General features: G+C 47.2%; 32 protein-coding genes and 1 pseudogene. 10 read left to right on the top strand and 23 right to left on the bottom strand.

All coding sequences use genetic code 11. The features are described 5' to 3' along the window. Positions 1–294: 294 nt before the first annotated feature. The 4 genes from QT996_RS19185 to QT996_RS19170 form a co-directional block, all read right to left on the bottom strand. Positions 295–1,239 (bottom strand): GDP-L-fucose synthase, encoded by a 945-nt coding sequence (locus QT996_RS19185; protein WP_333048359.1) that lies wholly within the window; start codon positions 1,237–1,239, stop codon positions 295–297. A gap of 404 nt (positions 1,240–1,643) precedes the next feature. Next, positions 1,644–2,675, bottom strand: coding sequence for a GDP-mannose 4,6-dehydratase (gmd, locus tag QT996_RS19180; RefSeq protein ID WP_333048358.1), 1,032 nt, complete (start codon positions 2,673–2,675; stop codon positions 1,644–1,646). A gap of 225 nt (positions 2,676–2,900) precedes the next feature. Continuing rightward, positions 2,901–3,632: a sugar transferase gene (locus QT996_RS19175; protein ID WP_190663127.1), complete on the bottom strand. Its 732-nt coding sequence runs from the start codon at positions 3,630–3,632 to the stop codon at positions 2,901–2,903. A 243-nt stretch (positions 3,633–3,875) separates the two neighbouring features. Then, on the bottom strand, positions 3,876–5,042 hold the full coding sequence (locus tag QT996_RS19170; RefSeq protein WP_333048361.1) for a glycosyltransferase: 1,167 nt from the start codon (positions 5,040–5,042) through the stop codon (positions 3,876–3,878). Positions 5,043–5,343: 301 nt separating this feature from the next. Between QT996_RS19170 and QT996_RS19165 the strand changes: the two genes are divergently transcribed. Beyond that, positions 5,344–7,455 (top strand): iron uptake porin, encoded by a 2,112-nt coding sequence (locus QT996_RS19165; RefSeq protein WP_333048357.1) that lies wholly within the window; start codon positions 5,344–5,346, stop codon positions 7,453–7,455. Positions 7,456–7,922: 467 nt separating this feature from the next. Here the strand turns inward: QT996_RS19165 and QT996_RS19160 are convergent, their stop codons facing one another. Continuing rightward, positions 7,923–9,686 carry an NFACT RNA binding domain-containing protein gene (locus QT996_RS19160; protein ID WP_333048356.1) on the bottom strand — a complete coding sequence of 588 codons (1,764 nt, stop codon included), beginning with the start codon at positions 9,684–9,686 and terminating at the stop codon, positions 7,923–7,925. A gap of 229 nt (positions 9,687–9,915) precedes the next feature. After that, positions 9,916–11,469 (bottom strand): NAD(P)/FAD-dependent oxidoreductase, encoded by a 1,554-nt coding sequence (locus QT996_RS19155; RefSeq protein WP_333048355.1) that lies wholly within the window; start codon positions 11,467–11,469, stop codon positions 9,916–9,918. A 292-nt stretch (positions 11,470–11,761) separates the two neighbouring features. On the opposite strand from QT996_RS19155, the gene QT996_RS19150 reads away from it, so the two are divergent. Further along, positions 11,762–12,349: a hypothetical protein gene (locus QT996_RS19150; RefSeq protein ID WP_333048354.1), complete on the top strand. Its 588-nt coding sequence runs from the start codon at positions 11,762–11,764 to the stop codon at positions 12,347–12,349. A gap of 272 nt (positions 12,350–12,621) precedes the next feature. On the opposite strand, the gene QT996_RS19145 is transcribed toward QT996_RS19150, so the two are convergent. From QT996_RS19145 to QT996_RS19130, 4 genes are all read right to left on the bottom strand, one after another. Beyond that, positions 12,622–15,684, bottom strand: coding sequence for a tetratricopeptide repeat protein (locus QT996_RS19145; protein WP_333048353.1), 3,063 nt, complete (start codon positions 15,682–15,684; stop codon positions 12,622–12,624). 65 nt (positions 15,685–15,749) lie between these two features. Next, complete coding sequence (locus QT996_RS19140; RefSeq protein ID WP_333048352.1) at positions 15,750–16,436, bottom strand: tetratricopeptide repeat protein; 687 nt, start codon at positions 16,434–16,436, stop codon at positions 15,750–15,752. Between the two features lie 167 nt (positions 16,437–16,603). Continuing rightward, entirely contained in the window at positions 16,604–16,999 is a 396-nt protein-coding gene (locus tag QT996_RS19135; protein ID WP_333048351.1) for a hypothetical protein, read from the bottom strand. Positions 17,000–17,347: 348 nt separating this feature from the next. Beyond that, entirely contained in the window at positions 17,348–17,830 is a 483-nt protein-coding gene (locus QT996_RS19130) for a hypothetical protein (RefSeq protein ID WP_333048350.1), read from the bottom strand. 210 nt (positions 17,831–18,040) lie between these two features. On the opposite strand from QT996_RS19130, the gene QT996_RS19125 reads away from it, so the two are divergent. Next, positions 18,041–18,226 carry a ribbon-helix-helix domain-containing protein gene (locus QT996_RS19125; protein ID WP_332952640.1) on the top strand — a complete coding sequence of 62 codons (186 nt, stop codon included), beginning with the start codon at positions 18,041–18,043 and terminating at the stop codon, positions 18,224–18,226. A 322-nt stretch (positions 18,227–18,548) separates the two neighbouring features. On the opposite strand, the gene QT996_RS19120 is transcribed toward QT996_RS19125, so the two are convergent. The 5 genes from QT996_RS19120 to metK form a co-directional block, all read right to left on the bottom strand. After that, positions 18,549–20,534 (bottom strand): ATP-binding protein, encoded by a 1,986-nt coding sequence (locus tag QT996_RS19120; RefSeq protein WP_333048349.1) that lies wholly within the window; start codon positions 20,532–20,534, stop codon positions 18,549–18,551. A 143-nt stretch (positions 20,535–20,677) separates the two neighbouring features. Next, positions 20,678–21,019: a hypothetical protein gene (locus QT996_RS19115; RefSeq protein ID WP_333048348.1), complete on the bottom strand. Its 342-nt coding sequence runs from the start codon at positions 21,017–21,019 to the stop codon at positions 20,678–20,680. 88 nt (positions 21,020–21,107) lie between these two features. After that, positions 21,108–23,024, bottom strand: coding sequence for a HEAT repeat domain-containing protein (locus QT996_RS19110; RefSeq protein WP_333048347.1), 1,917 nt, complete (start codon positions 23,022–23,024; stop codon positions 21,108–21,110). A 459-nt stretch (positions 23,025–23,483) separates the two neighbouring features. Then, on the bottom strand, positions 23,484–24,656 hold the full coding sequence (locus QT996_RS19105) for a family 10 glycosylhydrolase (protein WP_333048346.1): 1,173 nt from the start codon (positions 24,654–24,656) through the stop codon (positions 23,484–23,486). Between the two features lie 207 nt (positions 24,657–24,863). Next, the gene (gene metK, locus QT996_RS19100; RefSeq protein WP_333048345.1) at positions 24,864–26,126 is read right to left on the bottom strand and encodes a methionine adenosyltransferase; all 1,263 of its coding nucleotides are present in this window, start codon (positions 26,124–26,126) and stop codon (positions 24,864–24,866) included. Between the two features lie 440 nt (positions 26,127–26,566). On the opposite strand from metK, the pseudogene QT996_RS19095 reads away from it, so the two are divergent. Further along, a pseudogene (locus QT996_RS19095) lies at positions 26,567–26,791 on the top strand (AAA-like domain-containing protein); the annotation flags it as partial. Between the two features lie 264 nt (positions 26,792–27,055). Here QT996_RS19095 and QT996_RS19090 read toward each other — a convergent pair. Further along, on the bottom strand, positions 27,056–27,403 hold the full coding sequence (locus tag QT996_RS19090; protein ID WP_333048344.1) for a rhodanese-like domain-containing protein: 348 nt from the start codon (positions 27,401–27,403) through the stop codon (positions 27,056–27,058). 102 nt (positions 27,404–27,505) lie between these two features. Continuing rightward, positions 27,506–28,135 carry a hypothetical protein gene (locus QT996_RS19085; RefSeq protein ID WP_333048343.1) on the bottom strand — a complete coding sequence of 210 codons (630 nt, stop codon included), beginning with the start codon at positions 28,133–28,135 and terminating at the stop codon, positions 27,506–27,508. Between the two features lie 195 nt (positions 28,136–28,330). Here QT996_RS19085 and rpsD point away from each other — a divergent pair, with 195 nt between their 5' ends. After that, positions 28,331–28,939, top strand: a complete 609-nt coding sequence (gene rpsD, locus QT996_RS19080; RefSeq protein ID WP_193975783.1) for a 30S ribosomal protein S4 — start codon at positions 28,331–28,333, stop codon at positions 28,937–28,939. 272 nt (positions 28,940–29,211) lie between these two features. Here the strand turns inward: rpsD and QT996_RS19075 are convergent, their stop codons facing one another. The 3 genes from QT996_RS19075 to QT996_RS19065 all read right to left on the bottom strand — a co-directional run bounded on the left by QT996_RS19075 (position 29,212) and on the right by QT996_RS19065 (position 35,518). Then, the gene (locus QT996_RS19075; protein WP_333048342.1) at positions 29,212–30,414 is read right to left on the bottom strand and encodes a catalase; all 1,203 of its coding nucleotides are present in this window, start codon (positions 30,412–30,414) and stop codon (positions 29,212–29,214) included. Positions 30,415–30,657: 243 nt separating this feature from the next. Continuing rightward, positions 30,658–33,453, bottom strand: coding sequence for a phospholipase effector Tle1 domain-containing protein (locus QT996_RS19070; protein WP_333048341.1), 2,796 nt, complete (start codon positions 33,451–33,453; stop codon positions 30,658–30,660). Positions 33,454–34,084: 631 nt separating this feature from the next. Then, positions 34,085–35,518: an MFS transporter gene (locus QT996_RS19065; protein ID WP_333048339.1), complete on the bottom strand. Its 1,434-nt coding sequence runs from the start codon at positions 35,516–35,518 to the stop codon at positions 34,085–34,087. Between the two features lie 720 nt (positions 35,519–36,238). Here QT996_RS19065 and cbiD point away from each other — a divergent pair. The 5 genes from cbiD (at position 36,239) to QT996_RS19040 (ending at position 47,472) form a co-directional block, all read left to right on the top strand. Then, entirely contained in the window at positions 36,239–37,360 is a 1,122-nt protein-coding gene (gene cbiD, locus QT996_RS19060; protein ID WP_333048360.1) for a cobalt-precorrin-5B (C(1))-methyltransferase CbiD, read from the top strand. A gap of 347 nt (positions 37,361–37,707) precedes the next feature. Next, complete coding sequence (gene guaA / locus QT996_RS19055) at positions 37,708–39,309, top strand: glutamine-hydrolyzing GMP synthase (protein WP_445304578.1); 1,602 nt, start codon at positions 37,708–37,710, stop codon at positions 39,307–39,309. A gap of 711 nt (positions 39,310–40,020) precedes the next feature. Continuing rightward, a complete protein-coding gene (locus tag QT996_RS19050) occupies positions 40,021–45,900 on the top strand; it encodes a CHAT domain-containing protein (protein ID WP_333048336.1) in 5,880 nt (1,959 codons plus the stop codon). A gap of 304 nt (positions 45,901–46,204) precedes the next feature. Next, a complete protein-coding gene (locus tag QT996_RS19045) occupies positions 46,205–46,420 on the top strand; it encodes a hypothetical protein (protein ID WP_190659239.1) in 216 nt (71 codons plus the stop codon). 155 nt (positions 46,421–46,575) lie between these two features. After that, a complete protein-coding gene (locus tag QT996_RS19040; protein WP_333048335.1) occupies positions 46,576–47,472 on the top strand; it encodes a pirin family protein in 897 nt (298 codons plus the stop codon). A gap of 350 nt (positions 47,473–47,822) precedes the next feature. On the opposite strand, the gene QT996_RS19035 is transcribed toward QT996_RS19040, so the two are convergent. The 3 genes from QT996_RS19035 to QT996_RS19025 form a co-directional block, all read right to left on the bottom strand. Continuing rightward, positions 47,823–48,398, bottom strand: coding sequence for a TIGR04376 family protein (locus tag QT996_RS19035; protein WP_333048333.1), 576 nt, complete (start codon positions 48,396–48,398; stop codon positions 47,823–47,825). Positions 48,399–48,542: 144 nt separating this feature from the next. Next, complete coding sequence (locus tag QT996_RS19030) at positions 48,543–49,748, bottom strand: hypothetical protein (RefSeq protein ID WP_333048332.1); 1,206 nt, start codon at positions 49,746–49,748, stop codon at positions 48,543–48,545. A 674-nt stretch (positions 49,749–50,422) separates the two neighbouring features. Then, positions 50,423–52,345, bottom strand: coding sequence for an ATP-binding cassette domain-containing protein (locus tag QT996_RS19025; RefSeq protein ID WP_333048331.1), 1,923 nt, complete (start codon positions 52,343–52,345; stop codon positions 50,423–50,425). Positions 52,346–52,754 lie beyond the last annotated feature (409 nt).

Here is a 52,754-nt window from a genome sequence, read left to right as displayed (position 1 = left end):
AGCATCTATAACTGGATGGGATTACATTTTGTCAGCCCTAGCTACTGTTGCATGATTTTTGAAAATTGGTATTAGTTCCCCTCTGCGACGAGAGGCAACTGTAGTAGCGGTTGAAACCGCCGACTATCAGTGAAATTTTACCCGCCGAATTTGTATGATTTCTTAGCGCCAGAAGACCGACTCGTTTGTGTAGGATAGGTTTCAACCGCCGACTATTATAAATTAGGTTGATAACCCCCATTTGTATTATTCATAAAAAAACCCGGTTTCTCCAATAAACCGGGTTTTTTACACTCAAACTGCGTGTTTTCGATACCAATCAATCGTATTTTTCAACCCTTCCTTAAACTTCACCTCCGCAACAAAACCAAACTTTTCCTTAGCCCTTTGGGTATCCAAACAGCGGCGCGGCTGACCGTTCGGTTTGTCGGTTTCCCAAACAATTTCTCCCTCAAATCCCATCAATTCGCAAATCGTTTCCACTAAATCCCGAATTTTAACTTCGCTATTTGTTCCCAAATTAACCGGGTCAGATTCACTGTAAGATTGAGCCGCCATCACAATTCCCCGCGCGGCATCTGTGGAATACAAAAACTCGCGGCTGGGGCTGCCGTCGCCCCAAACTGGCAGTGTTTTGTCTCCCCTTTCTTGCGCTTCGTGGACTTTGCGAATTAATGCGGGGATGACGTGGGAACTTTTCGGGTCAAAGTTATCTTCCGGGCCGTACAGATTTACTGGTAGCAAGTAGATACCGTTGAATCCGTACTGCTGGCGGTAGGATTGCAGTTGCACTAATAAGGCTTTTTTCGCTACTCCGTAAGGTGCGTTAGTTACCTCTGGATAGCCGTTCCACAGGTCATCTTCTTTGAAAGGAACTGGGGTGAAGTTGGGATAAGCGCAAATCGTGCCGACGCAGACAAATTTTTCGACTCCTGCTTCGTAGGCAGCGTGGATTAGTTGCACGCCCATCATCAAATTATCGTAAAATAATTCAGCCGGTTTGAGTTGGTTTAAGCCGATGCCGCCGACGTGGGCGGCGAGGTGAACGATCATATCTTGTTGGTCGGCGGCGCGCTTGCAGTTTTCCATGACGCGGAGGTCGCAGTCGCGCGATCGAGTCACGGAAATTTTATCAGCATCGGCCCCTGCTTTCACTAGCTGGTCGATTACCTGACGGCCCAAGAAACCGGCGCCGCCCGTGACGAGAATGCGTTTGCTGCTTAAATCCAAGCTTGTCATAATTTTAGCCTCGGGATTTTGAATAAAGGTCGATCGACAATTTCCATTCTAAAATTGTTGCTTTAGCAAAAAAAAGGTTTTAGCTACAGGATGAGGTTGCCCACATATCTGTTTTAGCTGCCGCAGATAGGGACAATTTGCGCCGTGCACACCCGAAAGTTAGATATAGGGACCGCGACTTCTCAAGTATCATTTTAATGTTTTTTTTAGCCCGCACAGCAAAAAAATTTGCGAGTAATTAAGCTGCTTCTTGGAATGCCGATCACGCTAATAGCTGTAACAATCCTCTCATCCGTTGTAAACTGTGTGTAGGGGCTATTCCCCGGTGCGCGCCTTTCGCCAAAGGGGTAGACACGGGGCCCTACCCCTACAAATTGTTCGCGCTGACGGCTTGGTTTAGCGACTTAATCAAATCCGTTGCCGGAACCTCGACCTTGCTGCTCTAAAGCTTTCATGTCAGCATCTACCATGAGATGTACTAACTGCTCAAAAGTTACAGAAGGTTCCCAATTTAATTGCTGGCGCGCCTTAGTCGAATCGCCTATCAACAGTTCGACTTCTGCCGGCCGCAAGTAGCGTTCGTCAAACTCCACATATTTTTGCCAATCTAAATTGACGTAAGTAAAAGCCAAATCAAGAAATTCCTTAATGGAATGCGTCTCGTTGGTAGCAATGACATAATCGTCAGGCTTGTCTTGTTGCAGCATCAGCCACATCGCCCGCACGTAGTCTTTAGCATAACCCCAGTCCCGCTTAGAATCGAGATTGCCCAAGTAAATCTTTTTCTGCTTGCCCGCTACAATTCTGGCAACAGCGCGAGTAATTTTGCGGGTGACAAAAGTTTCGCCCCGGCGGGGAGATTCGTGATTGAACAAGATGCCGTTGCACGCAAAAAGTCCGTAAGATTCCCGATAATTTACAGTTTGCCAATGACCGTAAACTTTGGCGCAGGCGTAAGGACTTCTGGGATAAAAAGGAGTTGTTTCCTTCTGTGGAACTTCCTGCACCAAACCGAACATTTCCGAAGAACCTGCTTGATAGAACCGCACTTCTATGCCAGTACGGCGCTGATAGTCCCGAACGGCTTCTAGTAGCCGCAATACTCCCATGCCTACGGCGTCAACCGTATATTCTGGCGAGTCAAAGCTAACTCGAACGTGAGATTGAGCGCCTAAGTTATAAACTTCTACTGGCTGGACTTCTTCCAATATGCGGCGGAGAGTGGTGCCGTCCGTCAAGTCGCCGTAGTGTAGAAACAGGCGCGCACCCTCGCTGTGAGGATCTACATAGATGTGGTCAATTCGATCGGTATTGAAACTAGAACTCCGCCGGATAATGCCGTGAACTTCATATCCTTTCTCTAACAGTAATTCGCTCAAATAAGAGCCGTCTTGACCTGTAATACCTGTTATTAGCGCTCGCTTGCATTGCGTCATCTGATTTTCCTGTGACAGGATGTGTTAATTCACAATAAATTTTTTGGCAGAGGCTGTTGCTCCCTGCCGATCGTATTCCCAAACTCTAAGTTAACTCACAATTCTTCGATCGGCATCCAGGAACTGTTTAGTTTTGACAAAGAGTTTGTCGCGGATTGTCAGTAGTCAGCATCAGTGGTCAGTAACAAATAAAACTAACTACCGATTGCTGACTGCGGACAAAAATTAATATGCGCCGTTATTTTTGGGAAAAATCACAACTCCAATTGTTTTGAAAACAATCCACATATCCATCCAAAGGTTTTTGTCATTTGCGTAATAGAGGTCGATTTGGACTCGGCGGGGATAGGGAATGTCGTTGCGACCAGAAACTTGCCACAAGCCCGTAATTCCAGGTCTTATGGTGAGAATTTTGTTGATGTGACGGCCATATCTCGGCAGTTCTTCTTCAACTAAAGGTCTCGGTCCGACGACACTCATATCTCCTTTTAAAACATTCCAAAACTGGGGAAACTCGTCTAAACTGGTCATTCGTAAAAATCTTCCAATCCAGGTAATTCGAGGGTCTTGTTTCAGCTTGAAATTGTCCTCAAACTCTTGACGCAAATGCGGAGAATTTTCCATGATTTCCAGCAAGATATCGTCCGCATTTTCCACCATGGTTCTGAATTTAAGGCAATAAAACCTTTTACGGTTTTTGCCTACTCGTTCCTGTACGTAAAAAATAGGACCGGGCGAGCTTAAGGCGATTAAGAAAGCCAAAAGCAGGTAAACCGGAGCAAACAGGATCAGAACCGATAAGGAAAACAGGATGTCAAATAACCGCTTGAAAAGTTCTCCGTCGAGGCTCTGTAGAGAACGACTTATGCGTCTATCTCCTTGCAGGACAGACCCAAAACCGCGTCTTGCGATCGCTCGAATTACCTTGCCGGAGATTAGTTGGCTGTCGGCAGTCATCTTACTCCTTCACTTCACACCACACACAGTCCTGATCATAAAGCCTCAAGACGCTTTGTTCGCTGAATTATGTTTCCAATACTCAATTTTCTGCCTTCAGAAGGCTTCAAAAGGCAGAAGGCAGAAGGAAGAGGGCTTCTCAAGGCAGAAGCAAGAAGGCACAAGGCACTTATGCAGAGGTCTTCTGAAGGCACTTATACAAAGGCAGAAGGAAGATTGTCCCCCTATGGGGCTCTGGGACTATCAACCCCCAGACTGGGTAAAATCACGGGAGTGAAATTCCTGATAGCAGTGTTCAACAAAAGCTAGATAGCGCTGCCCAAAGACTTCGGGGGCAAACTGTTCAGCCCGCAACCTGCTGATTTCTGGCTCAAATTTGCCTTGCAACTGCTCAAATTCCTTGACAGCTTCGACTAATGCTGCTGCGGTTTGGGAGGAAAAAAATAAACCAGTCCCTGTCTCTGGGTGTTGGCGAATGTCGAGCACTGTTTCCAAAGCGCCCCCTGCTGCATAGGAAATTACTGGTGTCCCGCAAGCTTGAGCCTCTACCAAAGCTATGCCAAAATCTTCGCAAGCTGCATATACAAAGGCTTTCGCCTCTGCCATGTACTTTTCAACTACTTCGGCGGGCTGCCAGCCGAGCACTTGCACGTTGGGTTTGGCGATTTGCCGAATCATTTCTAATTCTGGCCCGGTGCCGATGACAATTAGAGTATGCCCGAGTTGATTGAATGCTTGGACGATCGCACTTACGTTTTTGTAACTTACTAACCGACAAACTGTGACGTAAAAGTCTTGTTTTTGCCGCATCAAGGAAAATCGCTCGATATTTACCGGCGGATAAATCACCTGGGCCCGCCGCCGGTAGCACCGCCAAATTCGGCGCGCCGTGTGTTGAGAGTTAGCGATGAAATAATCAACACGATTGGCGGAAATTACGTCCCACTGCCGCAGTCGATGCAACAAATATCGCGTCAGCAGGCCCGGGATGCCCCGTCCGGCTTTGCTGCTACGCAAATAGTCAAAAGTTAAGTCCCAAGCGTAGCGCATAGGTGTGTGGCAGTAGCAAACGTGCAGTTGCTGGGGACTGCTGAGGATGCCTTTGGCGACGGCATGGGATGAGGAGAGGATGATGTCGTATTCTCGCAGATCTAGTTGTTCGATCGCGATCGGCAGAAATGGCAAATATTTTTGCACGCCGCTGCGGGCCTTGGGAAAGTGCTGCAAAAATGTTGTGCCAATCTGTCGCCCGAAAAGATAGCTTTCGGGATTGGCTGATTCAAAGTCGATGAGGGCATAGACATCTGCCTCGTCTACGTGTTTGAGAATTTCCTGCACTACGAGTTCTGAACCGCCAGTAGCTAAGGGCGTCAACCATTCGTGAACTAGGGCATATTTTAGTTTTTTCACTTGTATGTAGCCGATCGAACGATTTGTTAGCGCTAGTTCTGTCAATATTAATCTTACTGAGGGAGCACTTACGCACCCGATCGCCATCAACCGGGTTTCTACCTACACATTTAGTCCTCAAACCCAGGATTTTCGGAATAAAGCGGGTTCTTGTGAAATCAGCGACAGCAAAACAGCACTCTCCGGCAGTGATTTCCCAGATTGTTGACAATAAATACTATTAGGCTCAATACTGAAGGTGATTTGCGATCGCCTAAATCTTCGGAACGGGCGATCGACGGTAATGTGGTGTGAGGAAAAAATGTCCAAAATTTTGTGGAAGGGACTTTTAGTTAGTCCGGGTGTATTAGCAGCAAGTTTAGTCGTATCTTCGACAGCGCTAGCAGCAGAGCACCCTGTAGAAATTGCCGCGACCGCTCAAGCTCATCAATTGCAATTAGCAGATGCTGCAACCGAGTTGGAAAAGTCTGAGACGGCAGCGGTTACGGCCGAACCTGTGTCAGTAGCTAGCAACTTGACTGTTGAAACTATTGACAAAGAAAGTGCGAACCTCTACGAGGGCTTTCCTTCGGATCGCTTCGCTAACGCTAACGAGCCGATTGCCCCAGTTGCCGAACAGGCAAAAGCACCGTCCAACGCAGTTGCAGCAGATTTAAGCGAAACCCAACCCGCAGTCGCGCCCGCAAATTTAAGTACCGAACAACCTGTCGCGGAGCAAATCCCCGCAGTCGCGCCGGCAAACTTAAGCGAAACGCAACCCGCCGTTGCACCGGCTAATTTAAACGCAGAAAAACCGGCCGCACAACCCGATCAGATTTCCCAATCCACTACTCGAGCTACCCAACCTCAAGCACAGTCAAATGTTTTAGAACAAATCAACCAATACAGCACAGAAGGTAGCGGCAGCGAAGATGCGGTTGGCCAAGTAACCTCAGTTTCGCAACTTTCCGACGTTCGGCCCACGGATTGGGCTTTCCAAGCTTTGCAATCCCTAGTAGAGCGCTACGGGTGCATAGCAGGCTATCCTGACGGCACTTTTCGCGGCAACCGCGCCATGACTCGCTACGAGTTTGCAGCAGGTTTAAATGCGTGTTTGGATAAAGTTAGCGAGCTGATTCAAGGCGGTTCGAGAAATCTGGTGACGCGAGAAGATTTGGCTTCTGTGCAAAGGTTGCAAGAAGAATTTGCGGCGGAATTGGCAACTTTACGCGGCCGCGTCGATGCTTTGGAAGCGCGCGCCTCTGAATTAGAAGCAAATCAATTTTCGACTACGACTAAACTCAACGGCGAAGTGATATTTGGTTTGGCGGGTATCGCCAGGGGAGATGATGCCGAGGGCCGCGAAGCTGATAAAACGACGGCTTTTGGCAGCAGGGTTCGTATCAATTTCGACACGACTTTTTCTGGAGAAGATTTGCTCAGAACTCGACTGCAAGTTTTAAATCTGGGTGCGTTTTCTACTAATAATACGAAAACTGCTGAAGGGGAATTGCGGTTTAATGTCGGGCCTTTTGGCGAGGCTAACAATATAGTAGCTTTAGATGCGCTGCTTTACCAATTCCCTATCGGCAAAAGCACTACTGTAATTCTAGAAGCCAACGCCGGCGCTGCTGACGATTTTACCAACACTGTCAACCCTTACTTTGACGGAGACGGCAGCTACGGCGCTCTTTCTAACTTCGGTACTCGCAACCCAATTTACTATTTGCTTGGTGGTTCTGGCATCGCTCTGCGGCATCAGTTTGGGGAAAAACTGGAGCTGAGTTTGGGATATTTGGCCGGCAACGCTGCGAACCCGACGCGGGGTAACGGTTTGTTCAACGGTTCTTACGGCGGTTTGGCTCAGTTGACTTTCAAACCGAGCGACACAATGGCTTTAGGTTTAACTTACGTTAATTCCTACAACTTAATTACCAATACCGGCAGCAATGCTTCTAATTTCCCGGCGCGTCTCGGTTCATTCGGGCTCGACAGCGATAGCAATCTGCCAGTTTCTAGCAATTCCTACGGCGCGCAAGCTTCGTGGAGAGTGCGACCAGGATTTGCAATTGGCGGTTGGGCGGGTTACACCAACCAGCGTATTTTATCCAACTTGGCTACTCCTACGGGTTCTGTGCAGCGAGGGGATCAAAAAATCTGGAACTGGGCAGTTACTTTGGCTTTTCCGGATTTGTTGAAAGAAGGAAATGTGGCGGGGATTGTGGTAGGTATGGAGCCGCGGGTGACGAGTTCTACTAATCGGACTTTGCCGGAAGATAAGGATACTTCGCTGCACGTTGAAGGTTTCTATCAGTTTAAGTTGAGCGACAATATTTCTATCACCCCTGGTTTGATTTGGCTGACTGCTCCTGACCACAATAAGAGTAATTCTGATTTGGTGATTGGGGTGGTCAGAACAACGTTTACTTTCTAGGAGTAGGCCACACCGATTTTAGATTTTAGATTTTAGATTAGCGGTTTTAATCTAAAATCTAAAATCGCCAATTTAAAATTGTCCGAGCTTGGGTTTAATGTTTCAACAGAAACGACCAGCTTTAGCAAAAGCTGGTCTGCAAAAATTGTTAAATCCGTTGTGTTCTCACAGTGTTTTTCTCACAGTGAGGAAACCCAAGTTGCACGTTTCTTTGCAAAGGGTTCTAAAAGAAATATCATCTCTCTTAAGCGGTATTATAACAACAAAATTTAATTTTTTGTAATAATACTTTACATTCCGGGCGGATATTAATTTTGAGGGGGCGATCGCACTCCCCGTCACTTTGTATAATCACAGTCGGCTTCCAAAACCCGGTTTCTGCCTAGGTTTATGGGTTTTAAACAGGTTATTTTGCGTAAAAACCAGGTTTCGATTACCGATCGACCTTTTTGCTCACTTTATATAAATCAAGCCGGAGCTTGCTGCGGTCTACCCCAGACAATCCGCTCCTGCTTGTATACAACCATACCCGGTTTCGCACCTTTCGGTTTGTATACATATTTCGGTTCTGTATAAACCACCGGGACTTGTTCGCTGTGGCGGGCGCGACTGTAATAAGCAGTCATGTCGGCGGCAAATTGCAAATCAGTTTCTTCAGCCACAGTACCGGGTTTGAGACGCAGCAAAGCGTGGCTTCCGGGAATCTCTAGGGTGTGGAACCACAAGTCGTAGTCGTTGGCGGTGCGAAAAGTGAGTTGGTCGTTTTGGCGGTTGTTGCGCCCGATTAATAATTCAAAGCCGCTGGGGGTTTGGTAGCGGTGAAATTCGATCGCAGCATTTTTGTCGGTACTGCGGTAATCTGGTACGTCTAGATATTTTTGCTGGATCAGTTCTTCGCGGATTTCGGCGAGGGTTTGCAAATCTTGGGTGTTGCGGTAGGTTTCCAATACCGAAAGTGCGACTTCAACTTGTTCTAAATAGTCGATTTCTTCCTGTACGGCGGCTAACAAAGGTTCTACTGCAATGCGGGCTCTTTTAAGTTTTTGGTGTTTTTTGTAGAGGGCTTGAGCGTTTTGAACGGCGTTTTTTTCCGGGTTTAGGGAAATGATAACTGGTTTCTCGGTTTCAAAGTCGGGGAGAGAAATTGATTTCATTCCTGGTTCCCAATGCTGCAAATTTGCCATCAGCAAGTCAGCTTGGGATTTGTGGGTGTCGGCGTCTGCGGATTGCTGCAAGCGTTCTTTAAATGTGTTGGCTTTGAGGCGCAGTTTTGCCAGGACGTTGTTGAGTTTTTGGGTAAGCTGATGCCGCAGTTGGGCGAATACTTCTTGATTGATTTCGCCTGTGTAGTAGCTGTTAAGTAATTCTTGAACCGAAGAGATGGAAGAATCAGAGGTTGGGCACGGGGACACCGCCCCTACATTGTGATTTTCTGGTCCGGGCCAATCGATGACGGTGTAGCCTTCGGGAGTAAAACTCGGGTGAAATTTGGAGTTTTCTAGGCATTGCAGCCAGTATAGCCAGCGCTGGAATAGTTGCTGCCATTCGTCGGGATTGAGGCTGTCGGTGGATTGTTCGGGGTCTAAAGAAGCCGATCGAATCAATGACAAAACTAAGGCTTTACTCATCCCTCGGTAATTCTTCAACAGATTACCCTTTAATTGACCGGGAACCAGGCTAATTCGCGATTTCCACCGGTTTTGAGATTCGCTCAGACTCGGCACTGCATCGGTCAAAGACGGGGGCATTTCGTAGGGTTGCCCGGTTTGGATGGGGCGGACGGTGGACTGTTTGGCGCTGACTTGGTGGGCGCAGGTGACAACGAGGTTGTCTTGGGCGGTGAGGATGACGTTGCTGTACTTGCCCATGATTTCGGCGTAGAGGTGCCAGAGGGCGGGTTCTCCGGGGCGTTTGGCGAACTGCAAGTCGATGACTCTTTCCCAGGATGCAACGGGGGCGATGGAAACTAAGGCTAAACCGCTGAGTTGATGCCGCAGTTGTTCGCTGAAGGTGAAGGTGTCGGGAATGCGGGGCGGGGGGTCGCCGACGCAGATGCGGGCGGCCACTGGATGCCAGGAAAGGTCAATCCAGCCGCGCCCTTTCATGGTGCGGAGGGCTAGGGACACGGTGAAGCGATCGCGCTGGTAGACTTGTTCTAAGCGCGCTGGCAGCCATTGGGCTCGCAGTTCGCTGCAAGTGGCGGTTAAAGTTGTAAAGTCTACAGGTTGCACGGTATTCTCAGGGCGATCGAACTATCTATTTCTATGCTGACAGATATCGGTCACATTTTACTAATTATATAAAATTATTGTTTACTCTTGCTTCGGGTCCTTCCCTAGGAAAGCTCTTCAATAATTCCGTTAATAAATAACAAATAACTAATAGACATCTCCTAAAAAGCAGGTTTTGAACAGGCACAGGGCCTCTTCCACAAGAATTATGGGAGATATCTAATAACAATTAATTAATAACTTCCCGAATCAATTGCAAATGTTTGTACAAAGGTGCGATCGTATTGGCTGCGATCGCCCCGCTAGCAGCAACAGCGGGCAAACCAATTCCCGGAAACGTCGAATCTCCGCAGCTAAACAGCCCCGCTAAAGGTGTTGTCGGCCCGGGAAACAAGCCGCTACCAGCCCGAATTCCGGGCCCGTAGGAACCGCGATGGCGGCGCAAAAACCGTTCGTGGGTGAGGGGTGTCCCAACTAAGGTGACTTCTGCGCGCGATCGAATATTGGGAATAATTCTCTCTAAGGCTTCCCACATTACCTCGGCGCGGACTTGTTTTTGCTGCTTGTACTCTTCGCTGGTGCGATCGAGCTTTTGCCACAAATCGTAAGGCTCGTTTCCGGGGGTATATGCGTGAATGACGTGCTTTCCCGAAGGCGCGAGGTCGGGGTCGAGGAGGGAGGGAATCGAGACGAGAACGACGTTCTGAGGGGCAGAAACGCCCATTTCCCAGTCTTTGACGAAGATGTAGTGACAAGCCAAGTCCGATCGCACTCCGGCAGCATCAATTCCCAGATGCAGGTGCATGAAGCTGTCGCACTCGGGCGTCGCCTGCCGCTGTTGCCGAAACCTTTGCGGGAATGAGGTTTCAGGCAACAGTTTCAGCGTATCCCAAACGGAAGCGTTGGAGACGACGGCTTTGTGAGATCGAATAATTTTGCCCGATCGCAACCGCACGCCCGCAGCCCGGTTGTTTTCCACCAAAACTTCTGCAACGTGGGAATTTAGCAGCAACCGCCCTCCGTGGCGCTCTAAACCGCGTACCAGGGCATTTACCAAAGCTGCACTACCGCCGATCGGATAGTCCAAAACTGCATTGGGGCGATACCAGTCGGCAAACATGAAAGCGACTTCGGCTGCGATCGTTCCGTCTGCGGGAAGTCCAGACAGCAAGAAACACAACAAATCCAGCCAATTTCGGACAAAGGGATCTTTGACATTTTTGTCCATAATTTTGCTGAAAGGGCCGGAAAGTGCGATCGCGTCGCCAGCACTTTGCAGGAAAGCTGGCGCAAATTGGCCGAGGGTAAAAACAGCGCCCAAATCGAAGCGCAAAGCCAGGGAGGGCAAGGCTATGGCAGCTTTGGCGTAGGGTTCCATGATGCGCTGGAGTTGCTGCCATTCGGCGACTGCTTCGGCGCCGCGCAGTCGTGCGAGCACTTCGCCAAATTGACTCGCACCAACGGATGTGTCGAAATCGCCTTCTGGCAAACAGCAACCCCAGGTATCGTAGGTGATGCAGGGGAGTTTTTCGCCGATGGCATCCAAAACTTGCCGCAGCGGATTTGCAGACGGGCTGTAGGATAATCCTGAGTACAGGGAGGGCCCGGAGTCGAAGCTAAATCCGTCGCGTTCAAAACCGTGTGCGGCGCCGCCCGCGATCGAATGGCTTTCGCAAACCACAACCTCAAAGCCATAGCGGGCGAGCATTGCAGCGCAAGTCAAGCCGCCTGTGCCGCTGCCGATCACGATGATTTCTGTGTCTGTGGGGGCGATCGCAACCATGTTTTTCTCCGCTACTTCAGCTAATATTATCAATGTCTTGCAGCTTTAGGACTTACGCATTTAACAGATGCGATCGTCCCTAGCCCTCCAAAACACAAGTGGGAAGAAGCAAGCAGTTGACTGTAGGCTCGATCCTCCCTAGCCCCCCTTAATAAGGGAGGGACAAGAAGCAGTCAAAGTCCTTGTTAAAAAGGGCTGGCTTAGAAGCATTCAAAGTCCCCCTTCTTAAGGGGGATTTAGGGGGATATAGACTCAGCTACCACCCTTAAAATACAAATCTGTATATTATTAAATGGAAAATATATCTCTTCTAGAACAAGCTGCCCAATCTAATTATAAACCATCTCCCGACGCTGTAGTCGCTGCCCTCCTAGAAGCTGAGAAAACCGCGAAAAAAAATAAAATTCGCTATTCTTTCGAGCAATTAACCGGCAACTGGCAACTCTGCTTTATCACCGGCACCAAAAAGACTCGACAAAAAGCGGGGATTGTGTTGGGTGCGGGACGTTACATCCCTGAGTGGGTGGCGAAAATTCAAATTGGTTATTCGGCAGAACCTGTTGCTGAAGGGGAAGAGAATAGCGAAACCGGCAGGGTGGAAAATTCGGTGCAAGTTGGGGCGATCGTACTAACTCTTTCCGGGCCGACTAAGTTTTTGGTTAATAAAAATATTTTAGCTTTTGATTTTACCAGAATTACGGTGAAATTGTTGGGTAAAAGTGTGTATCAAGGATTTATTCGCGGTGGAGAAGCGCGGGAGGCGGATTTTTTTAGTTTGAGTGTGGGGAAACAGGCATTTTTTGCATATTTTCTGGTAGAAGATGGGATAGTTGCGGCTAGGGGAAGGGGCGGCGGCTTGGCTTTGTGGGGGAGAGTTTAGAGGAATTGAGGACACGGCAATTTAGGACACGGCAATGCCGTGTCCCTACCCCAAAATAATCGATCGCCCTGGCTTTGATATAACCATCACCCGATTAATTGTAGGGACACGGCACTGCTGTCTCCTGACTGTGGGTAACGGGCAAAATCAACCGGATTGGATGATGAAATTGCCCGATTAATTGTAGGGACTTAGGCATTGCCGTATCCTGACTGTGGTTAATATCTCTGGAACTAAATACGTCAAATACACGGTTTACCCTTCGGTATTAACTACCGCGCATCGCCAATTAAAATAAACGGCGACCAATAAAACGGATGCCGACTAATTTGACTCAACTTAGCTTGCCGCAATGCTTCATTTTTACTCATCCCCTGATTAATATTTTGATAAAATTGCACCATCAACTCTTTAGTAGCTGCATCGTCAACACTCCAGAGACTCGCCATCACGGCTTGCGCGCCCGCACGCTCGAATATATAGGCCATTCCCGATATTTCTTCACCGTTAGAATTAACTTGTATGGCAGTTTCACAAGCGCTTAAAGTGATGAGTCTGGTATTTTGCAATCCCAATAAGGCGGCATCGCGAATATTGAATTGACTGTCAGCAAACAGCAGCGTGTTTTCATCCATGCCCAAATTTTTACAGCCTCCCAGTTGGAAACAGCCGTGAGTTGCCAGGTGCAAAAAGGGAAAGCGGGGCGCTTGAGTTTTGAATCGATCGAGGGTGGCGTCATTGCCGATATAAGCGGAACTTCCTGACAATAATTGAGCGATATTTCTCACTTCTGTTTCGGAACCGGGTAGATTTTGGGGCGGGCGGGGGACGGGATTTCCTAATGCTAAGACTCCGCCTTTTAAAGTTGAATCGGGCATTGTCCTGGTGGAAATGCGGGTGAGATAGTTGAGGGGATATTTCTGAATGAGGAATTCATTTGTTTGTTTGTCATACAGCGTTTCAAAGGGGATGTAGCGCAGTTTTCCCGTGGCGATGATGCTCAATTGTTTGGGGGAAATAGCTTTAATTTGGTCTTCGATCGGACGAATCAAGATTTCGTAGATTTTGCTGCCTGTTACGGTGAAGTTTGTTTCGCCAATATCTTGCACTTCTTTGCGGTATTGAGTGAGAAGATTGTCGAATTCTTTGGGGTCAATCGGAATTTTTTTAACATTTAAACTGTCTTTTGTCAAGACAAATAGGGCGATCGTATTGGGGACATTATTGACATTTGTCAGCAAGACGGGTTGAATGACTGCTGTTCCGGGTGCGATACTTGCTTTCAGTTGGGCGATGTCTTTGGGTGTGGTTTCAAAGAGTTCGGCGACTTCTGGGAATTGGCGGGAGATTTCTTCTGCTGTGCGGTTGACTTCTGCTTCTAATTCCCGCATTTGTCGGGAGAGCTTTTCTGAGAATTTGTCTTCGAGTTGGCGGCGGAGTGATTGGAGTTGTTGGTTTTTTTGATTCCATTCATCAATGGCTTTTTGTGCTTGGGGGTTGGTAACTTTGGCGTCAATTAAACGGGTGTAATCGGCGAGATCGGCGGTGGTGGCGATGTTGACCCATTGGAAAGCCCGATTGGCCTGGTTTTGGTCGATTAGGAGGGAGATGAGGCCGATCGCTTGTCCTCCGTATTCCCAATAAAAACTGTTGCGATTTTCTCGCTGCAAAACACTCCGTATTTTCAGGAAAATGTTGACGGATTGTTCCAAATTTTTGATGGCATCAGTGGGTTTATTCGTATCTCGGTAGAATGCACCGATATTACTCAAACTAACAGCAATGCCTTCTAGATCGCCTATTTCCCGAATAATTGATAAAGCTCGATCGTAGTATTTCAATGCTTCTTGCGGTTGTCCGATACTGTGGTAGACTGAACCAATACTACTCAAAGTAACAGCTTCCCCCCTGCGATCGCCCACAGACCGGTTAATCGGTAAAGCTTGATTAAAGTATTTCAATGCTTCTTGGGGTTGAGAGATTCTGAGGTAAACCTGACCAATATTACTCAAAGTAGCAGCTTCCCCTTGGCGATTGCCCACTTCCCGCCTAATCGGTAAAGCTTGGTTATAGTATTTCAATGCTTCTTGAAGTTGTCCAATCCTGTTGTAGACTAAACCAATATTATTCAAAGTAGAAGCTTCCCCCCTGCGATCGCCCACGGACTGCCTAATTGGCAAAGCTTGGTTCAAGTATCTCAATGCTTCTTGGGGTTGTCCAATTTTATTGTAGACTAAACTAATATCATTCAGAGTAGCAGCTTCCGCTCTGCGATCGCGCACCGATCGGCTAATCGTTAAAGCTTGGTTATAGTATTTCAATGCCTCTTGTGGTTGAGAAATGTTGCTGTAGACTGAACCTATATTATTCAAAATAGTAGCAACACCTGCGCGATTGCCTACTTCTCGAGTAATTGGCAAAGCTTGGTTAAAATATTTTAAAGCCTCTTGTGGTTGAGAAATTTCCTTGTAAATATTACCTATATTATTCAAATTAACAGCAGCTCCTGCGCGATCGCCCACGGACTGCCAAATTGGCAAAGCTTGGTTCAAGTATCTCAATGCTTCTTGTGGTTGAGAAATAGCTAAGTAGACCCCAGCAATATTATCCAAAGTAATAGCTTCTCCCCTGCGATCGCCTAATTCCCGCCTAATTGGTAAACTTTGGTTATAGTATTTCAATGCTTCTTGCGGTTGTCCAATGCTGCTGTATACTACACCAATATTATTCAAAGTAACAGCTTCCCCTCTACGATCGCCCACTTCCCGCACAATGGGTAAAGCCTGATTATGGTATTTCAATGCTTCTTGTGGCTGGGAAAGGTAGTCGTAGGCTGAACCGATATTATTCAATATAACAGCAACGCCGCCGCGATCGCCCACAGACCGCATAATTGGCAAAGCTTGGTTAAAGTATTTCAATGCCTCTTGTGGTTGAGAAATGCGGAGGTAGACCTCACCAAGATTAGTCAAATTAGCAGCAACCCCTTCGCGATCGCCTAATTCCCGCCAAATCGATAAAGCTTGGTTATAGTATTTCAATGCTTCTTGTGGTTGAGAAATTCTTAGGTAGTTAACACCAATCTTAGTAAGTGCTATAACTTCACTTTGCCTCTGTTTTAATTGTCGTGCAATAGCTAAAACCTGCTGCCATGTTTCTATTGCTTGTCGGGGTTGTCCTCGACTTTCCTGTTGCTGTGCTTGCTGTATGAGTTGGCGAGCTTTTTCAACTTGTGGATTTTGACTTTGCGCCCAAATCGGTTGAACCATCACCGGCATAGTCAGAGGAGTCAGACACACACCCAAAACCAAAACACTGCTAATAATTCGTTTCATAACCTTACCTAGTTCTCCTCATCAAATTCACCAATCCTCTAACTGCCACCCTGAAATGTCGATGTTCATTTGGGAATTGGCTGGATATTGCTTTTACTGGGCGATTGACTTTTGTTTTGTATTGAATCAATATTCCTCAAAATAAGTGCTTCCATCGCACGATCGCCCACTTCCCTGCTAATTGGTAAAGCTTGGTTAAAGTATTTCAATGCTTCTTGCGGTTGGGAGATGTGGTTGTACACTGCACCAATAATATTCAAAGTATCAGCTTCCTTCGCGCGATCGCCCACTGCCCGCCAAATTGGTAAAGCTTGGTTGTAGTATTTCAATGCTTCTTGTGGTTGGGAGATGGCGAGGTAGGTAAAACCAATAGTATTCAAAATACCAGCTTCCCAGTCGCGCTCGCCCACTTCCCGAAAAATTGGTAAAGCTTGGTGTAAGTATTTCAAAGCTTCTTGCAATTGGGAGATACCAGCGTAGTTCGCAGCAATAAAACTCAGTGCTCTAGCTTCCATTCCTTTAGCTTCAAATTTTCTTGCAATGGCGAGAACTTGCTGCCATGTTTCGATCGCTTGTCGGTGTTGTTTTTGTTGTGTCTGTTGCATTGCTTGGTCAATGAGTTGCTTGAATCTTTCAACCTCTGCATTTTGACTTTGGGCCCAACTCGGTTGCACCATCACCGGCACAGTCAGAGGAGTCAGAAACACACCCAAAACCAAAACACTGCTAATAATTCGTTTCATCTTTTTCATAATTTACCACTGACGATTAATAGAATAGGTATCTGAATTTGGACTTACGCGAATTTTACTTTTACTTGCTGTTCTTGACTGCTTTGATATTATCCAAATAATTACAATTAAATAACTAAGTCGCTGTCATGTCAATTCATATTCTTCAGAAGCTGTATTCATAAAAGTCATAATTTAAAGCTATGAGGTTCATCAATCTGACGTTTTTTCTCAATTTTCGCAATAATTTCATCTATTTCAGCGGATACTTTAGTCAATTCTTTAGCTTTTTCAAGCAAGCGATCGACCAACGGTGATGGCAATAATTCCCACGGTTCGTCAAAATCATCAGAAATTGTAATTAGTCCTTTATCGCTGCCAAATCTGCTGTGCTTAGGCGAGGATTCTTCAACTTCATCGACAGTTTTTGGTTCAATTCCTGGTTTGATATCTTTGATTTGATTTTGTTGAGATTGCATTCTTTGTCTGAGAGAAATTGCCGATATTAGGTCAGACCAGGTAAAGTTTTCAGGGAGTCGAGCGATTAAATTGCGGACTTCTTCTTTAAGATTGATGGTTTCCATCGGTTTTAATAAAGAGAATATGGATTTTAATTGTAGTGTAAGCGATTTTGGAGCGATCGACCTTTTAGCAACAGTCTTAGGGTGATAAATTTATCTAATTATTCGTAGGTTGGGTTGAGCGAAGCAAACCCTCCGTTTCACTCCGCCCAACTCTTTGGGGCTAACAAGTTGGGTTTCGTTCCTCAACCCAACCTACAACTACAACTGGACGCACTCCGACCAAAGAAACCGGGTTTTTATCGAATCTGCGGGCTACAACGAAATATTTTCGTAAAAAACCCGGTTTCTGGCCCCCGACGGACTTAATGCAGAGTCGCTACAATTGTCCCCGTCATTTGTGTTTATTGATTAAGCCCGATCGCACACAACCTCAAAAACACCCTCTGGAATAAACCGACACAAAGCCCTCCGCCGATCGTCCGCATCTTGGCGGTTGACAAAACGCGCAATTGTATAGTGCTCAGCATTCGGTAAAATTCGGACTATCGCCCAAGAATTGCGATCGCCCTGCTTTGACTTTTCAGGTGTTTTCCCTCGCGAATTTGAATTGAGTTCGATCGCGGGGCGATCGGCGATGGTCGGAGAATTGGCTTTTCTGAGAGTGTTGAGGTAGCGGGCGATCGTACTACCTTTGAGATTCGCCCCGACGCGCAGAATCAGAAACACCGCACAGCTTTCGATCTCTGGCCCAGTCATGCGCGCGCGATCGGCCTCAAAATCCTCATCCGAGTAACTGCCGATACCCGACAGCAGTTGCGTGATGCCAAAATCATTCAAAGCTTGTTGATAGCCGCGGTTATATTCGCTGCCGTCGCTCACAGGCTTTACCATAGTAATAGTCTCCTTTTATGTGGATTGTCTCCTTGTATTTGGGGAACCATCAGCCAGCGCGGGCCCTGCAAAAGTTCAGCGCTGGCTTTTGACTCTCTAAGAATATAGCGCACAATGCAGCATAATGCAACACTATGCTGCATTGTCGACAATCTTGTCTAAAATACTGGACAATGACGATCGGCTTAAATAAGAAACAATTAACCTCTAATGTCTAAACGCATATCAACCTCGATAGGAGAAGGAATCTATGACCTACTTCAAGAGTGGGCAAATGAGGAACGCCGTTCAATCAGTGGCTTGTCAGCATTCATTTTGGAACAAGCAGTGAGAGAACGCCAAAAACAAATGCAAAAACAGTCCCCACCATCCGATGAGAAACAAGATAAAAGTTGAGTGCAGTTTGTAGGATCGATCTTTTACTCCGTTCCCGGTAGAACCTTATCTACTTCTTCCTTCTTCTTCCCTCTTCTTCCTTCGTGTCCTTCGCGTCTTCGCGGTTCAATAATACTAAATGAAATTTATCGGAATCGATTTAGGTTGGAGTTCAGGAGCAAGCGGCTTGTGCTGTTTGAATTGGCCAAATAACCAATTAGAATTAATAGAGTGCGATCGCCCCCACTAGCCAGACTAAAGCATTTGGACATAAAGCCAGAGGTTGGAAACATACATTTTCGCCCCTCTGCCTAGCCCCTAAATCTCTCGCCCAAAAATCACATCACCCGTTTCCTGCAGGTATGCGGACAGTGAAAATAGACCCCTTCCCCTCCTCGCTTTCCACCAAAATCTCCCCACCCATCATCTGACAGTAGTAGCGGCTGAGTGTCAGCCCCAATCCCGCGCCGTCGTACTGTCGCGTTGCTGAACAGTCAGCTTGCACAAAAGCTTCAAACAATTTGTGCTGTTGTTCTTCCGACATTCCAATTCCGGTATCCTTAACAGAGAAGCAAATCCAATCCGACTCTTGAACATTCAGCAGAGGACAAGCGATCGCCGCAGAATGAGTTTCATCGGCAGCCATTGAATCGTCAATCGCCGATCGATCTGCTGCATTCAATTTGCCGCTTCCTTCAATGCGCCTGACACTCAGTTTCACCCTGCCGTTTTTGGTAAACTTAGCAGCATTACTCAGCAGGTGCATCAAAACCTGCCGCACTTTTTTGAAATCTGCGTGAATGATACCCGCAGTTCGATCGCACTCAATCTCCAAAACATTGCCATTTTTCTCTACCAAGGGTTTCGCGGCACTCGCAACATTGTCAACCAGGGATTCGATGTCAAATTCCTGGATTTCGAGTTTCATCCCCCCCGCTTCAATTTTTGACAAATCGAGGATATCGTTAATCAAAGATAGCAGGTGCGTACCCGCCTTCTGAATCTTGTGCAAGTCGGGTACAAACTCATCAAATCCCGCATCCTGGGCATCTTCTGAAAGTAGTTGACTGTAGCCGATAATCGCATTTAAAGGCGTTCGCAATTCATGGCTCATATTTGCTAAAAACTGGCTTTTAGCAGTGTTAGCGGTGACTGCCGCTTCCTTAGCTTGTTTCAACTCTTTTGTATGTTCGGAAACTCGCTCGATTAAGTGATTGAGAGAGACAGCCAGAGAGCCTATTTCGCCTTGTGCCGTGAGGGGGGCTCGCAAGTCAAAATTAGACTCAGCGGCTACTTGTTCGGCGACCTTCGTGACACTGATAACAGGTTTGGCGATCGCCCTACTGGTGCGGTCAGCCACAACTCCAGCCACTGCTACCGACAGCAGCATACTAATGATAATTATCCCCTTTTCGATTCCTTGAGCGCCCTCCATCACTACACCGCCTTGCCCCTCTTGCTGCTGGGCAATGTTAATGATTTTGTTCAATTCCTGAAGGCGGTTGTCGAGCTGTTTTGCACCTTCTCCGCTTTTTGTCGCCAACAATCTTCGGGCCGACTCTATCTCCCGTGGCGATAATGGCGTTAGCGAAGCCCTCGAAGAGGATCGCTGGATTTGCTGCAAGCTTGACTGGAGAGTATCGGCGTAGGATTCTAAATTTTCTGTGCAATCTTGCAGTAAAGCTTTGAGAGTCGCAGGTTCTGCGGCCAGCCATGCAGGTTGGCTGTCGGCAAAGTTTTCTATTTGCAAGCGCAGGTTTTTCGCCTTAGTAATACTCGCGACCAACTGCTCTTTTTGCAATTGTAGTTTGGCTGAATTGTCTACAAAAGAATCGAGCTGTGCTCCCTGCAATTGCGCCGCCAGCGCTGCATCTTTAAAATTGCCCAGCAATTGCGCTTGCAGGTGAGCATCATTGAGTTGGTTTACTCCTTGTCCTTGGTAGTAGTCGGCGATTAGCAGTCCACTCAGAGAGCCAATAAAGCCGATTCCTATTGCCAGCAAATACCCGCCACCAATTTTTTGATGGATGGGCCAACGACCAATTTTAGATGGCCAACTTTTGCTAAGTTTGAAGGAGGATTTTTCTACAAAATCCTGGCTGGATGTTTTTTGGTTCGCGGTTTCTACAGAAGCCACTTGTTCGGAAAAAAAGAGCGGCATCAGTTTACCTACATTGCTATTTTTTTTGTTAATCTTTCGCGTTAATACAGGCTTTTCCTGCTGGTTAAATGGTTCTAAGTCGGAATTCAATTCCCCTTTGCCTTCCCAAACGGCAACCGATAGACTTGCTTCGTCCCCTGTTTTTTTGAGCAAGTTAATTTTTGACATATGCAACCGCTGTATTCTGTTAAAATCTACCACGCTCTTAAGTTCTCCAAACGGAAAAGCTTGTCTATTTTCTAGTAGACATCGGCGAAAAAGTATCTAAAACTCTTGTCGAGTCAGAGGAGAAACTTAAATTCGGTTGATGTCTAATAGATAATTAGGCTGTTGATGGCTGTTGCCACATTACTTTTTCGACTCGTAAAAGTCTGCAGCAGGCAAAAAAAGAAAAATTTATCCGGGCAGTTAATTATCCCCGCGTGGAATGTTACAGCCAGAAAATTCTGGCTGATATGTTTTGCCTGTGAGTTCCCCCAAGCTGATATTGTCTGTTGACAATGCACCCGATTCCTCAGCTTTGGAGTTTTGCTGTCAGCAATGCGACGATTGCTTGACGGTTTTTGTTGAGCATCCGACGACTTTCTAGCACAGAATGTCATAAACACAGCAGCCGATCGAACTTTTGCACCCTGGCGATCGACTTTTGGCATCGTTGCCCCGCACAGACTTGTCTGACGTGAAGTGTTGTTAGTTGAGTATAACTGTAGGGCTTGCGAAAAGAAACCCGGTTTCTGCCAGTCAACTGTTGGCGATTGCGAGTTCTGGAGTTGTGGTGGTCAATTCGATCGCCAGTGCTAGCTTACCGTCTCTACCCAAAGCTTCATCGGCGAACTGTACCATCCAGCGATTCGGCTTGGCTTGGGGTCTGGCGGCGAGTACCAAGGCCCAAGCTTCCCGTTCTTTGCCACGACCCAACAGCGCAGCACACACAGTCAAAGCTGTGGCCGTTGAACGGCTGATCCCACTTTGGCAGCAGATCAGCAAACTGCCTCCCTGCGACGACATTTTGAGGGCGAAGTCAATAATTTTCAGTACATCCTCAAGGGTAGGCAAGATTTGATCGGGGTCGTCAACGGGGGTGTCGAGGTCGTTAAACTCCAGGCACATCCGGTTCGGGATTTGATCAAAAGTTTTGGGTTCGGGCACACCCGGACTGCCGATCGAGATCAGGTATTTAATCTCGCGTCGCGCAGGGCGCTCAACAATGTATTGGCTGGCTTCTACTTGCGAAGCAATCAGGATTTCCGGCAGTTTTTCATCCGAGAAATCTGCAGAGACTGAGGGCTCAAAATCAACTGTTTCTGCCTCAGTCCTGACATCCGCCAAGTATTGGGCTGCCAGGGCACGAACGTCAGCAAATTCGCGATTTAAAGCTGTTTCCAGAGCCAAAATAGCAGCCGTTGAGCCAATTTGACCGAGGGATTTAACAGCCTTTTGGCGCACTCCAGAATTTTCGTCCCCCAGCAGCCGCACCAAACCTGCCACAGATTCCTCTGTCCCTATTTCCCCCAAAGCAGCAGCAACTCTCCACCGCACATAAGATTCGCTGTCGCCAATTGCGCTCGCCAGTCCCGCGACCACCATTTTTGGCAATTTCGCATCTCCCTCTGTATTGATGTTCCCGAGGGCAACCGCCGCCCTGCCGCGCACGAAAATATCTGGATCCGAGAGCGATCGAATTACCGCCACCATAGCCACCTCGCTGCTGATTTCTCCCAAGGCAGAAACTGCACTGCCGCGCACGTCTGAGTCGTCATGGTTGAGGGCTTGCACCAGCCCCGCCACAGCCGTTTCCGTGCCAATTTGTCCCAAAGCCTCGGCGGCCCTCAAAGAAACTGCATAGGAGTCGGGATCATCGTGAAGCAATTCTATTAAGCCGGGTACTGCCTCACAATCGCCGATTTTCCCCAAAGCCGCCGCGGCCCTAGCGCGGACGATGTGATTTTCATCTCTGAGGGCATTCAGCAGCCCGGAAACTACCTCAGAGACGCCGATTTTCCCGCAGTTGACGGCAGCCCGCCAGCGCACCTCCGAATCTTGGTGTTTGAGGGCTTTCAGCAGCGCGGGGACGGCTGTTTTCGGGTTAATTTTGCCCAAGGCCCAAACAGCCCAGGCGCGCACCCTAGACTCTGGGTGTTTGATGGCTTTGAGCAGTGCTACGGCGGCTGGTTTCGAGTCAATTTCTCCTAAAGCCCAAGCGGCCCAAGCTTGGATTTGGGAATCTTGGGATTCGAGCGATCGGGCTAATTCAATTACTGCTGCTTCGGAGCCTATTTTTCCGATCGCTCGAATCCCATCAACGCGCACTGCACTTTCTTTGTGGTTCAATGCGGCCACCAGCATCGGAATTGCCATATCGGAACTTGTTAGGGCCAGCAGTTGAATTTTGAGCAGTGGCGAAGTGGGGATTTTTTCGATTAATTTTATGGTGGCTATTTGAAATTCTGGCTTTACCGTTCCTGCTAGCTTCGAGCCGAGTTTTAAATTGACTTTGAGAGCTAATTTTACTGCCCGCAAAGCCAGACTTTGCTGTTCTACTTGCGGCAATATAGTCGCCAAGGTTCGCATCCCTTGTTTTTGTTTCAAATATTTTTGATGGAATTGAGCATCGCTGAGCTCGGGTAGCTGTTGGATGAGGCTTGCTGCTGAGTTCACTGATTTATCCTAATATTTTGGCGAGCGGTTGAGATTGCTCTTTTAAACTGTCTTTAAAAAATATGGCGTCTACAAAACGCTACTTCTAAAAAAAAGCTTGCACCCACTTCTAAAATATGTCTTATTCCACTATTTTTGCAACTCCCCAATTATTAATTATTGGGTTTGTTTGGGCAATCACCTTGACAATTAGTAGCGCTTGCTGCTTGGCATCGCTGCGCTTTTAACTGGCCTAGCTCTGCTATATCATTTTATGCTCACATCGTGCACCATTGTCAGCAACAGGCAAGATGCCTGTTCCACAAGAAAATTCCCCCTTTGTGGAACAGGCATCTTGCCTGTTAATAAAAGCTTATTGAGAATGGTGTAACATCTTATTTTATACCAACTTGGTTTGAAATAGCGATCGGCACGGTTGACCGCAGCCAACCGGAAACAGCTTGATTGCGGGACAATCTCTCAACGAGCATAGGGCCCTTTTTTCAAAACCTTAGCCAAAGCGTTATCGTTCTCTCGCAAACCTTCGTAAAAAAACATGACTTCTCCTTGAATCCCGCAAGAGCGGTTGTAAGCAATTACTTGCAACAACAGCTCGGGAGTTATGCTATATTTGCTAGCTCGATTCGTCAACAAAATACCGGGCGACACGCACTTTACTTGCTGCCCGCTAAGCTGTCCCCCGATCAGTTTATCGACCAATTGTTTGTAAGCATTAAAATCGCGGCGATAAAACTGCGGGTGAAACAGATCGACCAAGTTTTTGTCAACCCAAGCTTTAGAATCTTGCAAATATTCCACCAGTCCCCAGTCATAAGGACTCGGCGACATCGATAGCAACAAATCAGGATTAATAGCTTTCACTTCTCGGTGTAAACGAGCTACAAACTCAGTAATAATATTAGCACGCCACTGCACCCAATGTTGCTCTTTACAATCCGATGGTGCTGCTCTACCGCATTCTTCTCGATAGCGTTTAACCGTTTTTTCGTCGTAACCGCCTTCTACCGGAAACGCAATGCGATCGTCTCCTTGAACCCCGTTTACCGGATAATTCTTAGCAACTTCCAGCATCAACCCCAGCACAAAGTCTTGCACTTCCGGGTCAAGAGAATTCATCCAGTCAAAGTTATTTTTCTTAAGTAAACTGCCGCTAGCATCACGGGCGGTCCACTCAGGTTTTTTCGCCAGCAAATAACCGCCATTGCGATTGTAAGAACTCACAAATCCGTATTCAAAACAAGGAATAACTTTTAAACCAACTCTCTTTGCCTCAACACATATTTCTGCTAAGGGGTCGCGACCTTGATAGCGCGAGTCAATTTCCACCCCAAATTTTTCTCGCATAATTTTAGAAGGATAAGCCGTATAACCCTGGCCCCAAATTAGAGGAAAAACGGTATTAAATCCCGTATCGGCGAGAAAGTCCATTGCCTCAGCAATTCGCTCTTTTGATGTGAGAACTTTGCAGTCAGTCGTGGGTATCCAAACGCCACGAATTCCACCAGGATTGTTAGTCGCAAACGAACTGGGCAGCGTTGCTGGATTTGGTGCCGAAAATCCAGTCGCCAACTGCCGTTGGAAGGAAGAGGCAAAACTGCGAATTGCTGATTGGAAAGGTGTGAAAAATCCCATTTATTTATTCTTTTTTCCTTTGAAGGTGGGTACTGAACCCGCTACGTTATTATTGATTGGTAGCACCCGATATTATTTCTGGATAAGATGTACCGAAGAACCGCCTATATTATTTATGGATAAGGTGCGGAGTACGCACCCTACATTCATTGGTAGCACCCAATAGTATTTATGGATAAGGTGCGCGTAGCGCACCCCCAAATTGTACTACCCAGCTACTCCCGACAACTTCTGGCTCAAAGCTTCTTTCAAAAGTTCCGCCTTATCAGTTTCCTCCCAAGGCAAATCTAAATCAGTGCGTCCGAAGTGACCGTAAGCCGCCACATCTTGATAGAAACGGCCGCCTCTTTCAGCCGGCAAATTCTGCAAGTTAAATGCCTGAATGATGCCCGCAGGACGCAGTTCAAAATGCTGCTTCACAACTTCCAAAAGGCGATCGTCATCCACTTTTCCAGTGCCAAAAGTTTCGATCATCATGCTAACAGGCCGCGCAACGCCGATCGCATAACTCAACTGCACTTCGCACTTTTGGGCCAAACCAGCCGCCACGATATTTTTAGCCACGTAGCGACAAGCATAAGCCGCGCTGCGGTCTACCTTGGTGGGGTCTTTCCCAGAAAAAGCACCGCCACCGTGACGGGAATAGCCGCCGTAGGTATCCACAATAATTTTGCGGCCCGTCAAACCCGAATCTCCTTGAGGCCCGCCGACCACAAATTTGCCGGTGGGGTTGACAAGGAAGCGAGTTTCTGCATCCGGCTTCACGCTAATATCGGCAAACACTGGTTGGACGACAGCAGTCCAAAGGTCTTGTTTGATCTTGGCTTGAACTGCGGCCGTTTCTGTGAGGTCGCCGATCGTTTCGGTGTGCTGCGTAGAAATTAAAATCGTATCTATGCCAACAGGTTTGCCGTCCTCATAGATGACTGTAACTTGGCTTTTGCCGTCGGGACGCAGGTAAGATAACTGACCGGTTTTGCGGACTGCGGCCAGTTGACGGCAAATCCGGTGCGCTAAACTGATCGGCAGAGGCATCAATTCCGGCGTTTCGTTGCAAGCAAAACCAAACATCAAGCCTTGGTCGCCAGCGCCGATGGCGTCCAATTCCTCTTCACTCGATTGTTCCCGGCTTTCGTGGGCTGTATTCACCCCTTGAGCAATATCGGGAGACTGAGAATCAAGAGCCACCAACACTGAGCAACTATTGGCAGAAAACCCGTTGTCAGCGTGGATGTAGCCAATATCGGCTATTTTTTTCCGGGCTAATTCTATGTAATTTACCTGAGCTTTAGTGGTAATTTCGCCCGTCAGCAGCATCAAGCCCGTGTTGACGACAACTTCGGCTGCGACGCGGCTTTTGGGGTCTTCAGTCAGTAAGGCATCTAAAATCGTATCTGAAATTTGATCGCAGATTTTATCGGGGTGGCCTTCAGTGACCGATTCAGAGGTAAACAGGTAGCGACGTGACAATGATTATTTCTCCTTAGATAGGGGCTCTTCCTGCGCGACCTCGACGACCGACGAGTTATTTTTCCGGTAAAGGCCAAGAATGAGCGCCTCTGGGCTACCGTCGAATTTTTGTCGATCTGCAGAGCCGTGTTGAAGCAGGATTTGAGATTGGGTAAAGTGACACTACTATAGCAAAGTCAGTTCCGGGAAGTCCCTAAAAACTTAGATTTTGTAGGATTGTCGATCGATCTTGGACACCGCTCGTCTAGCTCCTAACCTGACAAAGGTAAGATACAGTCAGGGTATTGCCTGGTGCAAGGACTATGGCAGGACTCCAAAAATCCCCAAACTCGATCCAAACAGTTGCCGAGCTAGATTTTCCCGGCGGCCCCATACCGCTTGACTCTCTATTTTATATCGATCGATCACCCGCGGAAGCCTGAGCTGGCGAAGAAACTAGCAAAGCCGGGAGCCTAATTTCCATGAAAGCTCCTAGAATAATGGGCAAAAGTTCTCTGATGCTGCGGATAATTCACGCGGTGGTCGATCGTGGATACCGCACAGTAACTGTAGACTTTCAGCAAGCCGACGCACCGTTTTTTGCTAGTTTAGATCAATTTTTGCGCTGGCTTTGTGTCAATGTCGCTCGCCCACTCAAACTCGAACCAAATCTAGATGAATTATGAGATGAAGATATGAGCAGCAAGGTAAGCTGCTTTTTTTACTTTTAAAACTCTTGAAGGTCAGTCGATTTTAGATTTTAGATTTTAGATTTTAGATTTACCCCACAGATAAATCTGGGAGCTTGAACTAGGGTCTAAAATTTTTATCTTTCCACGACTTAAGTCGGGGGCTTGTATCCGTTTTTGGGCTGGTCAAAGATCCGAAGCGGCAGTTGAAAACCGCTTCTTGTCAAACCAAGTCCTAGCGAGCGAGGGACTCAACAATATTTAATAGCGGGGGACGGTTCGATCGACCATCATTGAGTAAGCATCGATGCCACCAACGATATTTTTAACATTGGTAAATCCTCGCTCGGTTAACCAATGGCACATTTGAGCCGATCGCACTCCGTGATGGCACAGAACTAGGGTTTCTGTGTCGCGATCGAGTCTAGCGTCAATTTCACCAGACCATTCGGCAAACTCGCTCAGCGGAAAAGCTACAAATCCCGGCAGCGCAGCCAGCTCAATTTCGTAAGGTTCCCGCACGTCCACAAGCTGCAATTTCTCAGCATTGGTTGTGGCTAATTGGCTACCTAATTCTTCGACTGTAATTTGAGCAAAAATTTCTGACATTTGATTATAAAAAAGAAGTCATTAGTCATTAGTCATCTGTCATTAGTTATGAATCACTTAACAGTCAACAGTCAACAGTCAACTGTCAACTGTTAACAGTGATTAATTGACGGGCGAAGGCGGTGGAATTAGCTCCACAGGAGGGGTCGGTGCAGGACGCCCGTCCAACTGGCTCACGCTGTCCCTGGGGTCAAGACAAGTGGCGATTAACCGATCAGTGGGAAATTCGAGCCTGCCGCTCAAACCGACTACGCATTCAGCAAACTGTTGTGGCAATAAACTGCGGCGACATCCATCGAGAACTAGCAGGGGAGCCGCAGGTTGAGTTCGACTTTTGCTGTTAATATTCACTACGCAAGTAGCCAATTCGTTGGGACGCCTCACCTGCCGACAGCTAGAGAGCGCTTCGACACCCGAAATATTGGTTTTGCGGTTGATTTGGAGAGCGCATTTAGATATGTCGCGGGGGTGGAGGGCATCAGCACAAGCGGCGGCGGCAGCCTCTGCTCCCACTCCGGCGTCGATTAGTTCCAGGGCGCAGACGCGATAGGGATTCCTAGAGCGAGGGATTCTAATAGTGATGGCTGATGCTGGTGAGATTGGCAGTGCTGTTGCTAACAAACCGAGTGCTGCTAGCTGCGTGCCGAGAGCCAATATCCAGCGCCCGGTAGGGCTTGAGACTGTCGGTGCTGACTTTGGGGAAGAAGTGTGGGAAAAATTGCGGTTGTGCATGGCAGATCGAATAGTGAGTTTTTTTGGCTGATTGGGGCGATCGATCGATCGGCTTTTCCTTCAGAATTTACCGCACAGTATGGATCGCCCTGCGGTCGATCGTTTTTTATCGATCTTTGTTGGAATTTTGACCGTTACCAACCTATAATATAGAGTCTGCATAAATTTGCATACAGATATTAGAGAGGAAAATAAATGTCTCGATATCGAGGCCCCCGATTGAGAATCGTCCGTCGCCTGAAAGAGTTGCCCGGTCTAACCCGCAAAACCCCCAGACGAGATTATCCGCCCGGACAGCATGGTCAAAACCGCAAAAAGCTCTCTGAGTATGCGGTTCGCTTGCAAGAAAAGCAAAAACTCCGTTTCAATTACGGTGTGACGGAACGCCAACTGCTCCGTTACGTCCGCAAAGCCCGCCGTGTCACGGGCTCCACAGGTCAAGTGTTACTGCAATTTTTGGAAATGCGCTTGGACAATACTGTGTTTCGGATGGGAATGGCTCCAACCATTCCGTCCGCTAGACAATTGGTAAATCACGGTCACATAACTGTCAATGACCGTGAAGTCAATATCGCCAGCTATCAGTGCAAGCCTGGTGATGTGGTTGCTGTGAAAAATAGAGAGCGCTCGCGCACAATGGTAGAAGCTAATCTCAAAGACCCAGGCTTGGCTCACTTGCCGAATCACTTGGAATTTGATAAGCAAAAACTGATTGGCAAAGTTAACGGCGTTATCGAACGCGAGTGGATTGCTCTTCAGATTAACGAACTGCTAGTGGTGGAATACTACTCACGGCAAGCCTAATTTATTAGTCATCAGTCGTTGGTCATTAGTCATCAGTTGGTTGCTAGCAGAATAATTAATAATTGGGTACGAACCCAGTTATTGATTAATTGCTACTGAATAATGAGGACTAAGGACTGAGCACTAAAAATTAATAATTTTCAACAATCCCACCCCCTAAAAAGGGATGGGATTTTTTGAAGGTTTCGCTTGTTAACTTCTTTGAGTGGTCATGTACTCAGACGACACCTGGCTGATGGCATTAAATGATGTCCCAGCCTCAAATTATTCCCTTAAAAAGTTTCTTCTCCTGTTGGTTCTTGGTGGACAAGACCTCGCTTTTGAAGGCGATAATTCGCTACAACGGGGTAAACAACACCGCGTATCCGATTGATGGCGCCTACAGGACGATGAACTGATAAGCCGTTCCAAGGAGAATATCTCAGGTTTTCGTTGAAATCAGATTGTTTTTCATAATCAATAATCTGATGCTTCACGGTGAGACGACCTACTCTCAAGAATGGTGAGTCCTGTTCTTTCCAGACATTGATGCCATCGTCGATCGGCATTTTTAGGCTCGTTTGGAACTGAATGCCAAAATCCCACCAGTATTCGGCATCAGGTTTCGCCAAGGCTTGAATTAGATTCTCCCGGTAATAATTGTCTAGTTGTTTGGGAGCGAAACCCAAGGCTTTTTCGCGAGAGGGAAAGGGAAATTTAGGAATTCCCGGTCGAGATTCTTCTGGAATTATCTCGTGCGGTGGTTTGCATGAAACCGGAGTAAACCCATACTTAATTACAGCCGGATATTCGACAGGAACTACACCAGGCTGGGAAGGATCGAAATCGGGATTGAGGCCCAAAGCAGAGGGTGAACCGCTCCAATATTTGGCTGTTAGCAAACTCTTCGGAGTCCGGCTACCCGTAAGCGTCGAGACCGCTAGAAAGTGTCTGGGATGTCGAATTAGCCACTTTTTCAATGCCTCTGGTGATTCAACCAGAGCCGAAAAAAAGCCGTAGTAATCTTTGATGGTTTGGCTCACAAATATTTCTGAATTGTGAACAATGATGTCCTGGGTTTTTGACTCGTGGCTTTGCGCCAGTCGTTCCCCTTCCACCCCCATCACTTTCACTGATATTGAGCGCGAATCTTTTTGGTAATCAGGGTATACTTTGGTAGCCCCATTAGCAAATCGCAACCAAACAGGATATTCTTTGGGTTTTGCTAGCAAACCTTGCTTAAGGGAAATCGCATTCAGTTGTGAAGAAGTTAACGAAGCGCGTTTGCCCAATTCCCGTTTAATCGCTTCCTCATCAAAGTCAAAAATTTCCAGAGTTCCTTTAACGCACGCATGAGTTTTGGCGTGAGTATCTCGCAGCGCCCGCTCCTTATTCCCGTAAAGATTATCCATCCGAAGCTTGGCTTGCTCAACCAAAAGATCGTAGTATTTGCGTTCGTCCTGTTCGGGATATTCGGTAAATAACTTCTTGCTCATAAATAACCTTTTAAAAGCTGATTTTGGCGATAATGGTTGGCATTTTCCCGTTTAAATTTACCGGATTTTTAACGGGATGTCGAGGGAACTCAGGTGTAAGTTGTTCGGGGTTAATTGCGTAATCATATAAACCGCGAACAACTCACCACTGCGACTGTTGGCTATTATTGAACGGGAGTTATACATTTGAAAGAAAGGCGTACACTTTACAATTTGTAACCCCACTCGTGTTCAGTCAGAGCCTTAAGCTCGTTTCCAACCCTCATTATAAAAAGAAACTCTGTACTCTTTTTTACCGCGAGGAAGAGGAACATTACGGTTCAGCACCTGGGAGAGGGTCTTGGTATTCATAATCTCTTCCCAACCTACTGGTGAAAAAGTTTCTGGATTAAAGACATTTTCTGCTAATAAAGGATTGGTGAAAGCTTGAGAAAAGGCATCAATTCCTATCAGTCGTCCTACTAAAGGAGGTAAGGCTGAATTTGCCCGCAAATCTTCTGCGTAAAGTCCAACATACAACTCAATGTTGTCTACGTGACCGTACAATCGTTTCAATTCTTTTTGGACTTCTTCATTGCTAGTAATTTGAGTGAATTCAGTAACCCGTGGATACTTACACAGTTCGCGGTAATCGTTGTAGCTTCTTAATTTCGCCTCACGACCTACACGAATGCTGGCTGTCTCCGTTGGAATTAGGAACTCAGGCGTATTGAATAAACTCAATTGCGCTGCTGGTTGGGAACAAGTTTCTTCAAACATAGCTCCCAAACCCTTGTTGATAATCATATCATTGTTCCACATCGTCTCCGGCATAGACATTTCTTTGCCGTCGTGGATGAGCTTATCGGGCAGCATACTATGCCAACGATAAACCAAAGTAAATTCTACCGACATCCAATTGGTGCGATACCATTTTTCATTATTAAATGCTGGGGGATCTGTGAAGAATTGGAAGTTATAGGGAGTAATGTGGTTGATATAATCCTCTAGCACAATTTTCAGAAACTCTGCCATCACGATATTTCTGGCGGTTTGGAAAAGGCGTTCATCATCCCAAGTTGGATAGTTCCTTGCCAAGAGGTCGCACACGCGATTATGTTCTCTTAAGCTAAGAACGTTGAGCATTACATAGCCCACTTGCACATTGACACGCTCTAACTCTATACCCATTACAAATAGTTTTTGTCTCTTTTCATAGGGGATTTTGTCAGATTTTTTTTCATTTTCACCGACTATTAGATGGGGAATTCCGGTGAATTCTTCTTTAGGCTGTCCGTTTTCATCATAGTAAAAAGGTGGATATTCTTCGCCATTAATAATTTGGCTTTTTAGCTTTCCTCCTTGATGAGACCTCAGCAGGCGAGTAATATTTGCGTTCAAGCCATAGACGTTACACAGATCTATTTGGTGGTTGGAGCTATTTTTGCGGGGATCAAGCCGATCGGTTCGCAGGAAACTGTCGGTAAACCATTGCACGAAATAGGGGAAAATCAGAGAGGATTTGGGCGAGTATTTAGTCTCTCCTCTTTTCCGATACAAGACCTCCAGTTCCTTGACATCGGGAAGATTCTTTACAAAATTTTCTGTGGGGGCTAAATTAACCCCTATGTAGTTTTTCTTCGTTAAGGGCTTCCAATCCGTAGGCGGTAGTTGGAGTCCGGAATAAGTGCGATCGTTTAATGAATCCCAAGAGGTGTAGGGAGACATGGCACTAAACGGATAGGGGCGAATTGGAATTTTTAGAATGGCATTGTTAATCAGAGTTTTGTTAACTTTTTTGCTTAGCCCCTCGTTGCTTTGAATGAAGTTCCAAAACGGTTTTAAGTTAGTTAAAAGGCAAGTCTCGACTTGGTTTTTCAATCCGTCTCTTGATGTGTCTCTTTTTGAAGACATAGACGTGTCTCTTTTTGAAGATATAGATGTGTCTCTGTTTGAAGACATAATTGTTTTTCCTTTTCCTTCTTGTAGATGCGATTGATTGCTAACCCTCTCTTCCGGGAGCTTGATGGATTTTTCTTTCTCCTCTTCACTGGGATTTAAGTTTGAGTAAAAGCTTTTTAGATTCTTGGGGCGATAGTCTTTGCGGCGTTCCAAACGCTTGATTGCGCTTTCATGAAGATCCTCAATGGCATCGCCCACCTCGCGGAACTTAATTCCTGCCAATTTGAAGATCCCTGGATCATTTTTAAAATCAATCTCATAATTAGGATTGATACCTGTGGGGATGGCACTTGGATCAAATTCAAGCCCCAATCCAAGGTTACGGGTTGAATCCAACATCCACTGCAAGGCTGCATCTGATAACCCACTGTATTCTTCTGTTCCACCGCCGATGCAGATATGCGAGCCGGGAAACCAAACTTGAATAACCCGCTGGTTCTCAACATCAGGATTTTTTTTCATAGGCGTAACATCAAAGATTTCGCGAACTTCGTCGATCGCCACGGCATGCAACGCATTCTGAATCGATTTATTTAAAGCGGTGTCGTGGAATCTGTACCTTTTCTTGAGCTGTTCGTCATACTTCTTGAAGGCGGGTAGAACAGGAATACCAAGGGCTCCAACGGTGTCGAAACAACCAAGCAAGGTAATCGGGACGCGATCGCCATAATCTTCGCGGTAATTGGCTGCTACCCGATCCTTTGGTTTTATGTCTCGGTTACGGTAAAGCTCGTAAGCTTCTGATGCCCTGGTAATATGAGGGCGGGCTAGGAGGCCCGAGCAATGGATCATCCCTGCTAGACTCCTGACTGTGTAAGCACCGCGACTGAACCCGAAGAGATAGATTTCGTCACCCTTCTCATAGTTGAGAGAAAGAAAACGATAGGCATCTTGTATATTTCTATCGATTCCCAGTCCAGTGGCTCCGCCCAAAATCTTGTTACTATCCGATCCAACTCCCTCGTCATAAAACACGATTTGCGGAACCCCGTCACTGGCGGTCGATTTCACTGCCTGGGCAAGTTTAATCACATTACTTGGGTAACTACTATTTAGTTGTTGCCAAGTGCCATCACAGCAAACGATCAGACGTTTCATTTTTTAATTCTCTCTTTGAATCGGAAATTTGAGAGCGAGCTGTCTTTGGTAATCGGTTACTTGAGATTGCCAATTCCCCTTTTTGTATCGCGTCAGGCGATCACTGCTAATTTTTTGCTCGAAATTGTTATGTGGCTGGGCAATCTTTAGCTATTTCGCTTCTCAGGATATTAGTCCCAAAACACCACCTAGTCGAGTTTGTTGTATTAAAATGTGAATTTTATTTATATTTCTTAAAGTAAAAAGCTTGAGCGTGAGTTCCTAGTTTTGGTTCTGGGAAAATGCTCGATTCTCCTAAAACGTAAAAAATTCCGAGCGTTAGCTCTTAGGTTTGGTTCTGGGAAAATGCTCGATTCTCCTAACTGGAGTAGTAATCCTACGCATTAGCTAACAAACCTTTAAACACATTTACGCTCTGGCTTGTCAGCTTTTAAAACAGCTATATCTGATCGATTTGTCGGTTGGCTGCAAGATAATAGTGAGGTATTTGCCGCACAGCTAGCAGATTTGGGCGATGTTTGGGGTTAAAATTTGTTTCAGTCACTCTCAGATTTTCTGCGCTCTGCTTGAAGTTTTTAACAATCTGTGGGCTTTTCTGGTTTCTCGATCGGTAAATTTGTGCGGAAATTTCCTAGCCCTCGTTAAATTTGGAAAGTCCAAAAGTGGGGACGATCGACCGCAGCGACAAGCTGCGGGGTTCTCGCACCAAAATCAAAGGCAGCAAGCCGAATAGCCGCACAGCAGCCGAGAGGGTAAACAGTGAACCCAAACTCATACCGGGAAGTTCGGCAAGAAAGCCGCCGGCGGTAGTTCCCAAAGCCCCAGCTAATCCAGAAACCGCTGCGGCGATCGCAAAATAAGTCGAAGGTTGCTCGATCGACGCTATCTCCATTTGAATATTGTTACTACACAGCGCGATCGCCCCTAAAGTCGTTCCCCCTAGCAAGTGCAGCAGCGGCAGCCACACCCACACCGAAAACGGGTAATTGCCCGTACCCAACCACAGCAAAGGCGTTATCGCCACCACCAGCCCCACCGCAATTAGCAGCGGGCGATTTCCCCAGCGATCGGCCAACTTGCCCCAAAACATCAGTAGCAGTAGATTTGCGCCGGAACTTAAGCTGGTGTAAATCGTAACCAAACTCACATCCAAACTTAATTCTTTCAGCAGGTAGATATTAAAAAAAGGCGCGCTGAGATTAACTGCAAATGTCCACACGCTGAAGTAAAGAATAAACATTAAGAAATTAGAATCTTTCAGCACAGAAGGCACAAAATCTGTTAGTTGCTTTTCTTTTTTCTCTGTAAGTTGATCGTTCTTTGCATCTTTTTTGTATACCTGGGGATTCACATCAACCATGAAGAATTGACACCCCAAACTAATCATTCCCGCCAAAACACCCACCAATAAAACAATACCGTAGCCAAAAATTGGATCGGCGCCCCAAGTTGACACGCCCCATCCCATCAACGGCACTCCCAGCAAAGTGATGAAGCTAACAGCACTGTTGCGAAAGCCAAAATAGCGTCCCCGCAAGCGCTGAGGAACCACAGCAGCCATCCAACTGAACCAGCTAGAATTGGCAAAAGCTGCCAGCACACTAGCTGCTACAACTGTTAGCAGCGTCCATTGCAGCAGTTGGTGTGAGTCTTGGTGCTGGGAACCCCAAACAATTGCCACCGCCAGCACCAGCCACAACAGCCGCGACACCCCGAAAATCCCTAGGTTGTACCAGTGGCGGCTGGTTGTACGGTCTGCGATGTAGGCTCCTAATGGTTGCAGGAGATTGACCACCATCGGAATAGCACAGAATATACCTATTTCCACGCTGCTTGCGCCGAGTTGCAGCAAGAAGTTGCTCAGCAGCACGCCGGTGGTCGCAGACTCGAAGACACTGGCAAAAACGCCGTCTAGAGTTGAGGCTTTCAGGGTCGATCGAACCTCTTGTTTAGAAATTTTGATATCTGTTTTTGGATATAGAACGAGCTGAGATATTTTCTTGTCTAGTATTTCTGGAGTCTGAACAGATAGAGGTTCATTTAACTGTGCAACTGGTTCAAACATAGTCAATAGATTTTAGATTTTAGATTTTAGATTTTAAATTGTAGAATTGAAGTAACAGGGTTAGATAAAACCAGCCCCACCTTCAAGAGGTTAGCTCGAAAGTAGGACTGGCACGTCCGGGTAATTCATATCAATATAAATGACTTGCAATCGCTAGGACATCAACCGCTTGGGAGATATAAATTTGCTAATTGTCAAAAAGTAGGTTGTAGGGCTTAACAAGGAAGCGATCGCAGCATTTCGCCTGCCAAAAATTGCTCGAATTCCGCCTCAAACAAGCGGCCCCAAGGGCCAAAACAAATTTCGCGCGAGCTCCTCGACTCGGCTCTCACATCTTTACGGCTAGCTAAATCTATAGAATGAAGGACGATCAACTTGCCGAGTAGACCGGCTGCTAACTATTTGTACCTAATTCCTGGAAGCCGTTTGTTCAGTCCCAGCGCTGGCGATCGAGATTCCGGGTTGTTTATGGAAATCCCCCGCACGTGCCCGTAAGGGTCTGAGTCGGTTGTTGGCGATCCTCTACGAGGGCTTCGCTAACGCACCTTAAAAAAAGTGTGGCTGCGATCGGCAACTGCTAGGACAAAATTATTACTTGACAAAATTTACGCTAAATGCTGATAATAGCAAACCCTAGAATTAAACTTAAGTGTTTGAGGGGTATCAGTGCTAAGGCGTGATGTCGATCGCCGGCAACTTTACGTATTTCTGCATTTGAGCGTGACCAAAACTCAACCTGTATCCGGGTATACATTGCCAGTATTTGCCTGTGCGGCAGCACTTGCAGCTTTGCGGTGCTTGCGTGAGGGTATTCAGTCTCTAGAGAGCGTATCAATAAATTTACTGGAACCGCAAATAACGGCAGAAATTCCGATCGAACAGGTGTCTGTACTCAAAACAGGTACCGCTTTAGGAGTGACTCGCTCCGATCCGGGGGACAATCTCGATCTGACTCGCAATACCCCCGTTTGGGCAATGGTGGAATTGGGGAATTGGGAAGAGGGAGAGCAGATTGTGATTCTCGGCGGTGAAGGTATAGGGCGTCACACAGTCGGTGGAGGGGCGGCGATCTATGATTACGCAATGCGACTGTTGCGATCGAATCTGAGCCGAGAACTCTCACCGTCCGAAAAAATTACTGTCACCCTGATTCTGCCGTCTGGTCGGCAACTAGCCACCCGCACCTCTAACGAAGCTTTCGGCGTGGTAGAAGGACTTTCGCTGCTGGGTACAACTGGCATTTCTCAACCGCTGAGTGCCCCTGGACAGTTGGAAGTCTACCGCGAACAACTGCAACAAAAAGCCGAACTGTTTGACTGTTTGGTTTTCTGCATCGGCGAAAACGGTTTGGATTTGGCCCGACAACTGGGGATTAATCCCGATCGGCTCGTCAAAACCGCTAATTGGCTGGGCCCGCTGCTGGTAGAAGCAGGATATCAGGGCGTGCAGTCAATTTTGCTGTTTGGCTATCACGGGAAACTGATGAAATTGGCTGCGGGGATTTTTCACACTCACCACCACCTCGCTGACGGGCGCAGGGAAATTCTCACAGCTTACTGTGCTAAGGCCGGAATGCCCGCGGATGCGTGTTCCGCAATTTTTGCCGCAGCGACAGCCGAAGAGGCTTTGGGGCAACTGCGGGCTTTAGACGCCGAGTTTGGGAGCAATTGGGTCGATCGAATTTACGGCGACATCGCCCGACAAATAGACTTGCGGTCATCGGATTGCATTTTTACTCACACTAACTTGCACATCCCCGTGGGATCGGTGATGTTCGGGCGCGATCGCAAAATTATTGTTAAAAGTGATATAGGAGATACATTTTTGACCCAAATTTGTTAATGTAGTGTGAATATCCCTGAATTCGGTTTAAAACATCGCTCAGGGATAATATTTAACAAGTAATAATTCTTTGTCCCTAGACCTTAATTATACTAGGTTGCTTGGGGACGCAGTTTTTGAGGCCATAGTTCAATTAATTAGGGTAAGGATTTAAGTAAATCTATGCTTGCCCTCGACCCTATTAATCGACTACGAGCGCTGACTGCAATCTAGTATAAATAAGATTTATTCCTAGCGACTAATGCTTGCTCGCCTTCCTCAGTCTTGTGGTGAAGCCGCGACAAATACCTCCCCTACTTTCGATCCAATTAGCACTTAGCAATTACGCAATAACCGTGACTACTCAAATAAAAACTGAATCCGACCTCACAAACTCTTTTGTGGAGCAGATAGAGCGCCAGATTATCGTGATTCTCGACTTCGGTTCGCAATATTCCGAACTGATTGCTCGTCGCATTCGCGAAACTCAAGTATATTCCGAAGTTATTTCTTACCGGACTACGGCAGAACAGTTAAAAGCTATCAATCCTAAAGGAATTATTCTTTCAGGAGGCCCGAGTTCTGTATACGATGAAAAAGCACCCCACTGCGACCCAGAAATTTGGAATTTGGGAATACCGGTGTTGGGAGTGTGTTACGGGATGCAGTTGATGGTAAAGCAGCTCGGAGGCACGGTTGAGCGCTCTAAATTAGCGGAATACGGCAAGGCCTCGCTATTTATTGACGATCCTACGGATTTGCTGACAAATGTCGAAGAGGGCAGCACGATGTGGATGAGCCACGGAGACTCGTGTACTCAACTGCCGACGGGTTTTGAGATCCTCGCTCACACGGACAATACTCCATCTGCTGCTGTTGCTAACCACGAGAAAAATTTGTACGGGGTTCAGTTTCACCCAGAAGTAGTTCACTCGATCGGGGGAATAGCTTTAATTCGCAATTTTGTTTACCACATTTGCGAGTGCGAACCGACTTGGACGACTGCTACTTTTGTAGAGCAATCGATTCGCGAAATTCGAGAGCAAGTCGGAGAGAAACGAGTTTTGCTGGCTCTATCGGGCGGTGTAGATTCTTCTACTTTGGCTTTCTTGCTGCACAAGGCGATCGGCGACCAACTTACCTGTATGTTTATCGACCAAGGGTTTATGCGGAAGTATGAACCAGAACGGTTGGTAAAGTTATTTAAAGAGCAATTCCACATTGATGTTGAGTATGTTAATGCTCGCGAACGCTTTTTAGCTCAACTTGAAGGGATTACCGATCCGGAAGTAAAACGCAAGCGGATCGGTCATGAATTTATCAACGTATTTGAAGAAGAATCGAAGCGCCTGGGTCCCTTCGACTACCTGGCACAAGGTACTCTTTATCCTGATGTGATTGAGTCGGCTGACACTAATGTAGACCCGAAAAGTGGCGAGCGAGTTGCTGTTAAAATTAAAAGCCACCACAACGTCGGCGGTTTGCCGAAAGATTTGCGATTTAAGCTGATTGAACCGCTGCGAAAACTGTTTAAGGATGAGGTGCGAAAAGTCGGCCGGTCGATCGGGCTTCCCGAAGAAATCGTGAATCGGCAACCTTTCCCCGGCCCGGGATTGGCGATTCGGATTATAGGAGAAGTTACCTCCGAGAGACTAAATATTTTGCGGGATGCTGACTTCATTGTTCGCCAAGAAATTAACCGACACGGATTGTACGGCGAACTTTGGCAAGCTTTTGCAGTTTTGCTACCGATTCGCAGTGTAGGGGTGATGGGCGATCAGCGCACTTATGCTTACCCGATCGTTCTGCGGTTTATTAAGAGTGAAGACGGGATGACGGCTGATTGGGCGCGGGTTCCTTACGATTTGTTGGAACTGATCTCGAACCGGATTGTGAATGAAGTTAAGGGCGTGAACCGGGTGGTTTACGATATTACTTCTAAGCCACCGGGAACGATCGAGTGGGAGTGATTTGTAGTTAGCGATTAAGTAGGCGGACTAATTTTTTTGTCTGTCTACTTATTTTGATTTTGGATAAAAGGGCGATTCCCTTTGGGATAGCTACGCTTCACGGGCTTCAGGGGATGGGGGAGTGGGAAGGGCGATCGCTTTTATAGAACCCATTTGACATTTTTTACTGTATTGAAGTAAAGTGACTGCAAAATTCGTATCCAGCAGTTATGCCATACTCTACCAGCCTCACCGACGAAGAGTGGATCATCCTCAAATACTTGTTTTTTCCGGTTGTGACAAGGTAGGGGAAGAGAACGGGCAAATGCTTGGATAGAGACGTGCGAAATCCTCGTCAGTAATTTTGAGAGAACTCTGGTTGATGCGAGTACCAAGGTTAATCTTTGTTTTAGTTTTATTACAAGACTTCGGACAGTTTTTGATAACCAACCGTAGAATATGGCTTTGAAGGCGATTCGGCAATCGGACTACCAAGGAAAAATCAAGGGTTTCAGACTAGAAACTAAAAACTCTCCGGACTATTGTTATTAGGCTGATGCCGATAAGGATTGCAGCCGCTTCGAGATCAAATGGGTTCTATAAACGTTCGCCAGTTGAGCTACGATCGCACTTTTTAACGTGCTTAGCTTCAACTCCACTCCTGTTGTTTGAGTAAAAAGTTTTATTATAATTTAAGCGCACTCAGCAAAAAATATTTTACGGAGGAATCTAATGATTATAACAAGAATAACTCAAAGATATCAACGGCACCTGTTGACTTGTAGTTGGGTGGTTTCTTTAGGTTTTTTACTATTCTCACCTGCTGCTACAGGACAGCAAATTACTCCGGCTCCCGATGGCACAGGAACTGCTGTTAATGGCTCCGACAATCAATTTAACATCAACGGGGGACAGCTCTCAAAAGACGGCACTAATCTCTTTCATAGCTTTCAGCAGTTTGGACTCAAAGACGGTCAAATTGTTAATTTTATTTCCGATCCGAATATCCGCAATATTTTAGGGCGAGTTGTGGGTGGCGATGCTTCTTATATTAACGGTTTAATTCAAGTAATAGGCGGTAATTCTAACTTATTTTTGATGAACCCAGCGGGAATTGTTTTTGGTTCCAACGCTCAACTGAACGTGCCTGGTTCATTCTTGGCAACGACAGCAACCGGAATCGGATTCGGCAACAATTGGTTTCAGGCAGTTGGCGTTAATGAATACGCTATGCTGATAGGAACGCCAAGCACTTTAAATTTTGGTACAGCTCAGCCAGGGGCGATCGCAAATTTCGGTCAACTGCGCGTACCGTCCGGGCAAACGCTAGCTTTAGTAGGCGGAACAGTTTTCAGCCCCGGTACTTTGTCAGCACCGTCCGGGCAAATTGCGATCGCATCGGTACCCGGACAAAACTTAGTCCGCATTTCTCAAGCAGGACATCTCCTGAGTTTAGAAATTTCCCCCTCTTTTAATCTAGATTCTGATTCTGTGCCGTTGAGTCCCCTCACTCTGTCCCAACTGCTGACAGGAGGTAGCAGCAACGCTACAGGCGTTACAGTTAACAGCGACGGAAGCGTACAGCTAACAAATTCCGACTTGCAGGTAGAAGCTGGCGATGTCGCGATCGCCGACACTCAGGCAACAGGTGCGAACCAAAATTTAGCAGTGTCTGCTCAAACGGCTACTGTGTCAGCCGCGCGTAACCTGACCCTAGTAAACAGGCAATTACAAACAGCCGGTGACTTGAAATTGCAAGCGGGGGAAGCTGTCCGCATTCGCGACAGCGCGGCTAACTCTTTTGTTACTGATGTGGGTGGAAACCTAACCGTGCAGGGCGATCGCCAAATAGACATCCAGGCTCACAATCACTCCCAAAGCTTACTGAGCGCTGGCGGCCGCATCACACTTACCAGTAACGGTACTGTATCCGGTGATGCCCTCTTTAGAGCTGGCAGCGATTTCTCAATTGCCACACTTCAAGGTAGCCCCGGCAACTTCGCAAGTTCAGGCGGTTCTACGATCGTCTCAGGCGGAAACGTCTCTTTTGGTAATTACGCAGGCGCTTCTCTGGGAGTGCAAGCCCAAGGCACGATCGCATCCGGTGATATCGCTATCAGTTCCGCATCTAGCGATCAACCGCAGTTGGTTTTTACGGCTGGCAACCTACCCACTCCCCTCACTGAAAACAGCACTCTAGCACCCGCGAGTTCTTCACCTGCCAGCATTCAAGTTGGCAATATCGCGATCGCAGGTTCAGTTTTTTTAGGCGCTGCAAACAGCATTCAAGCAGCATCTATTACTTCAAATGGGGGAGATCTCACGCTGGTAGCGTCCGGGGACATCGCAGCGGAAAACCTGGATACTTCAACTTTAACGGGCAATGCCGGCAATATTACCCTCTACAGCACGGGGGGAAGCATCAATACGAGCGCCAGCACCTTGAACGCTTCCTCGATAGCCGGTAACGGTGGGTCAATTTTCCTATATGGGACAAACGCGATCGCCGCCGGTGGAATTACAACCTCTAGCTTCCTTGGAAACGGAGGCAAAGTGACCCTTTATGGAGAAGGCAACATCAGTGCCGACAACATCGATACTGGCGGAATCGCGGCAGGCGAGATCAGCTTGCTTAGCAATCGAGGTGCGATCGACACCGGGGCCAGCAGTCTGAACGCGCTCGCTAGCAACGGACGTGGTAACATCTCTCTCAACGCTTACGGCAATATAGCAACGGGAAATATTGTCTCTAGCGGTGGCAACATTACCCTCAGCAGTCAAGCAGGTGCGATCGGCGTCGGCGATCTCAACTCTGGCAGCGGTAGTGCAGGTGGGGATGTCGGGCTTTTGGCATTTGGTAGCATTGCAGTCGGAAACATTGTCTCAAACGGTGGCAATATCGGCCTCAATAGTCTCAGCAGCAACAACAGCAGCATCAGCGCTAGGAATTTTGATTCGAGTTCTAACAGAGGAGTGGGAGGCGCGATCGAACTCAAAGCTGGTGACGGTGATACTGGGGGTGACATTGTGACTGGTAATATAACCTCCGGTGGCGGCCGCATTTATGTGTTGAGCGGTGGTTACTTTAACACAGGAAATAGTACCCTAAATTCTAGCTATAGCCCAGCAGTTGGCGGTGAGATCAAAGTAAGGGCAGTGCCTATAACTCTAGGAAATCTCATTTCTGGAGGTGGCTCGATTAACTTAATCTCAGGCGGCCTCAACGTCAGTGGGGTAATAAATTCTAGTTCCAGCACGGGGAAAGGTGGCGTAATCCAGATTGTAGGAAGCGATGTTAGTGTCAGAGATATTATTTCCGGCGATAGCGCGATTGGTTTTCGGAATGAGCCACTTGGGGGAATCACGCTTAATATTGGCGCTTTAAATTCTACATCTGCCCAAGGGATGGGTGGCAATATAGAGGTGAAGGCGTTTAATTTAACTACTGTAGGCAACATAACTTCTGGGGGTGGCGCGATTCTCCTTCAAGGGGAATCCAGTTTTAGTGCCACCGGAGACAGAATAGATTCGAGCACGAGCGCAGGAGTTGGGGGTAATATTGTACTCCGCTCCTACACAGATATCACTGTAGCGGGTTCTATCCTCTCTGGAGGTGGCAACATCAGTTTGCTTAGCTCTGGTGGCAGTATTAATGCCAAAAACAGCTTCCTCACCTCTGTCGCTCCGATGGGTATACCAGATGGAAACATCACTTTGCAAGCTAGGAACGCGATCGCTCCGGGTACTATCCTCAGCTATGAGGGTACGATTTGCCTCGCTACTAGCAGTAATGACCCCAACAGCATTGATACCAGTGGCAGCCGATTAATATCTCTGGTCGATCCTACCCTTGTTTTGGGCAGTCCACCATTAGCTCTTTGGCGAGGTCTCGGCTTTGGGAGTGGTGGGTATGCTCCCACACTACCGCCAGAACCACCAGCACTCGCAGCACTCGCACCACCTGCGATTCAATTCCCTGCGATCGCACCTCTAGGCTTAGGTGTATCACAACCAGAGAATCCTTCTGGTTCCTCTGGGTTAACTCCCACGCTGCCGCCAGAAATAGGCGTGCTAGAACCATCAGAATTTCCTTCCCCTGGGTTAACTTCCACGCTGCCTGCAGAAAGGGGCGTGCCAGAACCACTACGTCTCCCAACCACCACATCACTCGTACCAACGCTTGCAAACTCAGATGCAATACCAACTGCGGCAGCCACTGTACCTGTCTCAGTGCAAGTCTCTAATACACAGCCAGAAAATCCTAATACCCTTGCCGCTCAAAAATTGAGCCAGCTTAATGGGGATCGAAATCGCGAACCGCAAAACTTAGCAAGCCTGACACCTAGTGCCGCTCAATGCTTAACTGAGGAACAATTACTGGGGCAGCAAGCAGGATTACCTCTCCCGACTGCGCCAACCCCAAAAGACTACAGCAAAGCGATCGCCTGCTACCAGCAGAATTTAGAGCTGGCGAGAGTTGGACGCGATCGCGCTAGGGAAGGCTACGCCCTCAACAATCTAGGCGCGACTTACTACGCGATCGGAGATTATGAAAAAGCAATTTCTTACCACCAGCAGCGCTTAGCACAAGCTGAATCCAGGGCCGATTTATTTGGAAAGGGACAAGCTTTTATTGGTTTGGGAGCTGCTTACGGCGCGATTGGCAATTATAAAAAAGCAATCGAATACTACGAGCAAAGTTTGGAAGTAGCGCATTCCCTAAAATCGGCTGATTTAGAAGCGAGTGTCCTAAGAAATTTGGGATTAGTTTACTATGCCCAAAAAGAGTATACAAGGGCAGTTGAATATCAAGAGCAAAGTTTAGCGATCGCTAAACAGCAGCGCGATCGCCGAGGCGAAGCTCTTGCTTTGAGCAATTTGGGATTAGTACACTATTCCCTAACCGATTATGCCAAAGCAATTGATGAGCAGAAACAAAGTTTAGCGATCGCCTCAGCACTGGGCGATCGCTTCGTTCAAGGTCGTGCTCTAGAGAATTTAGGAATTGCTTACTATGCTGTCAAAAATTATCCTCAAGCGATTGAGTCTCACCAACAAAGTTTAGCCATTGCCAGAGAACTGAGCGATCGCCACGCCCAAGGCCGCGCACTCACCAATTTAGGTGACGCTTTATACAAAGCAAAGCAACCAGCCGAAGCTATCAAAGCTTTATTTTCAGCCATTGAAATTTGGGAATCTCTGCGGTCAAATTTAGAAAATAACGACCTCAATTTAGTTTCCATTTTTGAAACCCAAGAAACAAGTTATAGTACGTTGCAAGAAGTGCTTGCTAATCAAAATCAGCATAAGAAAGCGCTAGAAATAACAGAGCGGGGACGGGCGCAAGCTTTTGTTAGATTATTGACCAACCGTTTTTCTTCCCAGTCAGCACAGGCTACCCTAAAGTCATCTGAAAGTCAAATAAAACCGCTCACCATCCAGGAAATTCAGCAAATCGCTAAACAACAAAATTCCACTTTGGTTTCTTACTCGATTATCAAAGAAGTTAGAGAAGCTGATGGTCAAAGAAAGCTGCAAGATTCAGAACTTTATATCTGGGTAATGCAGCCGACCGGAAAAATTGACTTTCGTCGCATCACTTTGAAAGGTTTGGTTGAGGAAAAAACTTCATTAAAAGCCTTGATTACTGAAGGTCGTTGCTTCATCCCCAGTTGCCTGCGAAACAAGCAGCGCTCCCAACCAGCTACAAATCCCACCCCAACCCGGCCTATTGTCGAGCAACGATTTTTAAACCCGTCATTGCAAGAGCTTTATCAACTACTGATCGAACCAATTGCTGACCTTCTACCTCAATATCCAGCGTCGCGAATTACCTTTATTCCTCATGAATCTTTGTTCTTAGTTCCCTTTGCCGCGTTGCAAGATACTTCGGGAAACTACTTGATAGAAAAACATACTATTTTAACAGCACCTTCAATTCAAGTGCTGTCTTTAACAAAGAAACAGCAACAGCTTGCTTCAGGAAAAGGTGCGCTAGTCGTTGGGAATCCTACCATGCCAAGTGTTGCCTTTACGACAAACCAACCTCCTCAACAACTGTCATCACTCCCACACTCTGAAGCCGAAGCGATCGCGATCGCTCAGATTTTGAATGCTGAACCGCTCACAGGCGACAAAGCGACAAAAGTAGCAGTTTTACAGCAAATAGAGCGATCGGGCATCGTGCATTTAGCAACTCACGGCATCCTGGATGACGTGGAGGGATTGGGGGTACCTGGAGTCATCGCACTTGCCCCAAGCAAGGATGACAGTGGTTTACTCACTGCTAGCGAAATTTTCAATTTGAGGTTGAATGCCGAACTCGTCGTTTTGAGTGCTTGCAATACGGGTCGCGGTCGTATTACAGGTGATGGCGTCATTGGTTTATCGCGCTCGTTTATTGCAGCAGGCGTTCCGAGTGTTGTAGTTTCTCTGTGGTCAGTATCTGACGAATCAACAGCCGAGTTGATGGCGGAATTTTATCGACAGATGCAGCTAACGCCTGATATTGCCCAAGCGCTGCGGAAGGCCATGCTGGTGACATTGGTCAAACATCCTAATCCTGTAGATTGGGCCGCTTTTACCCTCATTGGCGAAGCAGAGAAACGTTAACCCGGAAAAGCTGATTTCCTGTCGTCACGAGGTAGTTCTTCCTATGAAGGTCTGAAACTTTTGCACAGCAGGAAGTTCAGACTCGTGAAAGACGAAAATTATCACGGTGTGATGGTCAAAGGGCGGAAGGTGGGTTGTAATTGTTCCACCGCTGCCTTGGTTTGAATGTTGTGACTTCGATCACTGGTAACACGGACTTGGTTCACCGAATATTTTCAGTATTATCACGGAAAAAAACCAGCACCATCACTTGCTCTTAGGAGAAACCACGAGATGATTAAGGTGTCGAGTTCAAAATAATCCCATGTTTCAAGTTAATCTTCTCCCCGGCGCTATCAACGAATTAATTGCCACTGTCACCGATACTCACCGCGTTACCAAAGCTGACCGCTACGGCATGATGGCCGCTATCCTCGATGAGTCCATCAGTGAAGAAGAACGTGGCTCACTCGATCGTCTGATTCGCTCCCTGGTCAAAGGTCGGATTCAAGTCAGTGATGAACTCTCCATCGTCTCGTAAGCAGAAAGCTCGTTGAGAACTCGACACTCTACAACAGCTTTCGATTGGGAAAGTTTAGACCAGTCACTGATATTGCGATCGCCCTATACAAGGATAGCTTTTTGTATAATGCACTTTTGACATAGACGATTAGCGTTCGCAACTTCATAAACATTATGACGGATACCATCCAGCATCTCATTGAGCCACACATTCAAGATTTGGGTGGATTCCAAGCCCGCCGCTTGCTTCCCTCAGACGTTTTAGCACTGGTAGGCCCGTTCATCTTTTTTGACCATCTGGGCCCTGCGGTGTTTCCACCCGGTCGGGGCGTGGATGTCAGACCGCATCCGCACATCAACTTAGCAACCGTCACCTACCTGTTTGAAGGGGTTTTGCTGCATCGTGATAGTGTCGGCAGCGTTCAAGAAGTCCGTCCCGGTGCGGTGAACTGGATGACTGCAGGGCGAGGCATTGTCCACTCTGAGCGCACGCCTGATGACGATCGCAGCAAAGAAGCCATCCTGCATGGCATCCAAACCTGGATAGCACTTCCCGATGAATACGAAGAAACCGACCCCTGGTTTCGGCATCATCCGGCAACTGAACTGCCTGCTTGGGAGGACGCAGGAGTTTCATTCACCCTAATTGCGGGTGAGGCCTATGGTCGTACTTCGCCAGTTCAAATATTTTCACCCATGATTTATCTGGACGTGCAACTAACTGCGGGAAGAGAATTTACCTTACCGGGCCATTACAGCGAACAGGCGGTTTACAGCGTAACAGAGGGGCTTGTGATCGATGGAATGCCTCTGGAACAACATCGGTTGGCAGTTCTCAATTCCGGCACTGAAGTAAACATTTCTGCTTCAGGCAAGGCTCGTTGTATTGTGATTGGCGGTGAACCTGTTGGTGAGCGCCATAAGTGGTGGAATTTTGTTTCGAGCCGCCACTCGCGCATTGAGCAAGCTAAACTCGATTGGAGAGAGGGACGCTTTGCTCAGGTTCCTCAAGAGACAGAATTTATCCCGCTGCCAGAAGAGCCACCTTCTCAAGCAGAGCAACCGTTGTGAATAACCGCAGGGATTTAAATTAAAAAACAGTTTTTTGATTCAGAATTCGTCTTTTTTACCTGACGGGGTTGTCACCCCGTCAGATTGGTGGATTGACAGCCGGGACAAATCATAAATTTTTTTACTTGATTAGAGCTTTTGTTTATACCATAAATATGCAACGCTCATTAAGTAGGTGAGAATATGGTAGGAATGATTGATTAATTTGCCCTAGAATTTTAGGATGGTAATTATATGAAGTCTGAGCGAGCGCTCGCAATACCTGAGACTCTGGAGGGTTGACGAATATTTGCATTGGGAATCCGAGTTCCGGGTGAACCCGTCCCTAAAGGATTGGAATGCTTTCGTAACTATCGGCCTATATTCCGCTTCATTTGATCTAGTTCTTCGTCTGCTTCCCAGCGTTGAAACTTTTCTTCTAAAGGATCGGCCGCATTAAAACTATTATAATTTGAACTCTGATTCCAACCCTTTGTATCCCAATTCTGCTCTGTTTTAGTGGTAGTGCGAGTTGCAGCTTCTGCAGCTTTTGCTCGGACTTCTTTTCGCCGTACTTGAATTTGGCGGTACAGTTCTTTTGCTTTTTCAATCCGTTCTTTGCAGCCTTGCATTTGACCCCAGCGCTGATTTCCCTGACGCAGCAAAGCTGCTTGCCGCTCTTGGGCGGCTTGAGCTAAATCGAGCCTTTGAGCAGCTTTAGCTTTGTTGATGCGATCGTTCCAGCGCTGAATTTCTTGAGCGGCGGAGAGAATTTCGGCTTGCAGTTTTTTCTCTTGTTTTTGGATATCGAGAATCAGCCGCAAAGTGTCTTCTTCTTGTTCCTTCAGTTGTTCTTCTATTGCCTGCAATTCCAGATGGGGATTGCTACGCAAAAATTCTTCTAATCTGGTTTCTAGAAAGCGGCTGAAATCATCAAATAAGCCCATTTGTTATTAGTCCTATGTTATTAGTTATTGGTTATTTGTTGTTAGTTGTTAGTTTTTCGCAGTTGAGATTCCCCAGTGATTAATTTATTAGCTACTACCAACTGACAACTGACAACTGACAACTAACAACTGACAACTGACTAATTAAAATTTTTGGCCGACAAAAACCGATCGCACATCTCCTCCCTTGCGAATCACAGCTTCTTGATTTTTGATTTCTGCCAGCGTCCAACCGCTAGCGCCGATGCTTTCGCCTACATAAATTCTGCGGGCTACGCCGTCTACTTCAAACAAAGCAGCCGATCGATCGCCCAACTCCAAAATCCCTACCAACGTGTGCGCGGAAGTCGGGGCGCTGCTGAGGGCCGGTGCGGATTGCTGGGGCGCGGGCGCCGATTGCTGGGCTGGGGGCGCTGGTGCCGGTTCGGTTTCGCGAGCCAAAATCTTTGGCTGGGGAGACTCCGAGGGGGAAGGGGAAGCAGCGAGGGGAGAGCGAGTGCCCGCAGCGGCGAGCGCACGACCCGAGGCTGGAGCAGCAGGCGAGGGGGAAACAGCAGCCGTTTGAGGAGCCGCCGGAGCCGCCGGAGCCACAGTCACCTGAGCGGGGGGAGGGATGACTACGACTTGAGGTGCTGGTGCTCCCGGCTGCGAGGCAGCTTGTTCCAGGGCATTAGCAATGCGGTTGACTGCGGTCGAAAGACCTGCGGTTGCCGGCGGCGCGCCGGAAATTGGAATGCTCGGCAGCGTCCCTGGGGTGGGGGCTCCGGGAACTCCTGCAAGTTGGGGGTTAGCTTTGGGTGCTTTTTTTTGTTCGATCGCTTCTAGCGAGCGCTGCACGTATTCCACAAACGGGGTGTCTGGTGCTGTTTTGCCACTTGCTGCGGGTGTCTCTGGTGCGGGGGCAGCGGGCAAGCGCACGAGTCCCGACCTGCTTGCGAGCCACAACCCCATGACTAGCAGCAGCGACCCAAATGCTGCTCCCAGCAGCATTCTGTCGAATGATTGTTTGGACTGCTGTTTTTTGGCTGTTTCTAGGGCAACTTGGCGGGCGATCGCTTCTACGTCTTTTTCGTCCCGCTGCGGATGGGGGGGTGCCAACTGCGACAAAACTATTTGAGGTACTGAGATCGACTTGAGCGCCACGAATTCTGGCTGCACGGGCTCGGATGGCAGTCCGCCGCTACCGTCGAATGCTCGATCGACTCCTTCAAACAGTTCGTCCATCAACTGATCGGCGTAGGACTCTACTGCCACTGCTTCGGCTGGCACTGTTTCCACCGTCGCCCTCACGGCGATCGGCTCTGACGCTGATTCCAAAGACATCTGTTTGGCGATTACTTTTTGAGGCATAGTTTTCTGTTTGCTCCCGCTCCTCGACAACCCTGAGATTCTCAACTTCAGACTTCTACAGGATACTTGTGATGTTGACCAATTCTTGGCTCCGAACAGGTCAATTGTATCTCACTCATCACCCTATTTTTAGTCCTCGGCCAACTTACTTTGCCCGATCGACTTTTTTTTACCTGTTTTGGGCCTTTTCGCCCTTGTTTTCTGCTGCCAGTCTTATTTGCTTACGCTGACTTTCCCTGCATATTCTACTGCTTTTGTCAACCCCTCCCTCCGGGCCTTCACAGTTTTTGACATACAGCTTTACTTGAGGCGATCGCAAAAAAAGCGGGTTTTTTGCCGCTGTTTCCGATCGCCTTGCAGCTTTAACAAGGATTTCAGACTTTTACTCTTCTTAAGTTTGTTGGTCTGTTTGCTTGAGAGTAGTCACAGGCGAGCCATTTTATAACTTTAATAGTACCTAGCTTCATCACACTTAGGTAATAAATTGTCAAAGGTTGCTAAATCGTCGGCTAAATAAGCATTATTCCTAATAGTTTTTCAACACTATTAGGAATATAAAAAATATTAAGTTGTGTCAACATATATTGGTTTCAACATGGAATTTTTTCACTCATAATTTGCCTAGCTCCTGTCATTGTGAGCAGGAGCTAAACACAACACTCGGACAACCCAAATTAACCCACCCGTTCGGCCAATTCCAACCAGCGCTCAGTCGCCCGATCGATCTGCTGCGTCAACTGAGCCAAGCGATCCGATAACTTCTTCACCTCTGTAAACCCGCTCGGAGCATTGTGAGACAACCTCTTCTCAATCTCTTGTTTCTCAGCTTCCATCTGCGGAATTTGGCTTTCTAGTTGTTCGTACTCCCGCTTATCATTGAATGAAACTTTAGTAGATTTTTGACTAGAAGTTGGGGCTTTTGAATTGTTAGATTCAGCGGTGCGTGTAAGTTTTTCTTTTTCTTTTTGCCCTTTTATTTCCTTGGCTTCTTCGGCTTTTTTGTAGTCTAAATAGACAGAATAATTGCCGGGATACAAGCGCAAATTGCCGCCGGGTTCCAAGGCGAAAACCATGTCGATCGTGCGATCGAGAAAATAGCGATCGTGGGACACCACAATTACGCAGCCGTTAAAATCTTCCAGATAATCCTCCAAAACCGCCAAAGTCTGCACGTCCAGGTCGTTTGTCGGTTCGTCCAAAATCAGCACGTTCGGCGCACTCATCAGCACTTTCAACAGAAATAATCGGCGCTTTTCCCCGCCCGAAAGTTTGTTAATCGGTGCATACTGTTGGTTCGGTGGAAACAGAAACTTCTCCAACATTTGAGAAGCGGTAATGATTTCCCCATCCGCCGTTTGCACCAACTCCGCCACACTTTTCAAGTATTCAATAACTCGCTGGTCTTCATTGGGCGTCAAATCCTCTGAATGCTGGTCAAAATAACCGATATGAATGGTTGTGCCAATTTCGACTGTACCCGAATCCGGCTGAATGCGTCCGGTGATGATATCCATCAGCGTCGATTTTCCCGCACCGTTGCAGCCAATAATTCCTATCCGGTCTTCGGGAGTGAAATTGTAGGTAAAATCTTTAATTAAAGTGCGATCGCCGTAAGCTTTACTGATATTCAGTAACTCAATCACTTTCTTACCAATCCGGCGGCCCGCTGTCGCAATTTCGACTTTGCCGTTGGCTGTTTTGAACTCCTGGGCTCGCATATCTTTAATGCGATCGATCCGAGCTTTTTGCTTGGTACTGCGTGCCTTCGGCCCGCGTTTGAGCCATTCCAATTCGCGCCGCAATACACCCGCGTGTTTGCGAACTGTGCTGGCTGCGGATTCTTCAGCTAAGGCTTTTTTCTCCAAGTAATAAGCGTAATTGCCAGCATAATTGTAAAGGTCGCCGCGATCGATCTCCAGGATGCGATTGGTAACGCGATCAAGAAAATAGCGATCGTGCGTAATCAGCAGCAAAGCACCGCGATAGCCGTTCAAATAGTTCTGCAACCACTCCACAGACAGCGCATCCAAGTGGTTTGTCGGTTCATCCATCAGCAACACATCGGGCTCGGACAACAAAGCGGTTGCTAAGGCAATTCGTTTGCGGTAGCCGCCGGACAAGTCGGCAATTTTCGCATCAAAATCCTCAATCCCCAACTTGGTCAAAATCAATTTCGCCTTGGTTTCCAAGTCCCACGCATCCACCTCATCGATGCGTTCAGAGACTGCTGACAGACGCGCCATCAACTTGTCTGTATCGCCTTTGCCGTGAGACAGTTGATCGGAAATTTCCTCGTATTCCCGCACTAAAGCCATTTGTTCGCCGCTGTCGGCAAATACTTGCTCTAAGACAGTGTGATTTTCGTCTAAATCCGGCTGTTGGGGGAGATAGACAATTGTAGACCCTGGATTGACCCAGCGATCGCCAGAGTCGATCGACTCCATACCCGCAATCATTTTCAGCAGGGTTGATTTCCCGGAACCGTTTGTGCCGATGAGTCCGACTTTATCGCCTTCATCCAGGCTGAAACTGGCATCTGTCAAGAGTTCCTTGATGCCGAAGTCTTTTTTGATCGATCGCAGAGTAAAAATAGTCATCTGTATAGAAAGTCATTTACCTGACTTAGTTTAACGCAAGTTCGATCGAGTCCGGCTGCATCGATATGGTCGATTGTTCCGATGAAACTTCTTCAAGACAAGGGCGAACTCGATTTTTCCGACTATCTAAATCTTGATAAATGTTAAGAATAGGAGATTTGATGGCGAGTAAGAGGAGCGGAGGTAGACCGAGAAAATCTGTTGGCCGTCGTTGACATCTAATCTAAACGGCTTATTATACCGCTATTGGGGTATGATACACCTAATTAGATGTGTAAATTTGGGGTTAATCGCGAGCGAGAGTCTGCTTTGACAAATAAAAACATTATGCGGTAAGCTGTTGCACATTTAAACTGTGATACACGCATTGCCCTTATTTTTGATTTTACGACCCCACTTAATTATTAAT

The sequence above is a fragment of the Microcoleus sp. S13C4 genome, assembly GCF_036700865.1.
Taxonomy (GTDB): domain Bacteria; phylum Cyanobacteriota; class Cyanobacteriia; order Cyanobacteriales; family Microcoleaceae; genus Microcoleus.
This window is presented reverse-complemented; position numbering and strand designations above follow the sequence as displayed.

Coding starts and splice junctions, on each gene's coding strand:
- QT996_RS19105 (WP_333048346.1), bottom strand. CDS start 24,656: ATGGGATTTTTCACACCTTTCCAATCAGCAATTCGCAGTTTTGCCTCT.
- QT996_RS19145 (WP_333048353.1), bottom strand. CDS start 15,684: ATGAAACGAATTATTAGCAGTGTTTTGGTTTTGGGTGTGTGTCTGACT.
- QT996_RS19115 (WP_333048348.1), bottom strand. CDS start 21,019: ATGCCAAAAGTCGATCGCCAGGGTGCAAAAGTTCGATCGGCTGCTGTG.
- QT996_RS19155 (WP_333048355.1), bottom strand. CDS start 11,469: ATGGTTGCGATCGCCCCCACAGACACAGAAATCATCGTGATCGGCAGC.
- QT996_RS19140 (WP_333048352.1), bottom strand. CDS start 16,436: ATGAAAAAGATGAAACGAATTATTAGCAGTGTTTTGGTTTTGGGTGTG.
- QT996_RS19120 (WP_333048349.1), bottom strand. CDS start 20,534: ATGTCAAAAATTAACTTGCTCAAAAAAACAGGGGACGAAGCAAGTCTA.
- QT996_RS19165 (WP_333048357.1), top strand. CDS start 5,344: ATGTCCAAAATTTTGTGGAAGGGACTTTTAGTTAGTCCGGGTGTATTA.
- QT996_RS19150 (WP_333048354.1), top strand. CDS start 11,762: ATGGAAAATATATCTCTTCTAGAACAAGCTGCCCAATCTAATTATAAA.
- QT996_RS19075 (WP_333048342.1), bottom strand. CDS start 30,414: ATGAGCAAGAAGTTATTTACCGAATATCCCGAACAGGACGAACGCAAA.
- QT996_RS19125 (WP_332952640.1), top strand. CDS start 18,041: ATGTCTAAACGCATATCAACCTCGATAGGAGAAGGAATCTATGACCTA.
- rpsD (WP_193975783.1), top strand. CDS start 28,331: ATGTCTCGATATCGAGGCCCCCGATTGAGAATCGTCCGTCGCCTGAAA.
- QT996_RS19050 (WP_333048336.1), top strand. CDS start 40,021: ATGATTATAACAAGAATAACTCAAAGATATCAACGGCACCTGTTGACT.
- QT996_RS19135 (WP_333048351.1), bottom strand. CDS start 16,999: ATGGAAACCATCAATCTTAAAGAAGAAGTCCGCAATTTAATCGCTCGA.
- QT996_RS19085 (WP_333048343.1), bottom strand. CDS start 28,135: ATGCACAACCGCAATTTTTCCCACACTTCTTCCCCAAAGTCAGCACCG.
- QT996_RS19035 (WP_333048333.1), bottom strand. CDS start 48,398: ATGGGCTTATTTGATGATTTCAGCCGCTTTCTAGAAACCAGATTAGAA.
- QT996_RS19090 (WP_333048344.1), bottom strand. CDS start 27,403: ATGTCAGAAATTTTTGCTCAAATTACAGTCGAAGAATTAGGTAGCCAA.
- QT996_RS19030 (WP_333048332.1), bottom strand. CDS start 49,748: ATGCCTCAAAAAGTAATCGCCAAACAGATGTCTTTGGAATCAGCGTCA.
- gmd (WP_333048358.1), bottom strand. CDS start 2,675: ATGACGCAATGCAAGCGAGCGCTAATAACAGGTATTACAGGTCAAGAC.
- QT996_RS19185 (WP_333048359.1), bottom strand. CDS start 1,239: ATGACAAGCTTGGATTTAAGCAGCAAACGCATTCTCGTCACGGGCGGC.
- QT996_RS19045 (WP_190659239.1), top strand. CDS start 46,205: ATGTTTCAAGTTAATCTTCTCCCCGGCGCTATCAACGAATTAATTGCC.
- QT996_RS19025 (WP_333048331.1), bottom strand. CDS start 52,345: ATGACTATTTTTACTCTGCGATCGATCAAAAAAGACTTCGGCATCAAG.
- QT996_RS19175 (WP_190663127.1), bottom strand. CDS start 3,632: ATGACTGCCGACAGCCAACTAATCTCCGGCAAGGTAATTCGAGCGATC.
- QT996_RS19065 (WP_333048339.1), bottom strand. CDS start 35,518: ATGTTTGAACCAGTTGCACAGTTAAATGAACCTCTATCTGTTCAGACT.
- QT996_RS19070 (WP_333048341.1), bottom strand. CDS start 33,453: ATGAAACGTCTGATCGTTTGCTGTGATGGCACTTGGCAACAACTAAAT.
- QT996_RS19040 (WP_333048335.1), top strand. CDS start 46,576: ATGACGGATACCATCCAGCATCTCATTGAGCCACACATTCAAGATTTG.
- QT996_RS19130 (WP_333048350.1), bottom strand. CDS start 17,830: ATGGTAAAGCCTGTGAGCGACGGCAGCGAATATAACCGCGGCTATCAA.